The organism is Kribbella monticola, assembly GCF_003261635.1.
Lineage (GTDB): Bacteria > Actinomycetota > Actinomycetes > Propionibacteriales > Kribbellaceae > Kribbella > Kribbella monticola.
Genome location: NZ_QFXK01000035.1, coordinates 336,994 through 393,796 on the forward strand (window position 1 = coordinate 336,994; position 56,803 = coordinate 393,796).

The following is a 56,803-nucleotide window of genomic DNA, read 5'->3' on the forward strand; positions in this document are numbered from 1 at the left end:
GCGATCGCCGTACCGTGGCCGCCCAGGTACTTCGTCGCCGAGTGCACCACGACGTCGGCGCCGTGTTCGAGCGGCCGCAGCGCGTACGGCGTGGCGACGGTGTTGTCGACGATCAGCGGTACGCCGTACTCGTGGGCGACCGCGGCGATGCCCGCGATGTCCAGGATCTCGCTCTTCGGGTTGGCGATCGTCTCGCCGAAGAAGGCCTTGGTGTTCGGCCGGATCGCGGCCTTCCAGGACTCCGGGTCGGTCGGGTCCTCGACGAAGCTCACCTCGACGCCGAGCTTGGGGAACGTGTAGTGGAACAGGTTGTACGTCCCGCCGTACAGGCTCGGGCTGCTGACCACGTGGTCGCCGGCCTCGGCGACGTTCAGCAGCGCGAGCGAGGTCGCGGCCTGCCCGGAGGACACCAGCAGTGCCGCCGTTCCGCCTTCCAGGCTGGCGATCCGCTGCTCGACCGCGTCCTGGGTCGGGTTCTGGATCCGGGTGTAGATGTTGCCGAACTCCTGTAGACCGAACAGGCTCGCGGCGTGATCGGTGCTGTCGAAGGTGTACGACGTGGTCTGGTAGATCGGCAGCGCCCGGGCCTTGGTGGTCGGGTCGGAGGTCTGGCCGGCGTGGATCTGGCGGGTCTCGAAGGACCAGCTGGGTTCGCTCATCGAACGGTGTCCTGTTCTCGGGGTACGGGCCCTTAATGAACTAAGACTATAAACTCACTAGACATTCACGTTCTGTGATCGTCCACATGCTGGTCGCGAGGGATCAGTCCTGCGGGTAGTCCTTGCGGAAGGGGCCGGTCGGGGTCAGGTTGAGTGCCGCCGGGCCGGTGAGGACGCCGCCTTCCACCGGGAGGGTGTGGCCGGTGATCCAGGCGGCGTCGTCGGAGCCCAGGAAGGCCACGGCGGCAGCGATGTCCTCGGGCTCGCCGACCCGGCCGAGCGGGTAGAGCTTGCCGAGCCGGTCCAGCGCGTCCGGCTGGTTGTCCCAGTTCGGCGTCCGGATGGTGCCGGGGGCAACGACATTGAAGCGGACGCCGCTGCTGCCGTAGCGGGCGGCGAAGTTCTGCGTCATGGCGATCTGGCCGGCCTTCGCCGCGGAGTACTCGAGGTTCCCGAAGGCAGCAAGGCCGTTCACCGAGCTGATGGTGACGACGCTCCCGCGCGTCTTCAGCAGGTGGGGGATCGCGGCCTGGATGCACTGGGCCGCGCTGACCAGCGTGAGGTCGAGCTGGCGATGCCACTCCTCGCCGGTGGTGTCCTCCGGTACCGCGGTGACGACGCAGGCGCCCGCGTTGTTCACCAGCAGGTCCAGGCGGCCGAAGCGTTCCATCCCCGCCGCGACCGCCGCGTCGATGTCGGCGCGCGAGGTGACATCCACCCGTACTGCGAGAGCGCGGTCGCCGAGCTCGGCGGCGAGCTCCGCGGTCTTGTTCTCCTGCAGGTCGGTGACGATCACCGAACCACCCTCCGCGACGATCCTGCGGGCGACGGCGGCGCCGATCCCCTGCGCGGCGGCCGTGATCAGCGCGACCCGTCCCTCGAACCGCTGCATCAGTTGTCCTCCAAGATTCGATCGACCTTCTCGTCGGCGATCCGCCGGTCCAGCTTGGCCTCGTCCAGGTTGCGGCAGAGAACGATCGAGCCGCCGCCCGCGATCACGCCGACCAGCGTGCCGATGCCGTCCGGGGTGACGAGGCTCGTTGTCGTCAGCACCCGCTCGGTGATCGGCTTCGCGGCCGCGATCAGGTCCGCGTGCGTGCTTGCGTCGTACGCCGGGGAGTCGGCCGTGGGCGGGTCGAAGGGGACGAAGACGTCGGGGTGGTTGTAGACCTCTGCGCCGTAGTCGTGCACGTCGGCCGGAATCGGCTCCCGGAACCGGCCGCCGAGCGGGAGCAGCGCGGAGGCGATCGTCTCGCGGCTGCCGCGGAGGCCGAAGTCGGGTCCGGTGATCGCGATCGTGCTGTCCCCGGTGGTCAGGCCGGCGCCGGCCGACCAGGTGGACAGCGCCCAGACGACACCGAGCCAGTGCGGCGGCAGTCCGATGGCGACGGTCTCGCCGGACTCCAGGTCGTACTCGTCGACGAGGAGGTTCGCGGTCTTCGCCACCCAGTTGGCGGTGGTGAGCGCGCTCAACTCGATCCGTTCGCCGGACGCGTCGTCGTAGTAGGTGAGGAACGGACTGGCGCCGTCGCGGCGTACCGCGGCGCTGAAGAGTTCGGGAAGCGTTCCGGCCATGAGCGCAACCCTATGTCGTCGCCGGTCAGGGATGCGTGGCGTTTCCACCCAGGCGTACCTTTGTCTGGGGTTCCGAGAAAGAGGACTGTCATGGCTGCACTGCTGGCGATGCCCGAGGGTGGCGAGTGGATCGTCATCCTGGTGATCGTGGTGCTGGTGTTCGGCGCGAACAAGCTGCCCGAGCTGACCCGCAACACGGCTCGCGCGCTGACCGAGTTCAAGAAGATCAAGAACGGCGACGACGAGTCGCCCGCCGAGAACGAGGCCGCCAAGCCCAAACAGGACAGCCCACCCGCCTGAGCCCTCAGCCCGTCTGTCAGAGGCCTCACCCGTCCGTCTGACCTCTCAGCCCGTCTGTCTGAGGTCTCGCCCGCCCGGCTGAGGTTTCAGCCCGCCATCGCGGCCGCGGCGCGGAGCGCGTCGGTGAGCTGGGCGACCGGAGTGGCGACCGGGCCGGGAAGCCGCGCCACGATGATCCGGCGGATCTCCTGTGGTCCGCCACGGACCGGCAGGATGCGTACGCCGGTGGGCGCGGCGCTCGCTAGCGAAGGCGGCACCGTGGTGATGCCCGCCCCCGCCGCGACCAGGTGCAGCTTGGCCAGCCAGTCGCGGGCCGTGTGGGCGATCTCGGGTCGCTCGTCGAGTCCCGGCCAGACGCCCATCAGCTTGTCCTCGCCGGAGGCAGGCCCTGAGATCCACCGCTGCCCACGCAACTCGGCGAAGTCGATCGCCTCCGCGCCGGCCAGCGGATGACCAGCCGGTACGGCGAGGCACAGCGCCCGCTCGACCAGTACCTGGACGTCGAATGCGGGCGACTCGGCATCTGGTGGCCGGAACGGTGGCGCCGAAGCGAGCAGGGCAACGTCAACGCTGCCGGCCCGTAACGCCCGAACCAACGCCGGTGTCGATCCCTCCCACGTCGTGACCTCGAGCGCCGGATGACTTCGCCGCAGCGCACTGATTGCCTTCGGCACCAGCACGGCACCCGCGCTCGGGAACCAGCCGAGCCGGACCTTGCCGGCCTCGGCGGGCAGTCCGGCCAGCTCGCGCGCGGTCGTGTCGAGCTGGTCGAGGATGCGCGCCGCGGTTCGTAGTACAAGCTGTCCTGCGGGCGTCAGGTGGACGCCTTCGCGGCGGCGTTCCAGCAGCGGGGCCTGGGCGGCGCGCTCGATCGAGGCGATCTGCCGGGAGACCGCGGACTGGGTGTAGCCCAGGGCGGTCGCCGCGGCCGTGAAGGTGCCGCGCTCGGCGACCTCGCGGAACACCCGCAGCGCAACCAGGGAGACATCGCTGAAGTCCATGAGTTTTACGCATGCTACCTGTGCCGAATTCTCGTTGGAATCATGACCGGCCCGTTCCTACCGTTGTTCTCATGAGACGCATCGCAGTAGTCACCGGCGCGAACCAGGGCCTCGGCTTCGCCCTGGTCGAAGAACTCGCCGCCCGGATGAACCCCGAGGACCTCGTCCTCCTCACCAGCCGCAATGCCGAGCGGGTCGCCGAAGCCGCCGCTCGGGTCCACGGAGCCGCGCAGGTCGAAGGCCGCGTGCTCGACGTCAGCGATCCCACGGCCGTCGCGGAGTTGGCGGCCGGCCTGCAAACGCAGTACGGCGGTGTCGATATCGTCATCTCCAACGCGATCGCTCCGCTCAGTCCCGACCGGCCGCAGGCCGAGCAGGCCGACCAGTTCATCGCGGTCGCAAACGGGGGCACGCACTCCGTACTCCGGTCCTTCGCTCCCGTACTCCGCCCAGGTGGCCGGCTGATCGTCGTCGCGAGTTCGCTCGGCACCCTCGACAAGCTCGCCCCGAAGCTGCACGCGCTGTTCGACGGTCCGTCGTTCGAGCAGATCGAGCAGACCGTCGAGGACTGGAGGCAGTCGATCCACGCAGGCACGGCCGCCGGACAAGGCTGGCCGGAGTGGGTCAACCTGCCTTCCAAGGTCGGCCAGGTCGCCGCCGTACGGGCCGTCGCCGCGCAACGACGTACCACCGATCTCGCCCAGAACACGCTGATCGCCTCGGTCTGCCCCGGACTCGTCGACACCCGCGCCTCGCGGCCCTGGTTCGACGACTTCAGCGCTGCCAGGACGCCGGCCGAAGCCGCCGTACCGATCGTCGACCTCGTCCTCGCCGACCAGGTCGACCCGGCGACGTACGGCGAACTGATCCGCGACCATGAGGTGCTGCCGTGGACGGGCGCGGTGGAGGTGTCCGCATGATCAAGACGCCGTTCGGCTTCAGCAGCACGGCCGCTGACGTCGTCCGCGGGGTCGACCTCGGCGGCCGCCGGGTGGTCGTTACCGGCGGCTCGTCCGGCATCGGCGTCGAGACCGCGCGCGCCTTGGCCTCGGCCGGCGCGGAGGTGACGCTCGCAGTACGGGACCTGGCCGCGGGGGAGCGGACCGCCAAGAACATCACCGTGACCACGGACAACGACAAGGTCCACGTTGCGGAGCTCGACCTGAGCAGCCTCGCGTCGGTGCGCGCGTTTGCTGCCGATTGGCAGGGCCCGCTGCACGTCCTGATCGCCAATGCGGGGGTGATGGCCTGCCCGGAGCAGCACACCGAGCAGGGGTGGGAGTTGCAGTTCGCGACCAATCACCTCGGTCACTTCGCACTCGCGACCGGACTGCACGAGGCCCTCGCTGCTGCCGGGAATGCCAGGCTTGTCGTGGTCAGCTCGTCCGGTCACCAGCTGTCGCCGGTGGTGTTCGACGACCTCAACTTCGCCTTCCGTCCGTACGATCCCTGGCTGGCCTACGGTCAGTCGAAGACCGCGAACGTGTTGTTCGCCGTCGAGGCGAATCGGCGCTGGGCCGCGGACGGGATCACCGCCAACGCCCTCATGCCCGGGGCGATCTACACCAACCTGCAGCGGTACACCGATGGACGCGGGAGCGGCAAGACGCCGCCGGAGATGTTCAAGACTGTCGAGCAAGGAGCGGCGACGTCGGTCCTGCTCGCTGCTTCTCCTTTGCTGGAAGGGGTCGGCGGCCGCTACTTCAACGACTGCAACGAAGCTGAGCTGCTGGATCGGCGCAGCGGAACTCTGTACGGCGTGGCGCGGTATGCCGTTGACCCGGGCAACGCCGAGCGCTTGTGGGCGGTGTCCGAGGCTCGGCTCCAGCAGGGTTGACCGACAAGGCTCCGGGACCCCGCGATGCCGGAGACCCCGCAGTCCTCGTAAGGTCGGCGCATGTTGATCGTGGTCGGGCTGGCGCTCATTCTGGCGCTGACCGTGGCCACCGGGTACTTCGTGGCGCAGGAGTTCTCCTACGTAGCGGTGGACCGGAACCGGCTGCAGGGTCTCGCCGAGGCGGGTGACGCCGCCGCCGTCCGGGCGCTCGAGGTCACCTCGCGGCTGTCGTTCGTGCTGTCGGGCGCGCAGGTCGGGATCACGGTCACCGCACTCCTCGCCGGTTACGTCGCCCAGCCGTACCTCGGCAAGGGACTGGAGAACCTGCTCGGTTCGGCCGGTCTCCCCAAGGGCGTGTCGTTGTCGGTCTCGGTGGTCCTTGCGTTGCTGCTGGCAACGATCATCCAGATGGTGCTCGGTGAGCTGGCACCGAAGAACCTGGCGATCGCCCGGGCCGAGGCGCTCGCGCTGCGACTGTCCCGGTCCACCCTGATCTACCTCACCGTGGCCGGCCCGCTGATCCGCCTCTTCGACACCGCGTCGAACCGGATCCTGCGCCGGGTCGGGATCGAGCCGGTCGAGGAGCTTCCGCAGGGTGCCACCGCCCAGGAGCTGGACCGGATCATCGCCACGTCGTACGAGCACGGCCTGCTCGACGAGGACACCACCCGGCTGCTCGATCGCGGCCTCGACTTCCGCGGCCGGATCGCCGCCGAGGTGATGATCCCGCGCGTCGACGTGATCACCGTGCACACCGACGACCCGCTGACCAGGGTGGTCGAGCTGCTCGACTCCGGCCACAGCCGGTTCCCGGTGATCGCCGCCTCGGTGGACGAGGTGATCGGCGTGATCGCGATCGGCGACGTGGTCGAGGTCGAGCCGGCCGACCGTTCGCACGTCACGATCGGTTCGCTCGCGGCGCCGCCTGTCGTCGTACCGGCCACACTGTCGCTGCCCGGTGTGCTGGAGCAGCTCCGGACCGCGCATCGCCAGCTCGCGATCGTCGTGGACGAGTTCGGCGGGTTCGCCGGCGTGGTGTCGCTGGAGGACATCGCCGAGGAACTGGTCGGCGAGATCCGCGACGAGGACGACCTGCCCGAAGCCGGGCTGCTGGCGAACCCGGACGGGACCTGGGTCGTGCCCGGCCGCCGGCGTCTCGACGAGGTGACGGAGGCGACCGGGATCGCTCTTCCGGACGGCGACGACTACGACACCGTGTCCGGACTGGTGATGGCCCGGCTCGGGCGGATCCCGGTCGTCGGCGACGAGGTGGTCGTGGAACTGCCGCAACGGTTCGACCACGACGGCCGTCCCGCACCCCGCGAGCACGGCAAATTGACAGTGCAGACCGTACTGCGGCACGTCCCCGGCCTCGTCGTTCTGGAGAGGCTCTCGTGAACACCGCCGTCGCTCTGCTGATCTCGCTGCTGCTCCTTGTTCTCAACGGGTTCTTCGTCGCTGCCGAGTTCGCGCTGGTCGCGTCGAAGCGGCACCGGCTCGAACAGTTCGCAGCCGACGGCCGTCGTACGGCGCGTGCTGCGCTGGCCGGAATCAGCGAGCTGTCGTTGATGCTCGCGGGCGCGCAGCTCGGGATCACCCTGTGCACGCTGGGACTCGGGTCGTTGTCCGAGCCCGCGGTCGCGCAGCTGCTGCATCCGGTGTTCGAGCTGATCGGCGTACCGGACGGCGTCGGCGAAGTGATCGCGTTGGTCATCGCCGTCGGCGGGGTCGGTCTGCTGCACGTGTTGCTGGGCGAGATGGCACCGAAGTCGTGGGCGATCAGCGACCCCGAGCGGTCGGCGCTGCTGCTGGCGATGCCGTTCCGCGGGTTCACCTTCGTCTTCCGGCCGCTGCTCGTCGTACTGAACACGCTGGCGAACGCGTGCGTCCGGCTGCTCAAGGTGACGCCGCAGAACGAGCTTGCGAACGCCCATGGTCCGGACGAGTTGCGGATGCTGATCGAGGCGTCGGCCGAACACGGGACGCTGGCCGCGGCCGAACACGACCTGCTCACTGCGATGCTCGCGCTGCAGAACACCACGGTCGACCAGGTGATGACGCCGACCTCACGGCTGTCCACGGTGCCCGCGTCCGCGGTCGCCCGCGACGTCGAACTGGTCAGCCGGCGTGAGGGACACTCAAGGCTCGCGGTGGTCAGCTCTGGTACTGCGATCTGCGGCATCGTCCACGTGCGCGATGCGGCCCGCGCGACGACCGGGGGCGGTCACACGCTGCGCGCCTCCGAGCTGATGACCGAGCCGCTCCGACTGCCGACCGGTACTCCGGTAGCTGCGGCGATCCGCATCATGCGTACTGAACGCTCCCAGCTGGCTGTCGTCCAGCAGGGGTCCGAACCGATCGGCGTGGTCGCTCTCGAGGACCTGCTGGAAGAGGTCATCGGCGAGTTCGACGACGAGACCGACCCGATCATCAGTGCCACCCGCCGGCCGCCCGGCTGAGCAGTGCGCCTGGTCCCGTGACGCGGGCGGACTACCGTTGTCGCAACCAGCCGGAGGAGTAGAACAGTGCCTGTCAGTCGTCTCGGTCTCGTTGTGCACCAAGGTCGCCCGCTCGCCGTCCAGGCGGCCGAGGTGGTTCGTGACTGGTGCCGCCGGCATGACATCGGCTGTACCGACATCGATGTCTGGAAGCAGCACGAGGACCGTCGCGGTGGGATGGACGAGCTGCACCACGCCGGCAATCCGGACCTGGTCGTCACGCTCGGCGGCGACGGCACCTTCCTGCGCGGCGCCCGGATCGCGGCGAAGAACGATGCCGCCGTCCTGGGTGTCGACCTCGGCAAGGTGGGCTTCCTGACCGAAGTGGCGTGCAGTGACGTCGAGGAGGCGCTGGAGGCGGTCCACCACGGCGGCGCCACCATCGAGGAGCGGATGACGCTCACCATGCGCGCATCGCGGCCGCTGGAGATCCCGACCGGGATCGACGCGCTGCTGCGCTACGGCCATGGTCCCGCGCTCCCGCCGCCCTCGGTGCGGCCGGAAACCGTCGAGGGCGACGGCTGGGGCGTGGCCCTCGACGTGACCGCGCTGAACGACGTGGTGCTGGAGAAGCTGGCCCGCGACCACCAGGTGAGCATCGGCGTCTACCTGGCCGGGCGACTGCTGGCGTCGTACTCGGCGGACGCGTTGATCGTGGCCACGCCGACCGGCAGTACGGCGTACAGCTTCGCGGCCGGTGGGCCGGTGTTGTCGCCGAACCTGGAGGCGGTCGTCTTCACTCCGGTGGCGCCGCACATGACCTTCAACCGGACCGTGGTGGCGGCGCCGGACGAGCCGGTGGCGCTGCGGGTGCTGCCGCACTCGGGACAGGCCGCGGTCAGCATCGACGGTCAGTTGCGCGGCATCCTCGACCCTGGCGACTGGATCGGCGTCTACGGGTCCGTACGCCGGTTGCGGCTGGTCCGGCTTCGGCCGACCGACTTCTACGGGCGGCTGCGCGACCGCTTCCGGCTCACCGACGCGCCCGCGACCGGTGTCGACGGCGAGTCCGACCGCTTCTGGGTCCCCGACAGCCCGGTCCCCGCCGACCTCGCCCACCTACGCATCCCAACCGCTCGCACCGCGGCCGAGGAGACGGCCCGGCCGGCACCCTGCCCGGTCAGCCCCACCACTGGTACGCCGGCCGAGGCGCCCGCCGCCGACTAGCTGCCGGTACGCCCGGCCATGGCGGCCGCCGCTGACTAACTGCCGCTCGGTTCGAGCGCCGGTCCACCAGATACCAGTTGGCTACTGGTCGGCTCCGGCGGTCGGTGGCTCGGTTCGCCCGGTAGGGTTCGTCCTCATGCGAAACGTGGTGATTCTGGCCGGCGGTTCGGGGACTCGGCTGTGGCCGTTGTCCCGGGTCGACAAGCCCAAGCAGGTGCTGCCGCTGGCGGCGGGCAACTCCCTGCTCCGAGTGGCGTACGACCGGCTCGCGGGCCTGGTCGACCCGGCCAACATCTACGTCTGCACGGTGGCCGCCCACACGGACCTGGTCCGCGAGCAGCTCCCCGAGCTCGGCGAGCACAACATCATCGGCGAACCGGTCGGCCGGGACACCGCGAACGCGGTCGGGCTCGCCTCGGCGGTGGTCGCCCGGCACGATCCCGAGGCGGTGCTGGCGATCGTCGGCTCGGACCACCTGATCACGCCGGAGGCGGAGTTCCGGGCCGCGATCCGGAGCGGGTTCGAGCTGGTCGAGCAGCGGCCGCGCTCACTGGTCACCTTCGGGATCGAGCCGACCCACCCGCACACCGGGCTCGGGTACGTCGAACGCGGTGACGCGATCGACGGCACCTCGGCGTACGTCGTGGACCGGTTCCGGGAGAAGCCGGATCGCGCCACGGCCGAGGAGTACCTGGCCACCGGGCGGTTCTGGTGGAACTCCGGCATGTTCGTCTGGCGGGCCGAGACCGTGTTGAGCGTGCTCGACGCGCTGCTGCCGGAGTCGGCCGCTCAACTGCGCCAGGTCGCGGCGGTCTGGGACACTCCCCAGCGCGACGCCGAGCTCGGTGCGATCTACCCGGGACTGCGCAAGATCAGCGTCGACTTCGCGGTGATGGAACCTGCTTCGCAGGGCAAGGTCGACGCGGACGTGGTCGTCATCCCGATGCCGGTGCACTGGCTCGACGTCGGATCCTGGGCGGCGCTCGCCGGCACCTACGAGGTCGATGCCGAGGGCAACCGTCACGACGGTACGGCGCTCAGCTGCCTGCTCGACTCGCACGACAACGTGATCGTCACCGACGACCCCGACCACCTGATCGCGGCCGTCGGCCTGACCGGCCACATCATCGTCCACACCCACGACGTAACCCTCGTCTGCCCCCTAGCCGACGGCGAACGGGTCAAGGACCTGGTCGCCCAAGTTCAATCCGACCACGCCACCCGCTACGTCTGACCCCGCCTTGTTCATGCCCGGTGGGCTCAACTCCGCTCCGAGGGGTTACCCCACTGTCAGAGCAGTGGGGTAACCCCTCGCGGAGGAGTCAACCCGGCCGATACCCGGTTAGCGGAGGCCGGGTTCCTGGGTGTCCTGGGCGGGGAATTTGGTGATGAAGGTCGTTAGGGCCTCGCCGCTGAGGGCGTCGCAGAATTGGCGGTGGCCGAAGGACTGGCCTTCGGGTCCGGCGCTCCAGTGGGCGAAGGCGATCTTCTTGCCGGCCGGCCACGCGGCGCCTTCGGAGGCGTGGAACGGGGCGGCGATGAAGAAGCCGCCGTCGGCCGCGTCGGGCAGCTTCGCCTTCGCCAGCTTCTCGATCTCCGCGAGCTGCTTCTTGTCCTTGGCGATCTCGTCGCTGTACCAGAGCAGCGTGTAGCCGTGCTCGAGGTTGTGCACGAGGTTCTCCACCGGCGGGCGGTCCTCGGCCGAGTAGAACTTCTTACTGAACGGCGCCCAGGTCTGGTAGTGCGGTCCGCTCGACGGCGGCGAGACGGCGTACGCGATCTTCTCGCCGTCCGGCCGGTGGTCCGCGGACTTGCCGGCCGGGTCGTTGGTCGGGGCGTCGCAGGACGCCGCGGCCGCCTTGACACCGACGGCGGCGATCGGCCGGCTCTTCGCCCGGGAGTCCTCGATCAGCTTGACCGCCGGCACCGCGATGATGCCCAGCCCGACCACGATCGAGACAGCCACGATCGCCCACGTCCGGCGCTTGTCCGACCGGTCCTGGTCGCGCTGCATCTTCTCGATCAGCTCGCGCCGCGACTGCGTTGCCTTGGCCATGCCACTCCCAGGATCGGTCCGCAAAGGCCGAAGACTAACCCAGCGGACAGGATCCGTGCCTGTCCGTCTCCACCGGCCCGGAACGGGGGATCAGCCGCCGTTCGGCTCCTGGGCGTCGGTCGACGGGTACTTGTTCATGAAGTCGGCGAGCGCGGCGCCGCTGACCGAGCCGCAGAACTGGCGGTGACCGAAGGCCGTCTTGCCGTCGGCGCCCATGCCGCTCCAGTGCGAGAAGGCGATGTTCTTGCCGTCCGGCCAGGGCAGCTGGCCGTCGGAGGCGCGGAAGGGCGCGGCGATGAACTTGCCGTTCGAGCTGTCCGGCAGCTTGGCCTTGGAGATCTTCTCGATCAGGGCCAGCTGGTCCTTGTTCTTCGAGGTCGCCTCGTTGTACCAGAGGATCGTGTAGCCGTGCTCGAGGTTGTGCACCAGGTTCGGCACCGGCGGCCGGTCGTCGAAGGTGTAGAACTTCTTCCCGAACGGTGCCCAGACCGCGTAGTGCGGGCCGGACGAGGGCGGGGAGACCGGGTACTGGATGACCGTGCCGTCCGGCTTGTGGTCCTGAGTGCCGGAGGCCTTGTCGTCGGTGGGCTGGTCGCAGGACGCGGACGCGGCGGCCACGCCGAGGTCGGAGATCGACAGGTTCTTGGTCCTGGAGTCCTGGATCAGCCGGATCGCCGGGTAGGCGATGATCGCCAGGCCGACGATGATCGAGGCGGCCACGATGATGAGCGTACGGCGCTTGTCGGACCGGGCCTGCTCACGCTGCATCTTCTCGATCAGCTCGCGGCGATCCTGCTTCTGAGACTTACCCACAGTGAATGGTCTTCCCTGATCATGGGCGGTCTCGGGCGCCGCCGTCCGCGTGCAGTGTACTGAGCCACCCTGAGAAGTTGCCTAGAAAACTACTTCGACCGTGAGCCGAACGTGACCGTCGCCTCACTGCCCGGACCGGTCCGTACGGCGACGCCGTAGCCCTCGGCATGGAGCAACACAGCGAGGCGTTCCGCGATCACGCCGACCGCGACCGGCTCGTCGCCGAAGACGGCGATCGTGTTGTCCAGCAGTTCGATGTGGACATCCTCGTCGTCCACCAGCAGCCCGGCCCACAGCTCGGGATCCACCTCACGTGGCCCGGCAGGAGCCTTCCGAGCCAGTACTGCGGCCCGCGCGGCCTCCCGCGTTCCCAGGCTGAACAGGTCCATCTCGGCATCCCTGACCAGCGCCCGCGCCCCGGTCCCGTGCTCCCCAACGGGCAGAACCACATCGGACAGCCCACGCAGTACGGCGACCGGTACGCCGTCGGCCTTGCCCTTCACGAGTTCACCGGCGCCGGCGATCTCGTCGGCGATGGCCGGCTCGGTCACGGCGAGCACATTGCCGTGGCTGTCGGTGCTGCCGCGCAGATCCTCCAGCACCTGGATGCCGGCCGCGCCGATCGCCAGGTCCGTCTGGCCGTTGCGCCACGGTCGCCCGAGGGTGTCGGTGATCACCACGCCGACATTCACGTCGTACCGCTTCTTCCAGGCCACTCGCAGGGCGCGGGCGGACAGGTCCGGGTCGACCGGCAGCAACAGCACTGTGCCGGGCGCGGTGTTGGACGTGTCCGTGCCCGCGGCGGCCATCACCAGTCCGTGCCGGGTCTGGACGATCCGGGTGTCGCCGCGCTGAGCCACGACCCGGACCAGCTCCGCGTCGATCGCCTCGTCGCGGGTGCCGTGGGTGAGTCGGCCCTCGGACTTGCTGATGATCTTCGAGGTCACCGCGACGACGTCGCCGTCGCGCAGGTCGGCCAGGTCGCCGATCAGCCCGGCCAGGTCGCTGCCCGCGGCGATCTCGGGCACGCCGACGACCGGGTAGATCTCGAGCTGCTTCCTCATCGGCGCACGGCCTCGGCCAGGACCACCGCTGCGGTGGCGATCGCGGCCGTCTTCGGCTCGTCGTCCATCCACAGCGGCACCGCCTGCGCGTGGATCCCCGCCGCGGCGATCGACTCGAGCTGGGCCGCGTCGGAGGTGTCGATCAACCAGCCGTCCAGTACGCCGCCGGCCGCCCGCGACCCGTAGTACCGGGCTACCGCGCCCGCGGTGGACTCCACGCCGATCGCCGCGAGCACCTTGTCGGCCATGCCGCGAACCGGGCCGGTCCCGATGATCGGCGAGACCCCGATGACCGGGGCGGCCGTCTCCCGGACCGCCTCCCGGATCCCCGGGACGCCGAGGATGGTGCCGACCGAGACCACCGGGTTCGACGGCGGCAGGATCAGCGCGTCGCACTCGGCGATGGCGTCCAGTACGCCGGGGGCCGGCTTCGCCTTGTCCTGGCCGATCGCGAGGATCTGGTGCGCCTGGACCTCCGCGTGCAACCGGACCCAGTACTCCTGGAAGTGGATCGCCTTGCGGGTGCCCGGGTTCTCCGGATCGTCCACGACCACGTGCGTCTCGACCCGGTCGTCGCTCATCGGCAGCAGCCGGACCGGCAGCTCCCAGCGGGCGCAGAGCGCCTCGGTCACCGCGGCCAGGCCGTAGCCGGCGTCGAGCATCTGGGTCCGGACCAGGTGGGTGGCGATGTCGCGGTCGCCGAGGCCGAACCAGGTCGGCTCGACACCGTACGCCGCGAGTTCCTCCTTCACCACCCAGGTCTCGTCCTCGCGGCCCCAGCCGCGTTCCTTCGAGATGCCACCGCCGAGGGTGTACATCACCGTGTCCAGGTCGGGGCAGACCCGCAGGCCGAACAGCGTGATGTCGTCGGCGGTGTTGCCGACCACGGTGATCTCGGCGTCCGGCCGGGCCGCCAGCAGGCCGCGCAGGAAGGTGGATCCACCGACGCCGCCGGCAAGCACTGTCAATCGCATGAGGACAGTCTCCACGAGTCGTCAAAGCAACGAACCACCGCACGACTATGCTGCCGAGGGTCCGAACTATGTGCACAGTGTGTCAATCAAGTTGCACGGCCCCCAACATCCCGAGGAGCCCTCGTGGTTACCGACGCAACCAAGAAGCTCAGAGAGCCGGTCGCGTACATCCTGCTCGCCTTCGCCGCCCTCTGGGCGCTGGCTTCGCTGATCTCCCTCTTCGTCGGCGACGCCGGATTCAGCTCCAACAGCTCCGTGGTGCTGCATACGAATGTCGCACCCGCCTTCCCAGGCGTCCTGCTGATGATCGCCCTGGCCGCCTCGGTCTGGCTGGTCACCGAGGCAGGTGAGCAGACCCGGAACGCCCGCCTCGTCACCCTGGTGGCGCTGGTGGTCACCGGTGTGTACGTGCTGCTTGGCCTGATCGTCGTGTTCGCCGTCTTCGGCGACAGCTCGGACTCGGCCGCGGTCAAGTTCGTGAACTTCCTCTACGGCCTGGCCGGTCTCGCGCTCTACGGCGTGGTCGGTTTCTACATCCTGCGGCACTTCCAGGCGCTGCCGGCTCCGGTCCGCGCGCCGAAGGTCGGCCAGCAGGGCCAGTTCGCGGGCCAGGGCGGCCAGTACGCCGGCCAGCCGGGCGCGCAGTACGGTCAGCAGGGCGGCCAGTACGGTCCGCAGGGCCAGCAGCAGTACGGCCAGTACGGCGCCCAGCAGGGTGGAGCTCCGTACGGGCAGGACGCCGGTCAGTACGGCGCCTACAGCGCTGGTGCCGGCGTGGCTGCGGGTGCAGCCGGTGGTTACGCGGCAGCCCAGCAGGGCGGCGAGCAGTGGCCGCAGGAGCAGAGCTGGAACGCGGGCGGCGAGCAGCAGGCGTGGTCGGCGTCCGACGCCGAGGCGCAGCCGCACACCGGTGCCGCTGAGCAGCAGCCGGCCGAGCAGACCTGGTCGGCCGAAGGCCACGGCACCGAGCCGACCCAGCAGTGGAGCCCCGAGGGCGCACAGCAGTGGGGCGGCCAGGACCAGGGCGCACAGCAGCAGTGGCCGCAGGAGCCCGCCCAGCAGTGGGCAGGCCAGGAGCAAGGCCAGGAGCACCCCCAGGAGCCGGCTCAGCAGTGGGCAGGCCAGGAGTACGGGCAGCAGGGTCAGCCGGAGTGGCAGGGCGCCGACCAGGGACAGGCACCGGCAGCGCAGGGCGAGAGCTGGTCTGCCGAGCAGGCGACCTGGCAGCCGGGCGAGCAGTCCTGGCAGGCCGAGGACGCACCGGCGGCAACTCCTGCTGCCGAAGCGCAGCCGGAGCCCGAGGCAGCCGACGAAACCCGGGTAGAACCGAGGGTTTCGGACCCGGCGAAGGACGGCGAGCCGGAGCAGCCGGGTCAGGGCAACCAGCAGGGCTGGTGGTCGCAGCCTTCCTGAGAAGGCAGCAAGCCCTTGCCGAAGGGACGCCGGAACTTTCTCCGGACTCCTTCGCGAGGCACCCGCAGTGAGCGAGAGGCCTGTGAACACAGGCCTCTCGTTCTTTTGCAGCCGTGTTGCGGATGACGCCAATAGCAGACCACGGCTTGACTTTCGTGGATTGCAGGAATGTAATTTCAACCGTGTCGTTCGTTGACACTCGGTATCGGGGACCGTTTTCAAGCTAGTAGAACGGTCGAGGTCAGGCATGTGGGACCGCAAGCCCATATGTACAGGGGAACGAACAGGGTCGAGGAGGTCGTACCGTGACAGAAACGCTGATGGCGATTGTCGACGGTGAGGCGATCGAGGAGGAGCCGAACTGGCAGGAACGGGCACTGTGTGCCCAGACCGATCCAGAGGCTTTCTTCCCGGAGAAGGGCGGTTCCACCCGCGAGGCGAAGAAGGTCTGCCTCGGTTGTGACGTACGAGGCGAATGCCTGGAGTACGCACTGCAGAACGACGAACGCTTCGGGATCTGGGGCGGGCTGTCGGAGCGGGAGCGCCGCAAGCTGAAGAAGAGGGCCGTCTGATCCCTCGACGCGTGGTGGTGCCCTGCCACCCCGCCGTCGCCGGTGGCTGCTGCGCCGCAACGGAAAAGTGAACACAGACTTCGTGTGAGGCCCCGGCCGGACTCTGTCCACCGGGGCCCGCGGCTGTCTGGGCCCCAGCGGTTGTGTCGGGGCACTGTCAGGGGTCGCGTAAGCTCAGTCCTCGCCGCGGCCTGAGCGGGTCGAGGCAGACCGTCCAACCCCTGAGGTGTCACTGCTCCGCATGGAACCAGAAGCTCCGGCCGGCTGGGATTTCTTCGACTCCGTCGATTTCCCGACCGACCTCACCGGCGACCCGATGGGTCGCGCACCGGTCCGGCACGTCGTCACAGCGGTCGTGGTCGGGCACGAAGGTGCCGCCTGGCTCCCGAGGCTGACCGAGGCGCTGTGGGCCCTCGGCCGCCGCCCGGAACGGCTGATCGCGGTCGACACCGGCTCCACCGACGAAACCGCCGAACTGCTGGCCACGATGCCCGCGGTCGAGCCCGTGGTCAGCCTGTCCGCCCGCACAGGCTTCGGTACGGCCGTCGCCCGCGGACTGGAGACGGTCGGGTTCGCCCCGGTGCCGTCCGCCGTCGGGCCGTACGGCGACGACGGCCATATGCCGGTGGTCGAGTGGCTCTGGCTGCTGCACGACGACTGCGCGCCGGCCCCGAAAGCGCTCGAACAATTGTTGCTGCAGGCCACAATGTCTCCGGACACGGCCGTCTGGGGACCGAAGCTGCGGTTGTGGCCGCGCGATCGCGAACTGCTCGAGGTCGGCGTCACCACCTCGCTCGGCGGCCGGCGCGACACCGGCATCGAGATCGGCGAGCTCGACCAGGGCCAGCACGACCAGCCGCGCAACGTGCTCGCGGTCAGCTCGGCCGGCATGCTGGTCCGCCGCGACGTCTGGGAATCGCTGAAGGGGTTCGACCCGCGGCTGCCGATGTTCCGCGACGACATCGACTTCGGCTGGCGGGCCAGCCGGGCCGGCTTCAAGGTCGGCGTCGCGCCCGACGCAGTGGTGTACCACGCCCAGGCTGCCGCAACAGGTGAACGCGCGCTGGCCGGCACCAGGCGGCACGCCTATCAGCTCGACCGCGCGCACGCCTACTACACGGTGCTCGCGAACGCTCCGAGCAGACTGCTTCCGCTCCTGGTCCTCCGGTTCCTGCTGGGCGCCACCTTCCGGTCGCTGTGGTTCCTGCTCGGCAAGACACCCTCGGGGGCCGTCGACGAGTGGACCGCCCTGCTGGGCACTGTGCTCGCGGGCGGCTGGACACAGGCCCGCAAGGACCGCCGCAACCTCGACCGCGTCCCGTACGACGACATCAAGTCGCTGTTCGGGCGATCCGTGCACGCCCTGCGGCACAACCTCGAAGAGACCGGCAGCACGATCTCGGAGCGGTTGCGTGAGGCCTGGGCCGATGAGCCCGAGGAGCAGGTCGTCACCACGGCTCGCCGGGCCAAGAGCACGGCCCGTGTCGCGGTCGACCAGCCGCGCTGGCGCCGACAGCTGATTCGCCGGCCCTTCCTGGTGGTCTGGGGGGTCTTGTTCCTCGGCGCCTTCATTGCCGCCCGTAGCTTGATCGGCGGCGGCGTCCTGCGATCGCACCTGTTGCTGCCTCCGCACGAAAGCCTCGGGTCCCTGTGGCATGCGGCCGCATCGGCGCCGCCCGGAGTGACCCCGCCTGCCTGGCTTTCCCAGTTCTGGGCCCTTTCCACCGTCACCTTCGGCCCGTCCGGAGCGACGAACGTGCTGCTCCTGGGCGCGATTCCGCTGGCTGCACTGGCGGCCTGGGGACTGCTGCGCGCTTTCGTCGTCGACCGGGTTGCCCGAGCGTGGGGCGCAGCGGCGTACGGGCTGGCGGTTTTCACCAACGGAGCGGTCTCGCAGGGGCGACTCGGGACTTGTGTGGCGGCCATCGTGCTGCCGCTGCTCGGTGCCGCTGTGCACACTGTCGCCAGGCGTCGCCGAGTTGTCATCCAGGGCAGTTGGCGGGCCGCTTGGTTCGCCGGGATCTGCCAGGCGATCCTGTTCGCTTTCACGCCGGCGCTGGGCCTACTGGCCGGGATCGCGTTGGTGGCCGGGGCTCTGCTCGGGCTCGGTTGGCGGCGGCAAGGCCGTCAGCTCGTCTTCTCGGTCTTCCTCGGACTGGTGCTCGTTCTGCCTTGGACGATCCAGCTCGTGCTGCACCCATCCCGGCTCGGCCAGGAAGCCGGCGGGCCGCCGACCGCAGCTGTGGGGCCTGGCGACAGCATCGCCCGGCTGCTGACCGGTACGCCGGTTGGTGCGCCCGCACCTTGGTGGTTCGCGGTGCCGCTCATTCTGGTGGCGCTGCTGGCGCTGACCCGCGAATCGCGACAGCGGTACGAGTTGCTCGGCTGGCTCGTCGCGCTGGCCGGTCTGGCCGGGACGTTGATCGCGAGCCGCCTCGGTGGTGGCAGCGGGCCGCTGATGTTCCTGATGAGCGCTGGATGGATCGTCGCGGTGACCGTGGCCTGGGATTCGGTCGGGAAGTCTCGCGAGCTGATCGTCCAAGGTGTGCTCGGTCTAGTTCTGGTGACGACGATCGTCACGGCCGGCTTCTGGCTGGTGCGCGGCGACGACGGGCCGCTCCGGCGAGGACCTGAGCAGGACCTCCCGGCGTACCTGCAGTCATCGCAGGGCCCACCGCAGTACGCGTCGATCCTGGTGGTGCGCAAGGTGTCGAACAGTCCAATGCGGTACTCGCTGGTGCGCAACGGCGGCCCGCGGATGGGGTCGCTGGAGGCCGCGCCGACGGCGGCCCAGACCAAGCCGCTCACCGACGTACTGTCGACGCTCGGCGGCGGCGGGACCGGCGAGGAGGGGCGGCAGTTGGCCGCACTCGACGTCGACTACCTGTACCTGCCCGCGCCCGTCGACCCGACGCTGATGTCCACTCTCGACTCGCTGCCGGGGCTGACTCGCGCGAGTGCCGAGGGCGACGACGCGTCCTGGCTGATCGACCGGTCGACGATCGACGGCAAGGCGCCGCTGAACGACACCACCCGCAACCTGTGGCGCGTGCTCGGGATCATCGCCTGGATCATCGCGCTGATCTCCTGCATGCCGACGGCCCGCCGTACGGTCGCGGTGCCGCACGGGACGCACGCCAGGAGGTCCTCGTGACCAGCCTGCTGTCCGACCTCCGGGTCCGCATCGGCGCCTGCGTGCTCGCGCTTGCCGTCCTCGGTGGGCTGGGCGCGATCACGCATGCCAAGACGCCGGTGACTCGCGCAGAGGGTGTCGAGGAGCCCACGCGGACCGTGGTGAACCGCACCGCACTCGCGTGTCCGGTGCCCGGTCTCGGCGGCAAGGTGTCGTCCTGGGTGAACGCCGTGGCGCCGACTCTTCCGGAGGGCACCCCGACTGCCGCGGGCGACTCGACGCCGCTGTCGATCGCGCCCCTGCCGTCCACGTCCGACCCGGTCGGCTCGGTGCTTGCACGCGGCAAAATCGCATCCACTGCGCGTACTGCGACGCTGCAGCCGCTGTCGATCCGCGGTACGGGCCCGTTGGCCGCCGGCGCGGTGGCGACCAGTACGACGGTCGCCGAGGAAGGCGTCAATCGCGGCATGGCGAGCGTGCCGTGTCAGGTGCCGGGCTCCGACTTCTGGTTCGTCGGGGCCTCGGGTGCTGTGAATCGCCGGGACGTGCTGGTGCTGACCAACCTCGACAGCGTCAACGCCGAGGTGAACGTCACCTTCTACTCGGCCACCGGCGTTCAGGACGTTCCGAACGCCCGCGGGGTCGTGGTGCCTGCACGCGGTACCGCCGAGGTCTACCTCGGCCAGGTCGTGAAGCTCCCCGACCTCGCCCTCCACGTGGTGTCCACCGGCGGCCGGGTCGCCCCGGCGCTCCGGGACAACGCGAGCAGCGGCAAGACCCCGGCCGGAGTCGACTGGCTCAACACCTCGGCCCAGCCGGCGCTCAAGGTGACCGTGCCCGCGCTGGCCGGCGGGAGCGGCGTACGGATTCTCACTGTCGTGAACCCGGGCGATCTGCAGGCGACCGCGACACTGACGATCAACGGGCCGAACGGGCCGTTCAAACCGGCCGAGTTGTCGACACTGCAGATCCCGGCCGGCTCGACCAAGGTGATCCGGTTGGAGGGGGCGCTGAAGAAGTACGCGTCCGCGATCACGGTGTCCGCCGACCAGCCGATCACCGCCGCGACCCGGATGACGAACTCCGCGGTCACCGAGTTCGCCACCCTGGGCGCGACCGAGCCGTTGCGCGGACCGGCGTACGTCGTCCTGCCGCCGCACGAACAACCAGTGGTCCTGCAGGTGACAGCACCGGGCGACACGGCCGGCCTCCGCTTCGAACTCCGCGACGCGACCGACAAGGTGATCCAGACCAGCTCGCTCGACGTGATCGGCGGCGCGACCAACGTCATCACCTTCAAGCCCCAGACGAAGCCGACGTACCTGATGGTCGAGCAACTCCGCGGCGACATCGTCGCGGGCGCCACCTTGATGCCCGCCCCCAAGGCCGACCCCGACGACACCCCCCAGGTAGCGGCCTGGCCGCTCACCACCTCGCTGGTCTTCCGCGCCCAACTAGGTGCCCAACCAGACACGAAGGCCGCACTCAACTAGCAGCCCACCTCGCGCTGACCCAGGCAGGAAGGTGCGACGCGGGTCGGCGTACGGGTCAGTCTTCGTCGGTGTCGAAGTCGGGGTCTATTTGTTCGGGGGAGAGGGCCAGGACGTCGGCCAGTTCGAGGACGAGGGCGGAGCGGACGAGCCAGGCGAGGCTGGTGCCTGAGCGTTCGGCTCTCAGTTCGATGGGGCGGCGGAAGACGATGATGCGGTAGGGCTCGTGGGAGGTGCCGCCGGTCGAGTGGGTGAGTGGGATCTGGCCGGCGTGCAGGTCGAGGTTCGGGACGTCCTCGATGGCGAACTCGACCCGGGCGATCACCTGCGGGAGGCGCTTCTCCAGGCGCGTCACCTCGATCGCGACGACCTCGTCGAACTGGGCCGCGGCCGACCGTTGCAGCGGTAGTCCGCGCGGCGCGAAGCTGCTCGGCCGGCTGATCGGTCCGAGCATGCCGCGCCCATGGCGGTCGATGTGCCTGCGATGACGGCGAGCCTCGGTCACGCGATCAGCCTAGTGGGGGTAGCGTCTGGACGTGAGCATCGCCAGGATCTGTTCGCGCGCCGCCTGCCATCGGCCGGCCGTGTCGACGCTCACCTACGTCTATGCCGACTCGACCTGCGTTCTCGGTCCGTTGGCCACGTACGCCGAACCGCACTGCTACGACCTCTGCGCGGATCACGCCGACCGTCTCACCGCCCCGAACGGCTGGGAGGTGATCCGGCTGGCTCCGGATCCCGCGGCGGCCGGTCCGTCCAACGACGACCTCGAGGCGCTGGCGAACGCAGTACGGGAAGCGGCTCGCCCGCTCCCGCCGGCTCGGCCGGGTCAGCCGGCCCCTGGAGCGCCCGTCGAGGTCGCCCGCCGCGGCCACCTGCGCATGCTGCGCGACCCGGACGACACCCCCGGCCACGACAACAAAGAACAGGCCTGACGCGCCACCTTCCCCGCTTCTGGCGAACCCACGCTTTGCGGGGTCGTCCCCTGAAAGTGTGGGTTGGCGCGCGGTATCCACGCAGACAACCCACCGTTTGAGGGGACAACCCCGCAAAGCGTGGGTTCGCCGGAGGGTCGGGTGGCGATCCTGCCGGGTACGAGGGAGGGGCGCTGCGCGCCCCCTCGGGCTGTTTCGCAGCGTGGGATGAGGTTGACGACGTTGTCATCGACTGACAAGACTCTTCAGCTGTGAACGATCAAAAACTACGCGTCGGAGTCGTCGGGCTGGGATTCGCCGGCCGGACCGCCCTGGAAGCCTTCGCCGAGCTGCCCGATGTCGAGGTGGTCGCGCTCGCGGGGCTGGAGAAGGACATTCTCGCCGAGCTCGGCGAGAAGTTCGGGGTGCCGCAGCTTTTCGAGAAGTGGGAGGACCTGGTCGAGTTCCCCGGCCTCGATGCCGTCAGCATCGGGACGCCGACCCAGTTGCACGCGCCGATCGCACTCGCCGCCCTGGACAAGGGCCTGCACGTGTTGTGCGAGAAGCCGCTGGCCCGGACCGTCGCCGAAGGCCAGGCGATGGTCGAGGCGGCGAAGAAGGCCGGCAAGGTGCTGAAGGTGGTGTTCAACCACCGCGAGCGCGGCGACGTCGCGGCCCTGAAGCACCAGATCGACGAGGGCCAGCTCGGCCGCATCTACTACGCGAAGGCGCACTGGATGCGCCGCAACGGCATCCCCGGGATGGGCGGCTGGTTCACCAACCGCGAGCTGTCCGGCGGTGGCCCGCTGATCGACCTCGGGGTGCACATCCTCGACCTGGCCCTGCACCTGCTGAACGAGCCGAAGGTGACCACGGTCAGCGCGAACACCTTCGCCGAACTCGGTCCGCGCGGCCGCGGCAGCTCCTCGAGCGTGATCCGGCCGACCGTCGACACGCTCGGCTCCAAGTTCGAGGTGGAGGACCTCGCCACGGCGTACCTGCGGCTCGAGGGCGGCGGGGCGCTGCAGCTGGAGACGAGCTGGGCGACGTACCGCGCTCCCGGCGACAACTTCGGGATCGAGCTGTTCGGTACCGAGGGCGGCGCGAAGATCGAAGTACAGAACTACACCAGTACCGACACGCTGCGGATCTTCACCGACGTCGCGGGCGTGCCCGCCGAGGTGCGGCCCGCGACCGGCGCGGGTCTTGGGCACCGCGCGGTCGTCAGCGAGTTCGTCGCCATCGTGCAGAGCGGCGACTGGTCGGCGCACATCGGGTCCGAGGCACTCGTCCGGACCCAGGTCATCGACGCCTGTTACGCCTCGGCGCAGGCAGGACGAGAGGTCGTACTCGATGCTTAACGTCACCGTCTGGGGCGAGAACGTCCACGAACAGGACGACGCCGCGGTCCAGAAGATCTACCCCGACACCATGCACGAGACGATCGCCGCCGGTCTGCGGGCGAAGCTCGGCGACGAGGTGAAGGTCCGTACGGCGTGGTTGCAGCAACCCGAGCACGGTCTGACCGAGGAAGTGCTCGCCGAGACCGATGTGCTCACCTGGTGGGGGCACCGCGCGCACGGCGACGTGGACGACGCGGTCGTCGAGCGCGTCCAGGAGGCGGTGCTCGCCGGGATGGGCCTGATCGCGCTGCACTCGGCGCACTTCTCGAAGATCTTCAAGAAGTTGATGGGTACGACGTGCTCGCTCGACTGGCGGTCGGACAACGATCGCGAGCTGCTCTGGACGGTCGCGGCCGGGCACCCGATCGCGGCCGGCGTACCGCATCCGCTGGTGATCGGTCAGGAGGAGATGTACGGCGAGCTGTTCGACGTACCGCAGCCGGATGAGCTGGTGTTCGTCAGCTCGTTCTCCGGTGGCGAGGTGTTCCGCTCGGGCTGCTGCTACCGGCGCGGCCAGGGCCGGGTGTTCTACTTCCGGCCGGGCGACCAGGAGTACCCGACCTACCACCAGCCGGAGATCCAGCAGATCCTCGCGAACGCCGTCCGGTGGGCCGCTCCCGTCGTACCGCGGAAGCTCCCCGACGTGCACCACCGCGCAACGCCGGGCTGGTTCGACCAAGCCTGAAACACGGTTTCACACCCGGGCCGGATAGGGTCCACCTCATGGTTGACGTTGCTGCGATCTTCAAGGCGTACGACGTCCGCGGGGTCGTTCCGGACCAGCTGGACGAGGCGGTGGCCCGGGCGACCGGCGCGGCGTTCGTCGAGGTCCTGGACGTGCTCGCGGGCCCTGGCTCGGTGGTGATCGGGTACGACATGCGCCCGTCCAGCCCCGGGCTGGCGGCCGCGTTCGCCGAGGGGGTCACCAGCACCGGCGCCGACGTGATCGACATCGGCCTGGCCTCCACCGACCAGCTGTACTTCGCCTCCGGCCGGCTCCAGTTGCCCGGTGCGATGTTCACCGCGAGCCACAACCCGGCGAAGTACAACGGGATCAAGATGTGCCGCGCGGGAGCGTCCCCGGTCGGCTCGGAGTCCGGTCTGCGCGACATCGCCGACCTGGTCGCCAAGTCGCTGACCGAGGGACCGATCAGCGTCGCGGTGCCCGGCAAGGTGGTGCACAAGGACCTGCTGACGGCGTACGCCGATCATCTCAACGACCTCGTCGACCTGAGCGGCATCCGCCCGCTCAAGGTCGTCGTCGACGCCGGTAACGGGATGGGCGGGCACACGGTGCCGGCCGTGTTCGCGACCGGTCCGGTCGAGATCGTGCCGCTGTACTTCGAGCTGGACGGCAACTTCCCCAACCACGAGGCCAACCCGCTCGACCCGAAGAACCTGGTCGACCTGCAGGCCAAGGTCGTCGAGGTGGGCGCGGATCTCGGGCTGGCCTTCGACGGCGACGCGGACCGCTGCTTCGTCGTGGACGAGAAGGGCGCTCCGATCTCGCCGAGCGCGGTCACCGGCGCCGTCGCCGTACGGGAGCTGGCCAAGCACCCGGGCTCGGCCGTGATCCACAACCTGATCACGTCCAAGGCCGTGCCCGAGTTGATCACCGAGCACGGCGGTACGCCGGTCCGCGCGCGGGTCGGGCACTCCTACATCAAGCAGAAGATGGCCGAGACCGACGCCGTGTTCGGTGGCGAGCACTCGGCGCACTACTACTTCCGCGATTTCTGGCGGGCCGACACCGGGATGCTCGCGGCACTGCACGTGCTCGCGGCACTCGGTGAGCAAAGCAAGCCGGCCAGTGAGTTGTTCGCCGTCTACGAGCGCTATGTGGCCTCGGGCGAGATCAACAGCCGGGTGGACGACGCGGCCGCGACAGTTGCCGCGATCGAAGACACCTACTCCGGCACCGACGGGATTACCGTTGACCACCTGGACGGTCTGACGGTCGACGCGGGGACGTGGTGGTTCAACGTCCGCGCGTCGAACACCGAGCCGCTGCTGCGGCTGAACGTCGAGGCTCCGGACGCCGCCACCATGGAGCGGGTCCGGGACGAGGTACTGGCTCTGATCACCGGCGCATCCACCCGAGAAGGAAACTGATGACTCCCCCTAACATCAACCTGGACCCCGACCTGCTCAGCATCCTGGTCTGCCCGAAGTGCCGCTCGGAGTTCCGGGTGGACGACGAGGCGAACGAGCTGGTCTGCACCAACGCGACCTGCGCCCTGGCGTACCCGGTCCGTGACGACATCCCCGTACTGCTCATCGACGAGGCTCGCGAGACCCGCCAGGAGAACTCGCAGGCATGAGCTTCTTCGACGACTCGCGGCTGGACGACCCGGCCGCGCTCCGGGCGACCGATCACCTGCTCCGCCGGCTGGCCGGTGCGGGTGCCCGCGTCCGGGCCGAGATCGCGTTCTCCGCGGACGTGCTGGCCGGTCTGGGCAGCGACGGCTTCCGGCCTCGCGCGATCGTGGCCGCCGGTCGCGATGCCCGGCTGGTGCGTGCCGTGCTCGAGCCGGTCTGCCCGGTGCCGTTCGTGGCCTGGCCCGGTCCCGGTCTGCCGGGCTGGACCGGCCCGCTCGACCTGGTGATCGTCCTCGGCGGGACGTCGGAGGACTCCGGCGCGATGTCGGCAGCCTCCGAGGCCGTACGCCGTGGCTGCGGGCTGATGGTCGCGTCGCCGGAGGACTCGCCCGTCGCGCAGGCTTCGGCCGGCTCCCGGCACGCCATCCGGCTCCCGTCGCAGTCGGACGACCAGTTGGCCGCCGCTGTCGCAGTACTGCAGGCGCTGCACCAGATGGAGCTCGGGCCGGCGGTCGACGCGGACGCGGTCGCGGCGATGCTGGACGAGGTCGCCATCGAGTGCTCGCCCAACAACGACGTCGCGTCGAACCCGGCGAAGGACCTGTCGTTGATGCTCGCGGACGCGCTGCCGCTGGTGTGGGGTGGCTCTGTGTTGGCTGCTCGTGCTGCCCGTCGTGTCGTCGAGGCGATGCGGCTGGCGAGTGGGCGCCCGGCGCTCGCGGCCGATGCGGGGCACCTGCTGCCCGTGCTCGCGAGCCAGCCGCCGCGCGATGTCTTCGCGGACCCGTTCGACAAGCAGGAGGAGCTCCGGCCCGGCCTGATCATCCTGGACGACGGGGTGGAGGACGAGGGCGTCATGGAGACCCAGCGGAAGTTGCAGGAGAAAGCCGAGCGGCACGAGGTCCGTGTGCACGTGGTCACTCAGGCCAACGGCACCGACGTGGCGCGCTACGCCGCCCTGACCCAGCACGGCCGCTACGCCGCGGCGTACCTGGGGATCGGCCTCGGCCGCTACGGTACGCCGGTCGAGGACTCCTCGGCGCCAGGCAACCCCGCGGAGGATCCGGCGTGGTAGCTCGGCTGCAGAACACCATCCGGGACTACGCCTGGGGCTCACGGACCGCGCTCCCCGAGCTGCTCGGGGTCGAGCCGGACGGCAATCCGCAGGCAGAGCTCTGGATGGGCGCGCACGAGTCGGCGTCGTCGCTGGTCGGCGGCGAGTCGCTGTACCAGTTGGTGTCGGCCGAGCCTGCCGCAGTACTGGGTGCGGAGACGGCCTCGCGGTTCGAGGGCCGGTTCCCGTTCCTGGCGAAGTTGCTCGCGGCCGAGCAGCCGTTGTCGATCCAGGCGCATCCGTCGCGGTCGCAGGCCGTCGACGGGTATGCCCGGGACGAGGCGGCCGGGATTCCGCGCGACGCCGCCGACCGGAACTACAAGGACTCCTGGCCGAAGCCGGAGATCCTGATCGCACTCGGGCCGTTCGACGCGCTGGTCGGATTCCGGCCGCTGGACGAGTCGGTCGCGTTGCTCGAAGCGCTCGGAGCTCCCGAGCTGCAGGAGCTGGCGGATCTGCTGCGCGACGGGAAGTTGCGCGACGCGTTCACGCACTTCATGAGTTCCGACCGGGACTCGATCCGGCCGCTGGTCGCGGCGCTGAGCGAAGCGTGCCGCCGGTACGACGGTACTACGTGGGCCGTGGAGGTCGAGACGCTCGACAAGCTCTGCGTGGACTTCCCCGACGATCCGGGGGTACTCGCCGCGTTGCTGCTCAACCGGGTCCGGCTGGAGCGGTTCCAGGCGGTGTACCTGCCGGCGGGGAACGTACACGCGTATCTGCACGGCACCGGGTTCGAGGTGATGGCGAACTCGGACAACGTCCTGCGCGGCGGGCTCACCCGCAAGCATGTCGACGTACCGGAGCTCGTATCGGTGGTCGACTTCGAGCCGCTCGCCTCGCCGGTGCTGGAGGGCACCGACGACGCGGCCGGCATCACGGCGTACGAGACCGGGTGTGAGTACTTCGCCGTACGTCGAATCGATGTCACCGGTGAGCTGGAGGTGCCCGCTGAGGGTCCGCGGATCGTCGCGTGCGTTGAGGGAACGGTGACGGTAGGTGCTGAGGGCACCGAAGACACCGTCGAGTTGTCCACCGGTCAGTCGGCGTTCCTCCGAGGACCCGAAGGACCCTGTAATCTGCGGGGTTCCGGCACGGCTTTCGTCGTGTCCACAGGCTGAAGCCCCTTATTTCACTGGAGGATCACCGAAATGGCAGGTGGCGGTAACAAGGCCGTCGTCGCGGCGCTGCTGGCGAACACCGGTATCGCGGTCACGAAGTTCGCCGCCTGGGGGCTGACCCAGTCCGCGTCGATGCTCGCCGAGGCGATCCACTCGCTCGCCGACGCGGGCAACCAGGTCCTGCTGCTGGTCGGTGCGAAGCGCGCCAAGCGCGAGGCCGACGAACTGCACCAGTTCGGCTTCGGCCGCGAGCGGTACGTGTACTCCTTCATCGTCGCGATCGTGCTGTTCAGCGTCGGTGGGCTGTTCGCGCTGTACGAGGGCTACCACAAGGTGCACGAGCCGCACGCGATCGAGCACTGGAAGTGGGTGCCGGTCGCGGTCCTGGTCGCCGCGATCGCGATGGAGTCGCTGTCGTTCCGGACGGCGATCGTCGAGGCGAACAAACTGCGCGGCTCGGTCGGATGGACCCGTTTCGTCCGCAACGCAAGGGCTCCTGAGCTGCCGGTCATCCTGCTGGAGGACTTCGCCGCGCTGACCGGCCTGGTACTCGCCCTGATCGGCGTCGTGCTGACCCTTGCCACCGGCAACGGAGTCTTCGACGGCCTCGGCTCGATGGCGATCGGCGCCCTGCTGGTCTGCGTCGCGATCTTCCTCGCCATCGAGATGAAGTCGCTGCTGCTCGGCGAGTCCGCGACCCGCGAGGTCCAGTCGCACATCGTCACCACGATCGAGAGCGTGCCCGGCGTACAGCGGCTGATCCACATCAAGACCCTGCACCTCGGCCCGGAGGAACTCCTGGTCGCCGCCAAACTCGCCGTCGCCCCGGGCACGGACGCGGCCACCATCGCGGCAACCATCGACGCCACCGAACGAGCCATCCGCGCCGCCGAACCGATGGCCCAGCAGATCTACCTCGAACCAGACATCTACACCGAGAACCACACCCCCGACCGCCGCCCCGCAGCACCGGAAGCCCCGGCCCACTAGAAGCCGGGTCCGGGTCAGTCCCTCGAGTGCAGAATGCGGTCGAGGGTCTGGCGGCCCATTCTGCTCATCGTTGGGTTGGTGTCGACGTAGTACCAGACGACGCCCATCGCCTGCTGGAACGCCCAAGCTTTGCCGCGCTCCCATTCGAGGTCGTCGCAGGCCAGGTCTCGTCGGAGGATTTCGCGCGGGCCTGCCTGTAGCAGGTGCCAGCCGCCGACCAGATCCAGTGCGGGGTCGGCCGGGCCGAAGCCGCCGGTGTCCAGTACGCCGCTGAGCCGGTCTCCCTCGACCAGTACGTTGCCGGGAATCAAGTCACCGTGGCTCATCACATCGGCGCTCGTGCGTGGCAACTCCCGGAAACGGCTCCACAGTTGGCGCAACGGGGGGACGTCGAGCAGCGCCTCGCTCTCCTCGAAGCACTTCGCCATCCAGTCGTCATGGTCAGCGAGTACGCCGCCACGACCTTCGCCGCTGAAGAGCCGTCCCCGGGTGTCGGCCTTCCGCAGGGCTGCGATGAAGGCCGCAAGGTCCTCGGCGAAAGCATCCGAACCACTCGCGTCGGCATGGAAGGCGATCGTTCCCGGCAGCCAGGTCTGCACCGACCATGGCATGGGATAACCGGCACCGGGTCTTCCCAACGCGACAGGTTCGGGGACGGGGAACCGCGACACCTGTGCGAGCTCCGCGCTCGCCCGGGCTTCCCGCTCCAGAACCGCCAGTACTTCGGCCGGGTCGGCCAGCCGCAGCGGGAAGCGCGCAGACAGGTCGTCCCCGATCCGGAAGATGGCGTTGACCGTCCCCGTCGACGGCAGGGGCCGAATCGCCCGGCCACTCCACTGCGGGAACTGCTCCTGGATCAAGGTCGCAACGACCTCGACAGTCACGTCCACCTGGTCAACATGCATGGTGGTCCAGTATTCCTCCGCAGGCTCCCGAATCAACCGAGATTTCCTGCGGTAGCCCGGCGGTGTGGTGGCGTGCGGGGTTACCTGGGGCGGTTGTGGGGTGGGGGGAGGACGCCGGAGCGGCCGAGCCAGTGCAAGGCGCGTTCGCGGTCTATTTCGGCGGGGCTGGGTGGGGCGGAGAGGCGGCCGGTTCGGTAGCCGAGGTTGCGGATGTCGGCGGCTACCGACGGTTCGGCGAGGGCCCGGAGCGCGAAGGCGAGGGCGGCCGGCGTCACGTCGTACCGGTGTTCCAGTTCGAGGGCGAGCCTGACGGCGGCGAGGTCGCGGGCGTCGTACTGGCGTTGGGTGCCGCGGCTGGCGCGGGAGCGGGGGAGCAGGCCGAGCGCCTCGCGATAGCGCAACATTCTGGGGGTGGTGCCCAGCCCGCGGGCTGCCTCAGTGATCCGCATGACACCAATCTTGACATTTCAGTGTCAGGAAAGCCCGTTCCGGTCCGCGCGCCCCCCGCACTACCCCTAGGCTCGACCCGTTGACCTCAACCGACACCCTCAAGGGAGCGGCACCGCATGACGTTCGATTACAAGGTGGCAGATCTCGGACTCGCCGAGTTCGGTCGCAAGGAGATCCGGCTCGCCGAGCACGAGATGCCGGGCCTGATGGCGATGCGCGCGCAGTACGGCGACAGCAAGCCGCTGTCCGGCGCGAAGATCATGGGCTCGTTGCACATGACCATCCAGACCGCCGTGCTGATCGAGACGCTGACGGCGCTCGGCGCGGAGGTGCGCTGGGTCTCCTGCAACATCTTCTCCACCCAGGACCACGCGGCCGCCGCGGTCGTCGTCGGCCCGGACGGTACCGCGGACGAGCCCAAGGGTGTCCCGGTCTTCGCCTGGAAGGGCGAGACGCTCGAGGAGTACTGGTGGTGCACCGAGCAGGCGCTGAAGTGGCCTGGTGCTGACGGCCCGAACATGATCCTGGACGACGGCGGCGACGCCACCATGCTCGTCCACAAGGGCACCGAGTTCGAGAAGGCGGGCGCCGTACCGGACCCGTCGACCGCGGACTCCGAGGAGTACGCCGTCGTCCTGACGACGCTGACCCGGACGCTGAAGGAAGACCCGCAGCTCTGGACGACCATCGGCGCCGGCATCAAGGGCGTCACCGAGGAGACCACCACCGGCGTGCACCGGCTGTACGAGATGCACAAGGCCGGCGCGCTGCTGTTCCCGGCGATCAACGTCAACGACTCGGTCACCAAGTCGAAGTTCGACAACAAGTACGGCTGCCGGCACTCGCTGATCGACGGCATCAACCGCGCCACCGACGTGCTGATCGGCGGCAAGGTCGCGGTCGTCTGCGGGTACGGCGACGTCGGCAAGGGCTGCGCGGAGTCGCTGCGCGGCCAGGGCGCCCGGGTGATCGTCACCGAGATCGACCCGATCTGCGCGCTGCAGGCGGCGATGGACGGCTACCAGGTCACCACGCTGGACGACGTCGTCGGTATCGCCGACATCTTCGTCACCACCACCGGCAACAAGGACGTCATCACCGCGGACCACATGTCGCGGATGAAGCACCAGGCGATCGTCGGCAACATCGGCCACTTCGACAACGAGATCGACATGGCCGGCCTGTACAAGACCCCGGGCATCGAGCGGGTCACGATCAAGCCGCAGGTCGACGAGTTCCGCTTCGCCGACGGTCACACCGTGATCATCCTGTCCGAGGGCCGGCTGCTGAACCTGGGCAACGCCACCGGTCACCCCTCGTTCGTGATGTCGAACTCGTTCACGAACCAGGTGCTCGCGCAGATCGAGCTGTTCGTGAAGACCAACGAGTACCCGACCGACGTCTACGTGCTGCCCAAGCACCTCGACGAGATGGTCGCCCGGCTGCACCTCGACGCCCTCGGTGTGAAGCTCACCGAGCTGTCCAAGGAGCAGGCCGAGTACCTCGGCGTACCGGTCGAGGGTCCGTACAAGTCGGACGCCTACCGCTACTGAGCCTGTACGACGTACGCCGAGACGCCCCGCGAGCAATTCGCGGGGCGTCTTCGCGTTCTCCGGGCCATTCCCTGCCGGGAATTGAGAGTGCCGCCACCGCACAGCAGGATCGGTGGTGTCGAGAAAACACTGTCCGGCAAGGAGAAATCGATGATCGACAACAGCACCCGTGACCTGGTCGCCCGGTACGTCGGAGTCTGGGGCGAGCCCGACGCCGAGAAGCGCCGCCGGACGATCGAGGACCTGTGGACCGAGAACGGCAGCCACCTGCTGCACCCGCCGGAGGAGATCCGCGACGCTGCGGCCGGACTGGGATTCGCCGCGACGACGCTGACGGCGACCGGGTACGACGAACTCGAGACCAGGGTCGCCCGCAGCTACCAGGAGTTCGTTGCTGATGGCAAGTACATCTTTCGGGCGCGGGACAACGCCGTACGGCTGGACGACCTGGTCAAGTTCAGCTGGGAGATGGTGTCGACCGCCGACGGTGAGGTCGTCGGCGAAGGGCTCGAGATCCTGCTGATCGACAGCGACCGGCGCATCCGCGCCGACTATCAGTTCCCCAATCCCTGAGTCAGCAGGGCGGCGGTCTCGGCATTGGCGGGGAGGAAGGCTTCCAGCTTCAGCTCCGCGACCGTCACGTCGAGGGCAGTGGCGAAGGTGGTGATCGTGGTGGTGAGGTGGAGGTCGCCGCGCGGGGAGCGCAGGTGCATGGGCGCGGCGAAGCCGACGTGGTCGGGGCCGGGCTCGACGTGCGGGACGTAGGCAGCCAGTTCGTCGCGGAACTCGCCCGGTGGGAGGCGGTCCAGGATGTGCTGGGCCCACTGGGAGAGGTTGACGATCCGGGGCGCCACGCCGTCGGGGTGCAGTGACAACCGCAGTACGTTGATCGGTGGTTCGAGCAGCTTCTCCGCGACGCCTTCGGTGAACAGGGTGAAGGCGTCGTTCGCCAGCACGAGGTTGTGGTCGGCATCGACGACGATGGCGGGGTACGGCAGGTGTCCGGTGAGGATGTGGTCGAGCGCCGATCGCACGTGCTCCAGCTCGGGGGCGTCGAGCCCGGTCTGCGGATACACCGGGGCGTAGCCGGCCGCGAGCAGCAGGTCGTTGCGGTCGCGGAGGGAGAGTTCCAGCGATTCGCCGAGCCGGACGACCATCGTGCGTCCCGGCTGCGAACGCCCCGACTCGATGAAGCTGAGGTGCCGCTGCGTGGTGCCGGCGCGGAGCGCGAGGTCGAGCTGGCTGAGGTGTCGTTCCTGCCGGGCCGACCGGAGGGCCTGAGAGAAGTTCACCCCACGCAGTCTGCCTGGTGCCTCAGACAGTTATGACCACTGATCGGGCTCGCTGCCCGGTGCATGCCAGCCCTGCGCGTTCACCTTCGTAGGCGCACTGACCGGTACTCCGCGCGCCGGCTGCTGCGGCGGGTAGGGGAGGCCTTGCGGCACCGGCTGCGGCGGCAGGGCGCCGTACGGGCTGGGCGGTGCGTAGGCCGTCGGGCTGGGCGGTGCGTAGGCGGTCCCGAAGGGTCCGGTGTAGGCGACGAATCGAGGGCCTTGGGTTGCCAGCCGGTCCAGTTCGCGGCGGCGGCGCTCGGCCAGTACTGCGGACAGGAACGCGGGCGACGAGAGCTGCACGGGTGGTGCTGGTGCGGTCACCCCGCCGACACGGAAAGCGAGCGCGTCGCCGAGCGCGATCCGCGCGCCGGGCTCCAGCTCGGTGTAGCGGGCGAGGTACTCCCGGGCGGTGTTGGCCAGCTCGTCGGACAGCCGGGACAGCTCCAATGAGTGCGCCCACTGCACCAGATGCGCCGGTACGAACAGCGGCGGTGAGGCCATCGGCTGATGCCGTTCGCGGATCACCACGGTGCCTGCGACGAGGTCGCCGATCCGCTTGCCCTGCTTGTTCATCAGGCTCGTCACGATGCCGGGGCTGGCGGCGAACCACGGCGCGAAGTCGACGAACAGCCACAGCAAGGTCCGCACCAGCGCATGCCGGAACCGGATCGAGCTGCCGTCGTCGCGGACCACCTTGAGGCCGAGCATCAGCTTGCCGAGCGTGCGGCCGCGGGTCAGCGTCTCCATCACCACGCGGTAGCCGACCAGGACCAGCAGCAGGACGAAGAAGATGATCGCTCCCCGCAGCGCGTCGCTGGCGCTGGTGAGCAGGAAGCCGAACAGCGTGGTGAAGAGGATGGCCAGCACGATGCCCTGGATGACCACGTCGATCGCGCAGGCGAGTGCGCGGGTCGGCATCCGCGCGATCCGCACCTGGAGGACGACCGCTTCCCCCGTGACCAGCTGAGACACGTCCGCCTCCCTCCTGCGACCAGTGTCCTGCATAGGAGGGCCGCTGCGCGCCCCCGACCCCGCCGTACGGGAGACTGGTCGGGACCGAACGGAGGGGCGGGATGGACGTAGAGGCGTTCGTGTCGGTTCACCAGCCTCAATGGGACCGCTTGGCGCAGCTCACCCGGCGGCAGCGGCGGCTGACCGGTGCCGAGGCCGACGAGCTCGTGCTTCTCTACCAGCGCGTCGGTACGCATCTGTCGGCCCTGCGAGCGGGCGGAGCCGACCCGGTGACGGTTGGGCGGCTCTCAGGACTCATAGCGGACGCCAGGGGTGCGGTCACCGGCGTACAGGCTCCTGTCTGGCGGGACATCTCGCGGTACTTCCTCGTGAGCTTCCCCGCGGCGCTGTACGCCTCACGTCGCTGGTGGCTGACGATCGGCGCGCTGTTCTACGCAGTCGCCGCGTGGATCGCGTGGCGGATCATCGCGCACCCGGAGCTGCTCGACTCCGTCGCGACGCCGGCGCAGATCCAGCAACTGGTCGACAAGGACTTCGCCAGCTACTACTCCGAGAATCCGGCCCAGGACTTCGCGCTGCACGTCTGGATCAACAACGCGACCATCTCCGCGGCCGTGCTCGCGATCGGCGTGCTGCTGGTGCCCACGATGTTCGTGTTGTGGAGCAACGCGGAGAACCTCGGCGTGGTGGCCGGCGTGATGATCAGCCACGACAAGGCAGGGGTGTTCTTCGGTCTGATCAGTCCGCACGGCCTGCTCGAGCTGACCGCGGTGTTCGTCGCCAGCGCGGCCGGTCTGCGGCTAGGGTGGTCGTGGATCGCGCCAGGCCCACGGACCCGGATGCAGGCACTTGCCCAGACCGGCCGCGCGACCGTGGGGATGGCGATCGGCCTGGCGGTGATCCTCCTGGTCACCGGGATGATCGAAGCCTTCGTGACCCCGTCCCCGCTGCCGACCGCCGTGCGGGTGGGGATCGGTGTGCTCGCCGAGGCCGCGTTCTTCGTCTACGTCTGGACGCTCGGCCGGCGCGCCTGGAAAGCCGGCGAGTACGGCGACGTCGAGGAAGCCGATCGCGAGGCGTCGGTCCCCGTCTCGGCCTGAGCAGTTTGCAGGCGGGTACCAAGACCGTATGAGGACCGCCCAGCAAGCCCAGCAGAGCCGCGTCTACGACTGGTCGATCACCGTCGGTTTGATCGCGTACGGCGTGGTGTATCTGCTCATCGGTTGGATCGCCCTGCAGATCGCCTGGGGCGGGACGTCGGAACAGGCCTCCCAGCAAGGCGCCCTGCAGGAGCTCGCCAGCAAGCCGTTCGGGACGGCCTTGCTCTGGATCGTCGCCATCGGCCTGTTCGCGCTGGTCATCTGGCGGGTGCTGCAGCTTGTCTACGGACACCTGAAGACCGACCGGAAGGTGTCGGCGGTCGGCCGCGGCATCGTGTATCTCGTGCTCGGCATCAGCGCCATCAAGGTCGCCACCGGCGGTAGCGGCGGCAACCAGAAGGCACTGACCGCCCGGCTGATGGCACACAGTGGCGGCCGGCTCCTGATCGCCGCCGCCGGCCTGGTCATTCTCGGGATCGGTCTCTACCAGATCTACAAGGCGTGGAAGAAGAAGTTCCTCGAAGACCTCAACGGCGGTGTCTCCAGGACGACCATCCTGCTCGGCCGGCTCGGCTACCTCGCCAAGGGAATCGCGTTCGCCGTCACCGGTGTGCTGTTCGTCTTCGGTGCGATCGACTACGACCCGAAGAAGGCCGGCGGCCTGGACACCGCCCTGCGAACCCTGAAGGACCAACCGTTCGGCACCGCCCTGCTCACCCTGGTGGCACTGGGCTTCGCCTGCTTCGGCGTCTACTGCTTCGTCTGGTCCCGCAACGCCCGGCACTGATTAAACGCCCAGCACCGCCGGTACGCCGTACGCGGGCGCCGGTGGTGCCAAGCAACGGAAATATGACAAAACCGGTAAATCGTTGACGCGCTGCCGCTCGATGGTGTGGTTTTCTCCCACAACCACCAGGGCGGAAGGTGCGTGCGGCGATGCGGAAAGTGATCTGTGCACTGGCGGCGATCGGGCTACTGGCGCTCGGCGGGCTGGCGTCCCCGGCGGTGGCGGCGGAGCCGGCCAAGCCGAAGGTGATCCGGGTCGGCGCGACCCAGGCGATGGACTCGATGAACCCGTTTCTGGCCGTCCGGCTGGTCTCCTCGTCGATCCACCGCTGGATGTACGGCTTCCTGACCGTGCCGGATCCGAAGACGCTGCAACCGAGTCCGGACCTGGCCGAGTCCTGGACCACCTCGCCGGACGGGCTGACCTGGACCTTCAAGATCCGGGCCGCGAAGTGGTCGGACGGGCAGCCGATCACGGCCGACGACGCCGCCTGGACGTTCACCAAGATGATGACCGACGACGGCGCCAAGACCGCGAACGGCCCGGCGGTGGAGAACTTCGCCAGTGTCACCGCGGCCGGGCAGGACCTCACGATCAAGCTGAAGGCCCCGCAGGCGTCGATGCTCGACAACCCGGTCCCGATCATGCCCAAGCACGTCTGGGAGAAGGTCGGCGACATCTCGAAGTACGAGGCCGACGACTTCCCTGCTGTCACCAGTGGTCCCTACATCGCGGTGGAGCAGAAGAAGGACCAGTACGTGAAGCTGAAGGCCAACCCGAACTACTGGCGTGGGCCGGCGAAGATCGACGAGTTGCAGGTGATCTTCTACGACAACCCGGCCGCCGCCGTCGTGGGGTTGAAGAAGGGCGACATCGACCTGATCGGCCGGCTCGCGCCACCGGACTTCGAGGCACTCAAGGGTGACCCGAACATCGTCCAGTGGAACACCCAGGGCCGCCGGTCGTCCTACCTGCAGGTCAATCTCGGCGCCACCACCAGCGACAACAAGCCGATCGGCGACGGGCATCCCGCGTTGAAGGACCAGCGGGTCCGCCAGGCGCTGCACTACGCGATCGACAAGCAGAAGCTGGTCGACGAGGTGCAGAACGGACTCGCCGTACCGGCCGACGGGTCGATCGTGCCGCCGATGTACAAGGACTTCTTCTGGTCCGCGACCGGGGACCAGAAGGTCACCCATGATGTTGCCAAGGCCAACAAGATTCTGGACGACGCCGGGTACAAGAAGGGTGCCGACGGGATCCGGACCATGCCGGACGGGTCGCGGAAACTGCAGTTCCGGTTCAGCATCCACACCGATACACCGATCGAGGACAAGCTCGCCGAGTACCTGACCGGCTGGTTCAAGGAGATCGGCATCGTGCTGACCACCAAGCGGCTGGACTCGAGCAAGTTCACCGAGGAGACCGGTACGACGGCGTTGTTCGACCTCGCCATCAGCGGCTGGTCGGTGAACCCGGACCCGGAGGAGGTGCTCGCGACCCACCTCTGCAGCAGGCGTCCCACCGCTTCGGGCCAGGGTGGCGGCACCGAGTCGTTCTACTGCGACCCGCAGTATGAGGCGCTCTATCGGCAGCAGCAGAAGGAACTCGACCGGCCGAAGCGGGCCGAGATCATCAAGCAGATGGAGCAGCGGCTCTACACCGACGCGCCGGTGATCGCCCTCTACTACCCGAACGATCTGGAGGGCTACCGCAAGGACCGGATCGCCAAGGTCACGCCCATCCCCGAGGACAAGGGCATGCTGTACGGCGGCAGCGGCTACTGGCCGTTCTACACGCTGGAAGCAGTCTCCAAGGACGGCGACGCGGCCGACGACGGGTCGAACACGGGCCTGTACGTCGGGCTGGGTGCCGCCGTCATCGTGCTCGTCGGAGCCGGGCTGTTCTTGGCCCGTCGTCGCCAGGGTGTTGCGGACGACCGCGAATGAGCGGCCTCTTGCGAGCGAGCCGATGACGGTCGCGCAGCCCGCGGCCGAGGCGATCGAGGAGGGCCCCGCCCGACACGGCGTACTGCGGTATGCCGCCGCCAAGGTCGGTGGGGCCCTGCTCAGCATCGCGATGGTGATCGTCGCGACGTTCTTCGCCTTCCGCCTGCTGCCGGGCGATCCGGTCCGGGCGCTCGCGCAGGGCCGCAACATGACGCCGGAGCAGCTCGACCTCGAGCGGCACCGGCTCGGCCTGGACAAGTCGCTGGCCGAGCAGTTCGTCCATTTCGTCAACCAGACGGTGCATTTCGACCTCGGTGTCTCGTATGAGTACAAGCGGCCGGTGGTCGACCTGATCGGCGAGCGGATCGGTTCGACGTTGCTGCTCACCGGTACTGCGCTGGTGATGGCGGTCAGCCTCGGGATCTGGCAGGGCGCCCGGGCCGGCTGGCGACCGGGGAGCCGGTTCGACAAGATCTCGACCGGGATCTCACTGGTGCTCTGGTCGGTCCCGACGTTCTGGCTCGGCCTGCTGCTGTTGATGGTGTTCGCGGCCGGGATCGGGCCGATCCCGGGGATCTTCCCGACCCGAGGGATCGAGAGCGTGGACGCGCCGTCCGGATTCCCTTACCTGCTTGACGTTGCGAAGCACATGGTGCTGCCGTGCCTGACGATGGTGGCGGTCGTCTACGCGCAGTACCTGCTGGTGATGCGGTCGTCGGTGATCGACGAGGTCGGGCAGGACTACGTGACGACGGCGCGGGCGAAGGGTTTGCGCGACGACGAGATTCGCCGGCGGCACGCAGTACCGAATGCTTTGCTGCCGACGGTGACGCTTGTGTTCATGCGGATCGGTTTCGTGGTGGGCGGAGCTGTCACCGTCGAGGCGATCTTCAGCTGGCCTGGGCTGGGGCAGTTGTTCTACGAGGCGATCCGGGTGCCGGACTTCACGTTGATGCAGGGCACCTTCCTGTTGATCACGGTGTCGGTCATCTTGATGAACACGCTGGCCGACGTGGTCTATCACCTGCTCGACCCGCGGGTGAGGTCGGCATGAGTATCGCCTGGACGCGCAGACGCCTTGCTTTCGGACGGTTCTGGGCATCTTTCCGGACCCACAAGGCCGGTGTGGCCGGTCTGATCGTGTTGGTCGTCGCGGTGCTGCTGGCGTTGGTCGCGCCGCTGTTCATCGACGCCGGCGTGACGAACGTCGTCAGCGGAACCGGTGCGAAGCTGGCGCCACCGAGCCTGCACGACCCGCTCGGCACGGACGAGTCGGGGCGGTCGATCCTGCTGATGATCTGGTGGGGATCGCGGACCTCGTTGCTGATCGGATTCCTGGCGGCCCTGCTCAGCATGGTGATCGGCACGGTGCTCGGGATCGCGGCGGGCCACTTCCGCGGCTGGATCAGCGCGATCGTCATGCGGATCACCGACTGGTTCCTCGTGCTGCCGTCGCTGGTGACCGCGCTCGTGCTGGCGGCGATCCTGGGTGGCAGCACGTTGACGATCATCGCTGCGATCGGCGTCACCTCCTGGCCGTCGACAGCCAGGCTGATCCGCGCGCAGACGCTGGCGGTGGAGGCTCGTCCTTACATCGAACGCTCACAAGCTCTGGGTGGCGGCCACTGGCACATCACCACGCGACACGTGCTGCCGAACGTCGCACCGTTGCTCTTGGCAAGTACGACGCTGGAGGTGGCGAGCGCGATCGTCACGGAGTCGACGCTGGCGTTCCTCGGCGTCAGTGCGAACAAGACTTCCTGGGGAACGATGCTTCGCGGTTCGTACGACTGGGGTGCGGCGACCTCGGGTGCCTGGTGGTACATCCTCGTCCCGGGTCTGTGCATCGTCACCGTCGTGATGGCGTTCACGCTCTGCGGCCGGGCGCTGGAAACAGTGCTGAACCCTCGACTCCGGAGGGCGGTCTGATGAGCCTGCTCGAGGTGGACAACCTTTCCGTCACCTATCGGATCGCGTCGGGCGACGTACTCGCAGTACGGGGCGTGTCGTTGTCGCTGGAGGCCGGTGAGGCGCTCGGGATCGTGGGCGAGTCGGGCTCGGGGAAGTCGACGCTGGCGATGGCCATGTTGCGGTTGCTGCCGAAGGATGCCCGGACCGAAGGGCGCATCCTGCTCGGCGGCGAGGACGTCCTCGCGATGAAATGGGGGCGGTTGCGCGCGGTCCGCTGGGCCGAGGCGTCGATCGTCTTCCAGGGCGCGCAGCACGGGCTCAACCCGGTGCAACGGATCGGCGACCAGATCGCGGAACCGCTGCTCGTGCACAAACTCGCGACACCTGAGAAGGCCCGCGCGCGGGTCGTGGAGTTGCTCGAACAGGTCGGATTGCCGGCCTGGCGTGCCCGCAGCTATCCGCACGAGGTGTCCGGTGGTCAACGGCAACGGGTGATGATCGCGATGGCGCTTGCCTGCGAACCGCAGTTGATCATCGCCGACGAGCCGACCACCGCGCTCGACCTGATGGTGCAGGCGCAGGTGCTGGCGTTGATCAAGGACCTGATCGCGTCGCGGGGGATCTCGTTGCTGATGATCTCCCACGACCTGTCCGTGCTGGCCGACACCTGCGACCGGCTGGCGGTCATGTACGCCGGACGCGTGGTCGAGGCCGGTCCGTCGAGCGGCACCTTCCGGCACCCTTACAGCCAGGCGCTCGCGGCGGCCTTCCCGACGGTCGGTGATCCCACCTCCCGGCTCGCGCCGCAGGGCCTCGGCGGCGACCCGCCGGATCCGCAACGGCTCCCGTCCGGCTGCGTGTTCCATCCCCGCTGCCCGGTGGCGCTCGACACCTGCTCGACCGTCGACATCGACCTTCGCCCGGCGGGCGACCGGCGTACGGCGGCCTGTGTGCTGGTTCTGGAGGAATCTTGCTAGCGGCAACTGATCTGCGAGTGGAGTTCGCCTCGCGCGGCCGGCCCGCCGCTCGCGCGGTGGACGGCGTCAACCTGGCCGTCGGCGCGGGCGAGATCGTCGCCCTGGTCGGCGAGTCCGGCTGCGGCAAGACGACGCTGGCCCGCACACTGCTCGGCCTCGAACGCCCGACCGCGGGGACCGTCTCGTACGACGGAACGCCGTTGTCCTACCGGGCCAGGGCGCTCAAGGCGTATCGGCGCGAGGTGCAACTCGTCCTGCAGGACCCGATGGGTTCGCTCAATCCGCGCCAGACCGTCTACGAGGCCGTTGCCGAAGGCCCCCGGATCCACGGCCTCCCCGACGAGGAGAAGGTGGTTGCCGAAGCCCTTTCCCGCGCCGGTCTGCGGCCGCCGGAACGCTTCTTCCTGCGCTACCCGCACGAACTGTCCGGTGGCCAACGGCAACGTGTCGTGATCGCCGGCGCACTTGCTCTCGATCCGAAGGTGCTGATCGCCGATGAGCCGGTCGCTTCGCTCGACGCCTCCGTCCGCGGCGAGATCCTGGCCCTGCTGCTCCGCCTCCGCGACGACCTCGGCCTGTCGGCACTGGTGGTCACCCACGACCTCGGCCTCGCCTGGAACATCGCCGACCGGGTAGCCGTCATGTACCTCGGCCGCATCGTCGAATCCGGCCCCACCGAAGAGATCCTGCGCGCTCCCCAGCACCCCTACACCCAAGCGCTCCTCTCCGTCCTCCCGGAGTCACCGGAACGCATCGTCCTCACCGGCGAACCCCCGGACCCCACCCGAATCCCCACCGGCTGCCGCTTCCACCCACGCTGCCAGGTAGTTGCTGCTGGCAATGTAATAGCCCCCACCTGCCAGACAACCCTCCTGCCGGTCCTGCCCGCGATCCCCGAACCCCAGTCCGCCTGCCACCTGACGATCTAGAGCCGGCCGGCCTTCTTGAGGGCCAGGTAGGTGTCGGCGAGGGCTGGGGCGATGTGGTCCGGGTTCTCGTCGACGACTGTGACGCCGGCTCGGGTGAGGACGGCGGTGACTCGTTCGCGGTCGAGGCGGGTTCGGGCGGCCGAGGCGGCGCCGTAGATCTCGATCAGGTCGGCGTGGGATTCTTCCATCTCGGTGAGGCGGGGGTCGGCGACAGAGGCCAGTACGACGACGTGTCGCCGCAGCAGCGGGCCGATGACAGGGAGCAGGGACTCTTCGATGACGGCAGGGTCCAGGCCGGTCAGCAGTACTACGAGCGAACGCTGGCCGAGTCGCTCCAGGACCTGCGAGACGACGACCCGGAAGTCGGTCTGGACCAGCTCAGCGTCCACGTTCGCCAGGGCGTTCACGAACGACGGCAGGACGTCCTCCGGAGCAGGTCGGCGTACGTCAGCACGCACCTCTGAATCGCAAGCCAGCAACGAGACCCGGTCACCCGCGCGAGTGGCGAGAGCGGCCAGCAGGAGCGCGGCATCCATGGCGTGGTCGAGGCGAGGTGCGTCGCCGACGCGGCCGGCCGACATCCGGCCCGAGTCGATGACGATCGCGACCTGCCGATCGCGCTCCGGTCGCCAAGTACGCAGTACGACGTTGCCGCGTCGGGCGGTGGCTCGCCAGTCGATGCTGCGCACGTCGTCACCTGGCACGTAGTCGCGCAGCGAGTCGAACTCGGTGCCCTGACCCCTTACCAGCAAGGCGGTTCGGCCGTCGAGCTCACGCAGCCGGGCCAGCCGCGACGGCAGGTGCTTGCGCGACTTGAACGGCGGCAGCGCCCGCACGGTCCACGGCACGTTGTGCGAACCCTGCCGTCCAGCGAAGCCGAGCGGCCCGATCGACCGCACAGTCACCCTGTACGCCTGCCTGTCCCCACGTCGCGTCGGCACCAGGTGCGTGGTCAGCCGACGTCGCTCGCCAGTAGGCAGGTCCAGCTGGTGCGGGGGATCCTGCACTCCGGCCGAAGGCGGCCACGCATCGCGAAGCAACCCCTTCACGCGCCGCCGCGGATTGGCCACCAGCAGCGTCACCACGGCCTGCTCACCAAGCCGTACTGCGGTGTCGCCCTCGCGACTCAGCTGCAGCCGTCGCGGCGACCCAGCGAGCAGTATGTCGACCAGGCACACCAGCACCACGACAGCAACCACCAAGCCGACGCCCGCCCACCGCGGCATCAGCAGCGCGACGAAGACCACGCCGACCGCAGCCAGCGCACCAGCCCGCCCGGTGACAACCATCAGCCCACCATCACCGGGGGACCGGCACAGTAGCCAGCACGCTCTCCAGTACGGCGTCCGCCGTGACCCCTTCCAGCTCTGCTTCGGGACGGATCTGCACTCGATGCCGTAGGCAAGGACGCGCCATCGCCTTCACGTCGTCTGGAATCACATAGTCCCGTCCCGACAACCACGCCCAAGCACGCGCAACCGCCAGCAACGCGGTAGCGCCACGCGGCGACACGCCGAGCTGCAGTGACGGCGACTGCCGAGTCGCCCGGCACAGGTCAACCACGTACGCCAGCACATCGTCCCGTACTGCGACCCGCCGCACCGCCGCTTGCCCCGCGAGCAGATCCTCGGGACCGGCGACCGGACGCAACCCGGCAGCCACCAGATCGCGCGGGTCGAACCCTCTCGCATGCCTTGCCAGTACGGCGATCTCCGCGTCCCGCGGCGGGATGTCCAGCGTCACCTTGAGCAGGAACCGGTCCAACTGTGCCTCGGGCAACGGGTACGTTCCCTCGTACTCGATCGGGTTCTGCGTCGCGGCGACCACGAACGGCGACGGCAGCTTGCGCGGCGTACCGTCCACGGTGACCTGGCGTTCCTCCATCGCCTCCAGCAGGGCGGCCTGGGTCTTCGGTGGCGTTCGGTTGATCTCGTCCGCGAGCAGGATGTTGGTGAACACCGGGCCCTGCCGGAACTCGAACTCACTCGTCTTCGCGTCGTACACCAGCGAGCCGGTCACGTCACCGGGCATCAGGTCGGGTGTGAACTGGACCCGCTTGGTGTCCAGCCGCATCGCCATCGACAGCGCTCGCACCATCAGCGTCTTCGCCGTACCGGGGACGCCCTCCAGCAGGACATGACCACGACACAGCAGCGCCAGCACCAGCGCGGTGACGGCCGTGTCCTGGCCGACCACTGCCTTGCCGATCTCGGTCCGCAGCTCGACCAGAGCCTGCCGAGCCCGCTCCGGAGTGACCTCGGCAGTCGTGGAAGCAGTGGTGGAATCAGCACTTGACGCTGACTGTGCAGTCACGGGCGTCTTACCTCCTGGGTGAGCAGGTCGAGCTCTTGGGACAGGGAGATGAGGGCGGCGTCGTCGACCGGTGGCCAACCGTAGAGGAGTTCGTACAGCATCGCCGGATCCCGGCCGGTGCGGGCGGCAACCGTCGTGACCACTGCCGCGGGTTCCGCACGTCGCGGGATGCCGTGTGCCTTGTGCAGCTTGCCGATCGCGGACTCGCGCAACGCCGCGGCAGCACGGTCTCTGGCTCGGGAGCGTCGGTAGAGGCGCGCCCTGCCTTCAGTGGTCTCCGCTGCGTGGACGATGACCGGGAGGCGTTCGGCGACGACCGGACCGAGCCGGCGACCGCGCCACAGCGCTACGACGAACACGGCGAAGGCGAGCGCCCACGCGACGTACCGGACGTCCGGCGGGATCAGTGGTTTGCCGCCGTCACTGTCGTCGTCGGCGGTGTTGGAGGACTCGAACTGTGGGACGTACCAGACCAGTTCGAGATGCGTGCCGAGCAGGTTCAGCGCTAGCGCGGCGTTGCCGTCCGTGGCCAGCTCCGCATTGGTGAACGATCGTGGCGAGCCGATGACATCGACGATCCGGCCCTCGGTCTCGAGCCGGATGACGGTGTGGTTGATCCCGTCGCCGTAGCAGGCCTGGGCGGAGTCGGGTGCGGAGTACGACGTACCCGAGACCGTTGCTGTGCCCGACTGAACGGCTGCCTTCAGGTCGCAGTCCGGCGCCCGGCTGCCCTTCGGCAATCCCAGGGAGACGTCCTGTACTCCGGGTGCCAGCACGTCGAGTGCTCGGGCACTCGGCCGTAGTAGCACCACGTGACTCCACCGGGCGTCGGCGATCCGCTGCCAGTCGGAGCGACTCAGTGAACCGCCGGGAGCGACCAGTAGCGTCCGGTCGCTTCCAGCGCCGACAGCGTCGCGCAGTTCCTCGGTGCCGACGACGTTCACACCGTGGTTCTCCAGCAGGCTTGCCAGGGCTTTGGCGCCGGTCGGCTCTGCAGAGTCCGGGCTGAACGGTCCCGAGGTCCGTGCCGCGGTGGCGATCATGACGACCAGCACACCCAGCACGACGACGCAGGTGATGAGCAGCGGCAGCCGTAGTACCCGCCAGCTCTCGGCACCGCTACGCCCGACGGCAGTGGTCGCACTCATCCTTGGACCAGCATTCGTGTGGACACCTTGCGAGCCGCCTCGTCCGCGGCAGCCACGAGCGCGTACCGCTCCGGCGTACCAGGACGGTTGCCGTAGACAACCTCTGTGAACACCAGGGCCGCTGGTTGCAGCACATCCCGCAGAGCCGGTACGGCGCGCCCCGCATCCGCGACAGCCTCGTACGCCGTCCGGCCGGCGCGTTCGTCGAGCACCGTGCGCTCGGTGAGCTCCGCGACGCAAGCACGGAACCGGCTTCGGACAGCAGCCGCGTAGTTGCCGGCGGCAGCTTCTTGTTCCGCCTGGGCGCGGTAGACGGACGCAGTACGGGGCTTGTCGGTGTCGAAGACCGTCCGCGGAGTGCTGCGCGTCGTACGGAGGACTCCGGCGCGCCACAGGACCACGATGACGATCAGGGCGACCAGCGCGACGAGCAGAATCAGCCCCACGTGGCCGTCGGACGAGTTGCCGGCCAGGTTGCCGAGCAGGTCGCCGATCCAGTCCAGCACCTTCCCGACGATTCGGGCCACCAGCGAGTCGCCCGCTTGGCCGTAGACCGGCTTGGACAACTCTTTGGCGGCCTCGGCAGCCGCGTCGCTGCGGCTGATGTCCACCGGCGGCTCGAGCCGCATCAACGGGTCCAGTTCCATCAGGGCATCACCAGCTCGGTCCGCTCGGCTGTGTGGGCGGCTTGAGGACCGGACGCAACCAGAGGTCGAGTCCTTCGCGCCGGACCCTGAGGTCGAGGTAGATCAGGGCCTGTACGGCAGAGATGAAGGAGAGGCTCGCGATCAGCGTCAGTACGGTGGCGGTGCCGGCAGCGGCTCCCACCGCGAGGGCGATGATCCCAGCGCTGGTGCTGTTGCTGTCGGAGGTCCAGGAGCCGAGGGTGAAGAACAAGGTGACGACGCCGTACTGCACTGCGTAGCTGACGATGTTCACCACCACACCGGCGAACAGCAGGATGCCGAAGACGCGCCAGAACCGGCCGTGCACCAGCTGCCAGGACCGTTTCAGCGAACCCCAGACGCCGACCCGGGCCGGGATGTACAGGCCGATGTCCGGGGCGTGCTTGCCTTCCAGCAGGACGACCGTGCCGGCCAGGATCAGCCGGAGCCCCACGATCAAGGTGAGCAGACCGCCGCCCAGGATCAGCACGACCGCGATGAATCCGGCCGCTTCGGAGGACAGCACGGCGTCGGTCCCCGAGCCGATCCCGAAGACCGCCAGACCCCAGCCTGCGATCAGCAGCACAGCCGAGAAGGACTGCAGTACGCCGACCAGCGCCAGAGCCGGCAACGACGGCCGGACCAGCCGCAGCAGCTCCTTCGGGCCGACCCGGTGCGCCAGCTGACTGCGCACCGCGGCCAGCGCGATGATCCCGGCCAGCATGCTGGAGACCATGGTGAACAGCACCAGCTGCACGGCGTACATGAGCAGCAGCGCTGCTCCGGCCTGTTGCAGCGGACTCTCGGCGCCGAAGAAGCCGCTGATCCCACCGGGCACGGTCAGCTGGGTCAGCAGCGCCTGGACGGCCGTCAGCCCGATCCCGGCGAGCACCGGCAGGCCCAGCATGAGCGCCTTGTTCTCGGAGATGGTGCGTGCCGCGTTGTCGAGCAGATCGGCCGGCAGCCAGGGCCGCAACGGCTCGCCCGCGCCCTCGCGGACGCCGATGTCGTCGCGCATGCCGTGCCTCCTCCCCGACCCCGCCGGGTTGTCGCTGACCACGGCTGTGTACCTTCCCGGGACCATGATCACAGCCCGGGCGGTCCAAACCCGCCATCAACTGGTGCCCGTCCGGCGATCCGGCGTGTGCACTACCCGGGGAATGGGACACTATCCGTAGTGCGTACGACCGGCAGCCGCCGGGCGCGCTACCATCCGGACCGGCAAGGAGCAGGGCGTGGCTGAAGGTAATCGGACGATGCGGGGCCGAGTCCTCATCGTCGACGACGACACGGCGTTGTCCGAGATGCTCAGCATCGTGCTGCGCAACGAGGGCTACGACACCTATCTGGTCGCCACCGGCGACAAGGCGGTGCCGGCCTTCCGTGAGTTCAAGCCCGATCTGCTGCTGCTCGACCTGATGCTGCCGGGGATGGACGGGATCGACGTCTGCCGGGCGATCCGGGCCGAGTCCGGCGTACCGATCGTGATGCTGACCGCGAAGAGCGACACCGTCGACGTGGTGCTGGGCCTGGAGTCCGGCGCCGACGACTACGTGGTGAAGCCGTTCAAGCCCAAGGAGCTGGTGGCCCGGATCCGGGCCCGGCTGCGCCGGATGGACGAGCCCGGCCCGGAGTCGCTGACGATCGGCGACCTGACCATCGACGTGGCCGGCCACTCGGTGAAGCGCAGCGGCGAGACGATCCAGCTCACCCCGCTGGAGTTCGACCTGCTGGTCTGCCTGGCCTCCAAGCCGTGGCAGGTGTTCACCCGTGAGGTGCTGCTCGAGCAGGTCTGGGGCTACCGGCACGCGGCCGACACCCGGCTGGTGAATGTGCACGTCCAGCGGCTGCGGTCCAAGATCGAGAAGGATCCCGAGCACCCCGAGATCGTCGTGACGGTCCGCGGTGTCGGCTACAAGGCGGGTGCGGACTGATCGAGTACGGCCGCGACGAGACGTCGCAGGCGGAGAAGCCGGACCACGAACCGGAACCCCGCGGAACCGAGATCGAGCTCACCGCCGCCGGGGTGGACTGGCACGCCCAGCCGCAGCCGTTGTGGCGGACGCCGATCAAGCACTGGCCGGACGTCTGGCGCCGGTCGATCCAGGCCCGGATCGTCACCGGCACCCTGCTGATGTCGACCGTCGTCCTGATCCTGGTCGGCTGGGTGATGATGAGCCAGGTCACCGACGGCGTGCTGGAGTCGCGCCGGACCAGCGCCCAGCAGGAGGCGGTCGCGCAGCTCGCGTCGCTGTCCAACTCGATCAACGCGGCCGACCCGGCGGCCATCCCGCAGAACCTGTCCCAGCTCGTCCTCGGCTCCAACCGGGCCGGCCTGTACGACGTGGTGCTGATGCCGACCGCCTCGACCGGGTCGAACGCGATCCGGACCACCGGCCTGGTCAAGAGCGAGTCGATCCCGGACTCGCTGAAGGCCAGCGTGGCGATCGACGAGACGAAGTTGTGGGACACCTATACCCGGATCGACTACGACGGCGAGGCCAGCCAGCCCGGTCTCGCGATCGGCTCCCAGCTCCGGGTGAACTCGACCGGTGAGCACTACGAGGTGTACTTCCTGTTCCCGCTGACGGCCCAGCAGCAGACCCTCGACGTGGTCCAGCGGGCCCTCGTCACGGCCGGTCTGCTGCTGATCCTGCTGCTCGGCGCGGTCGCCTGGCTGGTCACCCGTCAGGTGGTCACCCCGGTCCGGATGGCCCGGCGGATCGCCGAACGACTCGCGGCCGGCAAGCTGGAGGAGCGGATGCAGGTCCGTGGGACCGACGACCTGGCCCGGCTCGCGGTCTCCTTCAACAAGATGGCCAGCAACCTGCAGCAGCAGATCCGCCGGCTGGAGGAGCTGTCCCGGTTGCAGCGCCGGTTCGTCTCCGACGTGTCGCACGAGCTGCGGACGCCGCTCACCACGGTCCGGATGGCGGCCGACCTGCTGCACGAGGCCAGGGACGATTTCGACCCGATGACCAGGCGCTCGATCGAGCTGCTGCAGAACGAGCTCAACCGGTTCGAGGAACTGCTCGCCGACCTGCTCGAGATCAGCCGGTTCGACGCCGGCGCGGCCGCGCTCGACCTGGAGGACATCGACCTGCGCGACATCGTCGCCCGGGTCCTGGAGAACCACGAGACCCTGCTGCACCGCAAGGGCTGCGAGATCCAGCTGGACATGCCCGAGCCGTGCCGCGCGCAGGTCGACTCGCGCCGGATCGAGCGGATCCTGCGCAACCTGATCGGCAACGCGATCGAGCACAGTGAGGGCGCCCCGATCAAGATCAGTACGGCGTTCGACGACGAGGCCGCCGCTGTCGCGGTCCGCGACCACGGCATCGGTTTCCGGGCCGACGAGGCGGAGATGGTGTTCAGCCGGTTCTGGCGGGCCGACCCGGCGCGCGCCCGGACGACCGGCGGAACCGGGCTCGGGCTGTCGACCGCGCTGGAGGACGCCAGACTGCACGGCGGCCGGCTGGACGCTTGGGGATCACCGGGCGAAGGTGCGTACTTCCGGCTCACCCTGCCGCGCCGGCCGGACGTGACGCTGTCGGGGTCGCCGTTGCCCGCGCGACCGGCGGATGCTCCCCGGGTCGTCTCGGAGCTGTCGCTGGTCGACGTCGGAGCGCCGTACCAGAAGCTGACCGGCGGTGACGACCTGTGAGAACGAAGCTGCTGGCGATCGCGATGGCCGCGTCCGTAGTACTGGCCGGTTGCTCGACCGTGCCGACCAAAGGTCCGATCCGGAGCGGTAGCCAGGCCGGGCTCGCCCCGCCGCAGGCAGGTGTCAACGTCAAGGCCAACCCGCCGCGGCCGAACACGCCTCCGCTGGCCCTGGTGAACGGGTACCTCGAGGCCATGTCGGACTCGAGCAACTTCGACCAGGCCCGGCAGTACATGACGCCCGAGGCGGCCGCTGCCTGGAAACCCGAGTCGAAGCTGTCCGTGTACGACCAGAGCTCCACCTCGGCGGTGAGCCTGCTGTCCAACGGTTCGGTCGAACTCAAGGCGCGGTTGATCGGGACCATCGACGACCGCGGCTCCTGGACGCCCGCAAGACAAGGCGAATCCGTCGACGTGGTGTTCCGGCTGGCCGATGTCGAAGGGCAGAAGCGGGTGTCCAACGCACCCGACGGGGCGTACCTGGGCAGCAACCAGTTCGAGTCGCGGCTCACGGCCCGCTCCCTGTACTTCCTGACGCCCGACCGGCAGACGCTGGTGCCCGACCCGGTCTTCCTGCCGATCAACCTGCCGCCGGGACAGGCTGCCACGCAGCTCATCCAGGAGCTACTGAAAGGCCCGACGAGCCGACTCGCCGGCGGCGTGGTCACCGCTGCTCCGCCGGGCACCCAGGTGAACGTGTCGGTGCCGGTGGAGCTGACGACGGCCACTGTTGCCCTCAGCGACGCCGCGCAGGTGCTGGGCGACCAGGAGCGCCGCCAGCTCGCGGCGCAGATCCTGTGGACCTTGCGGAACGTCAGCCCGCGGGTGCGGATCACCGTAGGTGGTGCGCCTTTGCTCGACGACCAGCCGGACGTGCTGTCGATCGCCAGCTTCAGCCAGTACGACCCGGCGGCGTCCAGTCCGCAGCTGAAGGAGCTCTACGGCCTGCGGGCCGGCAAGGTGCAGCACATCACCGGCCTCGACGGCGCGAAGGACATTGCTTCGGTGCCGCTGAACGACAGCCTGCTGTACGAGTACAACGCCGATTCGCTGGCGGTGAACCTGCGCGGGGACGCCGGGGCGATCGTGGTCCACAACCAGCCGCTGGTGGGGTACGCCCGGCTGGACGCCACCGACAAGGCCGACAAACTGGTCACGATCAAGACCTCCGGCAAGGTGCTCCGGCCGAGCTACGACTACCAGGAGAACCTCTGGATCCTGGACCGGGCCGATTCGGCGAACCCCCGGCTGCGGGTCCGCAACCGCGACGGCAAGGTCAGCGACGTGGCCACCGACTTCCACGGTGACACCCCGGTCGCGCTGCGGATGGCTCCGGACGGGGTCCGGGCTTTGCTGATGATGCGGAGGGCGTCGACCGGCCAGAACTACGTCGAGACCGCCACCGTCCAGCTGAACGACGCCAAGCAGCCGAAGCTCGGCGGGTTCCGGCCGCTCGAGCTGCCGCTCACCAATATCACCGACGTCTCCTGGAACCAGTCCGGCATCCTGGTCGCCGGCCGCTCCAGCCCGAACGCGCTGGCGCAGCCGTGGCAGGTCAACACCGACGGCTCGCAGACCCACCTGCTGCCCGGCGCCAGCACCGAGTTCGCGACCAAGCTGATCGCCTCGAACCCGAGCGCCGACACCTTCCCGGTCGTCGAGGACACCTCCGGCGCGCTGCACTGGCAGCTGAAGGACCTCAGCTGGCAAATGGACGACGAAACCAGCAAGTCCCCCTACATCACCCCCGTCTACCCAGGCTGACCCGCGCAATCTCCATGGATGGCGCGGGCTGTCCACAGGGGGTAGGTGGGGTGGTTGCGGGGGGACCGGGGATCGCGCAGGGTTGTCGGGGTGGGGTTGCGGGATGCGTTCGTGGATCTCGTTCTCGGTGGGGTGTGCGCGGGCTGCGGGGTTCCCGGGCCGGCGATCTGCGGGGGTTGCCGGGCGGAGCTGAGCGCTGCGGTGCCGTTCACGGCGTGGCCCGACCCGGTGCCTGCGGGTCTCCCCGTGCCGACCGCGACAGCGCCGTACGCCGGTGCGTTGCGCAAGGTGATCCTCGCGCACAAGGAGGACGCGCATTACGCGCTCGCCCGTCCGCTCGGCGAAGTCCTGGCGAGCGCTGTGCGAGCGGGGCTCGGCACGAGAAGGGCTGCTTGGCTCTGCCCGGTCCCCTCGACGCGGACCGCAGTACGGAAGCGAGGGCACGATCCGCTGCGGCGTCTGGTGTCGGCTGCCGTGCAGGAGTTGCGCCGGGACGGGTACGACGTCCGGTTGGCGGACGCGCTGACCGTCGTACGGCGGCCCGCGGATCAGGCCGGGCTGTCCGCAGAGCAGCGCGCGGCCAATCTCGCGGGGGCTTTCGCGGCCCGTTCGCGCTGGGCTGAAAGGCTGACGGATCAACCGGTCCTGCTCGTCGACGATGTCCTGACGACCGGATCCACGCTCGTCGAGGCGGCGCGTGCCCTGTCGCTGCGCGGAATTCCGGTGCTCGGCTGCGCGGTCGTTGCCGCGACACCCCGACGTACGGCATCCGGTTCATGAGAACTTCCCTACCGGTTTTCGCCGAAGCCGACTAGCGTTGGGTCATGACACCCGCTTGGGCTTGTCGGACAGGGATGTGGGCGAGGACCGGATCAGCCGGAATCCTCACCACGGAGTCCGACGGGCCACACAGCGGGTGTTGTCGTTTCGGGCGCCCGACCGAAGGTAACGGGGGTCCGGAGACGTAACAGAGTCGCCGATCGATGGAGGTTTCCGTGGACGTCGTTGTCAAGGGTCATCACTGCGAGGTCAGTGACCGCTTCCGGCAGTACGTCGAGGAAAAACTCGAGCGGATCGAGAAGGTCGATCACCGGGTACTGCGATGCGAGGTAGAAGTCAGTCAGGAAAAGAACCCGCGACAGCACGATCGGGCGATGCGAGTCGAGCTCACCATGTACACCAAGGGCCCGGTGGTCCGGGCGGAAGCGTGTGGTGAGACCAAGCAGGCTGCGTTCGACGTCAGCCTGGACCGGCTGCGGGCCCAGGTCCGCAAGGCCGCCGACCGTCGCCGGGTGCACACCGGTCAGCACGCCCCCGAAGGCCTGCGTCACGTCGCGGCCAAGCAGGCGCCCAACGGCCACGCGCCGGTGGTGGAGGAAGAGACCGCCGACGACGCGGTCGTCACCCAGAAGTTCGGCTCGCTGACGGTGACCGGGGACGGGCCGCTGGTGATGCGCGAGAAGACCCACACCGCGAAGCCGATGTCGCTGGACCAGGCCCTCTACGAGCTGGAACTGGTCGGGCACGACTTCTACCTGTTCGTCGACGCCGACGAGAACCAGCCGAGCGTCGTCTACCGCCGCCGCGGCTACGACTACGGCGTAATCCGCCTGGCCGTCTGAGCCCGGAGCGTACTTGGGAGGAGCCGCAACAAGAGAGAGGCCCGGACCCCGGTCCGGGCCTCTCCCATACCCCGCCCCACCCGGTACGCCGACTCACCCGGTACAAGCGCCGGCTCTGTCGGCGGCCCAGTGGGATCGAGGCGACTTCGTGCCTGAAATGAGCACGGCTGGAGCCGGGCGGTACTCAGCTCGGGCACAGAGTGACGGTTCGCGGGCCGCGTGCGGGACGCGGGCCGCGTTTTGTCGGTGGGGGCAGTGAAGATTGGGGGGTGACTACTCAGGGGTTGTCGGTGGCGCAGGCCAGGCGGGTGGCGTTGGCTGCTCAGGGGTTCATGGATGCGCGGCCGAAGGGTGTGCCGGACATGCGGGCCTTGAGCCGGGTGCTGGGGCGGATCGGGTTGATCCAGATCGACTCGGTCAACGTGCTGAGTCGCGCGCAGTACTTGCCCTTGTATTCGCGGTTGGGCCCCTATCCCCGCGACCTCCTCGACCGGGCCGCGGGGAAGGCGCCGCGGAAGCTGGTGGAGTACTGGGCGCATGAGGCGTCGCTGATTCCCGTCGAGACGCATCCGTTGATGCGGTGGCGGATGGCCCGGGCGACGACCGAGGCGTGGGGTGGGCCGCGGGCGATCGCGGTGCAGCGGCCGGATCTGGTGAAGCAGGTGCTGGCCGATGTTCGCGACCACGGGCCGCTGACCGCTCGCGAGATCGACGACGACGTGGAGCGCGATCGGGACAACTGGGGGTGGAACTGGTCCGACGTGAAGCGGGCCCTGGAGTTCTTGTTCTTCGCCGGCGAGATCACGGTGGCCAGGCGGAACCAGCAGTTCGAGCGGATGTACGACGTACCGGAGCGGGTGCTGCCGGCTGCCGTGCTGGCTACGCCCACGCCGTCCTCGGAGGAGGCGCATCGCGGGCTCGTGTCGATCGCGGCCCGGGCGCACGGGGTCGCGACGGCGCAGTGCCTGAAGGACTACTTCCGTACGTCGCCTGCCCCGACCGCGCAGGCTATCCGCGAACTGGTCGAGGAGGGTGAGTTGCTGCCCGTCTCGATCGAGGGGTGGAAGCGACCGGCGTATTTGCACCGTGACGCGCGATTGCCGAGGCGCGTGAACACGCGGGCGCTGGTCAGCCCGTTCGACTCGCTCGTCTTCGAGCGCACCCGCACCGAGGTGCTCTTCGACTTCTACTACCGCATCGAGATCTACGTCCCGGCGGAGAAGCGCGTCCATGGGTACTACGTGTTGCCGTTCCTGCTCGGTGACCGCTTGGTCGCCCGAGTGGACCTCAAGGCGGACCGCACAGCAGGCGTTCTCCTGGTCCAATCCGCCCACTCCGAGCCCAAGGCCCCCGCCGAGACCCCCGAAGAACTCGCCGCCGAACTCATCCAGCTGGCCGGCTGGCTCGGCCTCACCCAGGTCCGCGTGGCCGGCGGCGGCGACCTAGCCCCAGCCCTCAGCCACGCCCTCCGTGGCTCCTGAGCCCGCGCCGACGGCGAGCGCGCCAAGCGGCAACTAGCTGGACTGCTGCACCCCGACGGCGAGCGTGCCAAGCGGCAGCTGGCCCGGCCGCTGCACGCCGACGGCCTGCGCGCCAAGCGGCAGCTGGCCCGGCTGCTGCACGCCGAGAGGGATCAGCAGTTGGTTCGACCGCGACGCCGCGCGCCCCTGCTCGCCGTAGTACCGGAACTTTTCGCGGCTCCCACTCGTGGGTGAGGGAAGGGTGCGGCTCACGCCGGGCGATGGGTTGACGCGCTCGGCCCAGTACGATGGGCGGTGCCCGCCAGGCGGGCAGTCCGTGCTGCCCTCGTCACTGGGCACGCATGGTCAGGCACCCGCCGCATTGAAGGCTGCACAGTCAAGGAGTGGACCCCCCACGATGAAGGCGTTCGACAAGTTACTGCGAATCGGCGAGGGCAAGATCGTCCGCCGGCTCGAGGGCATCGCGAAGCTGGTCAACTCGATCGAGGACGACTTCGTGAACATGACCGACGAGGAGCTGCGCGGCCAGACGGCCGAGTTCAAGCAGCGAGTCGACAACGGGGAGTCCCTCGACGCGCTGCTCCCGGAGGCCTTCTCGGTGGTCCGCGAGGCGGCCAAGCGAACCCTTCACCAGCGCCACTACGACGTCCAGATCATGGGTGGCGCGGCGCTGCACCTGGGCAACATCGCCGAGATGAAGACCGGTGAGGGCAAGACCCTGGTCGGCACCCTCCCGACGTACCTGAACGCGTTGTCCGGCAAGGGCGTCCACGTGGTCACGGTGAACGACTACCTGGCTCGCTTCCAGGCCGAGTGGATGGGCCGGGTGTACCACTTCCTCGGCCTCGACTACGGCGTGATCCTGCCGGAGATGAGCCCGGCCGAGCGCCGGATCGCCTACGCCAAGGACATCACCTACGGCACCAACAACGAGTTCGGCTTCGACTACCTGCGCGACAACATGGCCAGCGACATCGCCGACTGCGTGCAGCGCGAGCACAACTACGCGATCGTGGACGAGGTCGACTCGATCCTGGTCGACGAGGCCCGGACCCCGCTGATCATCTCCGGCCCGGCCGAGGACTCGCAGCGCTGGTACGTCGAGATGGCCAACCTCGCCGCCCAGCTGAAGCCGCGGTTCGCCGACGACAAGATCCCCGAGGAGCAGCGTCCGGTCGCCGACTACGAGGTCGACGAGAAGAAGCGCACCGTGGCGATCCTCGAGCGTGGCATCGAGAAGGTCGAGGACCGGCTCGGGATCGACAACCTGTACGAGTCGGCCAACACCCCGCTGATCAGCTACCTGAACAATGCGCTGAAGGCCAAGGACCTGTTCCGCCGCGACAAGGACTACGTGGTCGTCGACAACGAGGTCCTGATCGTCGACGAGCACACCGGCCGCACGCTGCACGGTCGCCGTTACAACGAGGGTCTGCACCAGGCGATCGAGGCCAAGGAGAAGGTCGAGATCAAGGAGGAGTACCAGACGCTGGCGACCATCACCTTGCAGAACTACTTCCGCCTCTACAACAAGCTGGCCGGCATGACCGGTACGGCGATGACCGAGGCAGCCGAGTTCTCCAAGATCTACGGTCTCGGCGTGGTCCCGATCCCGACCAACAAGCCGATGGTCCGCCAAGACCAGCGCGACCTGATCTACCGCACCGAGGACGCCAAGTTCGACGCCGTGGTGGAGGACATCGCCAAGCGGCACGAGACCGGGCAGCCGATCCTGGTCGGTACGACGAGCGTGGAGAAGTCCGAGCGGCTGTCCAACCAGCTCCGCAAGCGCAACATCCCGCACGAGGTGCTGAACGCCAAGCAGCACGCGCGGGAGGCCGCGATCGTCGCCGAGGCGGGTCGCAAGAACGCCGTCACGGTCGCCACCAACATGGCCGGCCGTGGTACCGACATCATCCTCGGCGGCAACCCCGAGCACCTGGCCGACAAGGACCTGCGGGCCCGCGGGATCGACCCGGTCGAGAGCCCGGAGGAGTACGAGGCGGAGTACCCGAAGGTCCTGGAGAAGTTCGAGCAGCAGGTCAAGGACGAGCAGGTCGAGGTCCGCGAGGCCGGCGGTCTGTACGTGCTGGGCACCGAGCGGCACGAGTCCCGCCGGATCGACAACCAGCTGCGTGGTCGCGCCGGCCGTCAGGGCGACCCGGGCGAGTCCCGGTTCTACCTGTCGCTCGAGGACGACCTGATGCGCCTGTTCAAGCGTGAGATGGTCGACTGGGCGATGTCGCGCAACGACGACGACACGGTGCCGCTGGAGAACAAGGTCGTCACCAAGGCGATTGCGTCGGCCCAGTCCCAGGTCGAGGCGCAGAACTTCGAGACCCGGAAGAACATCCTCAAGTACGACGACGTGATGAACCGGCAGCGGCACGTCGTCTACGCCGAGCGCCGCCGCGTGCTCGAGGGCGCGGACCTGCAGGAGCAGGTGCTGGACATGCTCGACGAGACCGTCACCGGCTACGTGCAGGGTGCGACCGCCGACGGGTTCGCGGAGGACTGGGACCTGGACGCGCTGTTCACCGCGCTCAAGACGCTGTACCAGACGGAGCTGACCGAGGAAGCGCTGATCGAGGAGGCCGGCGGCGACCGCTCCGGGCTCACCCAGGACTTCTTGATCGACACCTTCGTCACCGACGCCCGCGAGGCGTACGCGCGGCGCGAGGAGCTGCTCGGCAGCGACGCGATGCGGGAGCTGGAGCGCCGGGTGGTGCTCAGCGTTCTGGACCGCAAGTGGCGCGAGCACTTGTACGAGATGGACTATCTGCGCGAGGGCATCGGCCTGCGCGCGATGGCCCAGCGCGACCCGCTGGTGGAGTACCAGCGCGAGGGCTACGACATGTTCGCCGCCA

Annotated in this window: 53 protein-coding genes (2 of these 53 running past the window's edge); 35 read left to right on the top strand and 18 right to left on the bottom strand. The window is 68.9% G+C overall.

Going from position 1 to position 56,803, the window contains the following annotated elements; genetic code table 11:
* The 3 genes from DIZ26_RS27605 to DIZ26_RS27615 form a co-directional block, all read right to left on the bottom strand.
* Window positions 1-659, bottom strand: the 5' portion of a protein-coding gene (locus DIZ26_RS27605) for a bifunctional o-acetylhomoserine/o-acetylserine sulfhydrylase (RefSeq protein WP_112246658.1). It extends 658 nt beyond the left edge of the window; only the first 659 of its 1,317 coding nucleotides appear in the window; it begins with the start codon at window positions 657-659; its stop codon lies off the left edge, out of view.
* Between the two features lie 103 nt (window positions 660-762).
* Window positions 763-1,551: an SDR family NAD(P)-dependent oxidoreductase gene (locus DIZ26_RS27610; protein ID WP_112246660.1), complete on the bottom strand. Its 789-nt coding sequence runs from the start codon at window positions 1,549-1,551 to the stop codon at window positions 763-765.
* A complete protein-coding gene (locus DIZ26_RS27615; RefSeq protein WP_112246662.1) occupies window positions 1,551-2,234 on the bottom strand; it encodes a TIGR03089 family protein in 684 nt (227 codons plus the stop codon). The genes DIZ26_RS27610 and DIZ26_RS27615 overlap by 1 nt, the downstream gene beginning before the upstream one ends.
* A 90-nt stretch (window positions 2,235-2,324) precedes the next feature.
* Here DIZ26_RS27615 and tatA point away from each other — a divergent pair, with 90 nt between their 5' ends.
* Complete coding sequence (gene tatA, locus DIZ26_RS27620) at window positions 2,325-2,534, top strand: twin-arginine translocase TatA/TatE family subunit (protein WP_112246664.1); 210 nt, start codon at window positions 2,325-2,327, stop codon at window positions 2,532-2,534.
* Between the two features lie 86 nt (window positions 2,535-2,620).
* On the opposite strand, the gene DIZ26_RS27625 is transcribed toward tatA, so the two are convergent.
* Window positions 2,621-3,535 (bottom strand): LysR family transcriptional regulator, encoded by a 915-nt coding sequence (locus DIZ26_RS27625; RefSeq protein WP_112246666.1) that lies wholly within the window; start codon window positions 3,533-3,535, stop codon window positions 2,621-2,623.
* 71 nt (window positions 3,536-3,606) lie between these two features.
* Here DIZ26_RS27625 and DIZ26_RS27630 point away from each other — a divergent pair, with 71 nt between their 5' ends.
* From DIZ26_RS27630 to DIZ26_RS27655, 6 genes are all read left to right on the top strand, one after another.
* Entirely contained in the window at window positions 3,607-4,455 is an 849-nt protein-coding gene (locus DIZ26_RS27630; RefSeq protein WP_112246668.1) for an SDR family NAD(P)-dependent oxidoreductase, read from the top strand.
* Window positions 4,452-5,372 (top strand): SDR family NAD(P)-dependent oxidoreductase, encoded by a 921-nt coding sequence (locus DIZ26_RS27635; protein ID WP_112247170.1) that lies wholly within the window; start codon window positions 4,452-4,454, stop codon window positions 5,370-5,372. The genes DIZ26_RS27630 and DIZ26_RS27635 overlap by 4 nt, the downstream gene beginning before the upstream one ends.
* Window positions 5,373-5,432: 60 nt before the next feature.
* On the top strand, window positions 5,433-6,770 hold the full coding sequence (locus tag DIZ26_RS27640) for a hemolysin family protein (protein ID WP_112246670.1): 1,338 nt from the start codon (window positions 5,433-5,435) through the stop codon (window positions 6,768-6,770).
* Complete coding sequence (locus DIZ26_RS27645; RefSeq protein ID WP_112246672.1) at window positions 6,767-7,831, top strand: hemolysin family protein; 1,065 nt, start codon at window positions 6,767-6,769, stop codon at window positions 7,829-7,831. The genes DIZ26_RS27640 and DIZ26_RS27645 overlap by 4 nt, the downstream gene beginning before the upstream one ends.
* Before the next feature lie 66 nt (window positions 7,832-7,897).
* Window positions 7,898-9,037 (top strand): NAD(+)/NADH kinase, encoded by a 1,140-nt coding sequence (locus DIZ26_RS27650; protein ID WP_112246674.1) that lies wholly within the window; start codon window positions 7,898-7,900, stop codon window positions 9,035-9,037.
* 136 nt (window positions 9,038-9,173) lie between these two features.
* Window positions 9,174-10,271, top strand: a complete 1,098-nt coding sequence (locus tag DIZ26_RS27655) for a mannose-1-phosphate guanylyltransferase (protein ID WP_112246676.1) — start codon at window positions 9,174-9,176, stop codon at window positions 10,269-10,271.
* Window positions 10,272-10,379: 108 nt separating this feature from the next.
* Here DIZ26_RS27655 and DIZ26_RS27660 read toward each other — a convergent pair whose 3' ends face one another.
* The 4 genes from DIZ26_RS27660 to cofD form a co-directional block, all read right to left on the bottom strand.
* A complete protein-coding gene (locus DIZ26_RS27660; protein ID WP_112246678.1) occupies window positions 10,380-11,093 on the bottom strand; it encodes a DUF3105 domain-containing protein in 714 nt (237 codons plus the stop codon).
* A gap of 90 nt (window positions 11,094-11,183) precedes the next feature.
* The gene (locus DIZ26_RS27665; RefSeq protein ID WP_112246680.1) at window positions 11,184-11,906 is read right to left on the bottom strand and encodes a DUF3105 domain-containing protein; all 723 of its coding nucleotides are present in this window, start codon (window positions 11,904-11,906) and stop codon (window positions 11,184-11,186) included.
* Window positions 11,907-11,995: 89 nt separating this feature from the next.
* On the bottom strand, window positions 11,996-12,970 hold the full coding sequence (locus tag DIZ26_RS27670) for a coenzyme F420-0:L-glutamate ligase (protein ID WP_112246682.1): 975 nt from the start codon (window positions 12,968-12,970) through the stop codon (window positions 11,996-11,998).
* Window positions 12,967-13,944, bottom strand: a complete 978-nt coding sequence (cofD, locus tag DIZ26_RS27675; protein ID WP_112246684.1) for a 2-phospho-L-lactate transferase — start codon at window positions 13,942-13,944, stop codon at window positions 12,967-12,969. Before cofD ends, DIZ26_RS27670 begins: the two co-directional genes overlap by 4 nt.
* Before the next feature lie 123 nt (window positions 13,945-14,067).
* On the opposite strand from cofD, the gene DIZ26_RS27680 reads away from it, so the two are divergent.
* The 4 genes from DIZ26_RS27680 (at window position 14,068) to DIZ26_RS27695 (ending at window position 20,555) form a co-directional block, all read left to right on the top strand.
* Entirely contained in the window at window positions 14,068-15,357 is a 1,290-nt protein-coding gene (locus DIZ26_RS27680; RefSeq protein ID WP_112246685.1) for a hypothetical protein, read from the top strand.
* A 320-nt stretch (window positions 15,358-15,677) separates the two neighbouring features.
* Window positions 15,678-15,929: a WhiB family transcriptional regulator gene (locus DIZ26_RS27685; protein ID WP_012919241.1), complete on the top strand. Its 252-nt coding sequence runs from the start codon at window positions 15,678-15,680 to the stop codon at window positions 15,927-15,929.
* Between the two features lie 241 nt (window positions 15,930-16,170).
* Window positions 16,171-19,083 carry a glycosyltransferase family 2 protein gene (locus tag DIZ26_RS27690; RefSeq protein WP_112246687.1) on the top strand — a complete coding sequence of 971 codons (2,913 nt, stop codon included), beginning with the start codon at window positions 16,171-16,173 and terminating at the stop codon, window positions 19,081-19,083.
* Complete coding sequence (locus DIZ26_RS27695) at window positions 19,080-20,555, top strand: DUF5719 family protein (protein WP_112246689.1); 1,476 nt, start codon at window positions 19,080-19,082, stop codon at window positions 20,553-20,555. Before DIZ26_RS27690 ends, DIZ26_RS27695 begins: the two co-directional genes overlap by 4 nt.
* Window positions 20,556-20,610: 55 nt before the next feature.
* Here the strand turns inward: DIZ26_RS27695 and DIZ26_RS27700 are convergent, their stop codons facing one another.
* Window positions 20,611-21,057: a metallopeptidase family protein gene (locus DIZ26_RS27700; protein WP_232828630.1), complete on the bottom strand. Its 447-nt coding sequence runs from the start codon at window positions 21,055-21,057 to the stop codon at window positions 20,611-20,613.
* Between the two features lie 31 nt (window positions 21,058-21,088).
* Here DIZ26_RS27700 and DIZ26_RS27705 point away from each other — a divergent pair, with 31 nt between their 5' ends.
* From DIZ26_RS27705 to DIZ26_RS27740, 8 genes are all read left to right on the top strand, one after another.
* Complete coding sequence (locus tag DIZ26_RS27705) at window positions 21,089-21,487, top strand: DUF3499 domain-containing protein (protein ID WP_112246693.1); 399 nt, start codon at window positions 21,089-21,091, stop codon at window positions 21,485-21,487.
* Window positions 21,488-21,738: 251 nt separating this feature from the next.
* Window positions 21,739-22,827 carry a Gfo/Idh/MocA family protein gene (locus tag DIZ26_RS27710; protein WP_112246695.1) on the top strand — a complete coding sequence of 363 codons (1,089 nt, stop codon included), beginning with the start codon at window positions 21,739-21,741 and terminating at the stop codon, window positions 22,825-22,827.
* A complete protein-coding gene (locus tag DIZ26_RS27715) occupies window positions 22,820-23,554 on the top strand; it encodes a ThuA domain-containing protein (RefSeq protein WP_112246697.1) in 735 nt (244 codons plus the stop codon). The genes DIZ26_RS27710 and DIZ26_RS27715 overlap by 8 nt, the downstream gene beginning before the upstream one ends.
* Before the next feature lie 38 nt (window positions 23,555-23,592).
* Window positions 23,593-24,981, top strand: coding sequence for a phosphomannomutase/phosphoglucomutase (locus DIZ26_RS27720; protein ID WP_112246699.1), 1,389 nt, complete (start codon window positions 23,593-23,595; stop codon window positions 24,979-24,981).
* Window positions 24,981-25,190 (top strand): Trm112 family protein, encoded by a 210-nt coding sequence (locus DIZ26_RS27725; RefSeq protein ID WP_166678543.1) that lies wholly within the window; start codon window positions 24,981-24,983, stop codon window positions 25,188-25,190. Before DIZ26_RS27720 ends, DIZ26_RS27725 begins: the two co-directional genes overlap by 1 nt.
* Window positions 25,187-26,263 (top strand): SIS domain-containing protein, encoded by a 1,077-nt coding sequence (locus DIZ26_RS27730; RefSeq protein ID WP_112246701.1) that lies wholly within the window; start codon window positions 25,187-25,189, stop codon window positions 26,261-26,263. The genes DIZ26_RS27725 and DIZ26_RS27730 overlap by 4 nt, the downstream gene beginning before the upstream one ends.
* On the top strand, window positions 26,257-27,423 hold the full coding sequence (gene manA, locus DIZ26_RS27735; RefSeq protein WP_112246703.1) for a mannose-6-phosphate isomerase, class I: 1,167 nt from the start codon (window positions 26,257-26,259) through the stop codon (window positions 27,421-27,423). The genes DIZ26_RS27730 and manA overlap by 7 nt, the downstream gene beginning before the upstream one ends.
* 30 nt (window positions 27,424-27,453) lie before the next feature.
* A complete protein-coding gene (locus tag DIZ26_RS27740; RefSeq protein ID WP_112246705.1) occupies window positions 27,454-28,413 on the top strand; it encodes a cation diffusion facilitator family transporter in 960 nt (319 codons plus the stop codon).
* Window positions 28,414-28,427: 14 nt separating this feature from the next.
* Here DIZ26_RS27740 and DIZ26_RS27745 read toward each other — a convergent pair whose 3' ends face one another.
* Both DIZ26_RS27745 and DIZ26_RS27750 read right to left on the bottom strand, forming a co-directional pair.
* Window positions 28,428-29,318, bottom strand: a complete 891-nt coding sequence (locus tag DIZ26_RS27745; RefSeq protein WP_112246707.1) for an aminoglycoside phosphotransferase family protein — start codon at window positions 29,316-29,318, stop codon at window positions 28,428-28,430.
* An 80-nt stretch (window positions 29,319-29,398) separates the two neighbouring features.
* Complete coding sequence (locus DIZ26_RS27750; RefSeq protein ID WP_112246709.1) at window positions 29,399-29,767, bottom strand: MerR family transcriptional regulator; 369 nt, start codon at window positions 29,765-29,767, stop codon at window positions 29,399-29,401.
* Window positions 29,768-29,884: 117 nt separating this feature from the next.
* Here DIZ26_RS27750 and ahcY point away from each other — a divergent pair, with 117 nt between their 5' ends.
* Together ahcY and DIZ26_RS27760 are read left to right on the top strand one after the other, a co-directional pair.
* Entirely contained in the window at window positions 29,885-31,321 is a 1,437-nt protein-coding gene (gene ahcY / locus DIZ26_RS27755; protein WP_112246711.1) for an adenosylhomocysteinase, read from the top strand.
* Window positions 31,322-31,471: 150 nt separating this feature from the next.
* Complete coding sequence (locus DIZ26_RS27760; protein ID WP_112247174.1) at window positions 31,472-31,894, top strand: hypothetical protein; 423 nt, start codon at window positions 31,472-31,474, stop codon at window positions 31,892-31,894.
* Here DIZ26_RS27760 and DIZ26_RS27765 read toward each other — a convergent pair.
* Entirely contained in the window at window positions 31,876-32,613 is a 738-nt protein-coding gene (locus DIZ26_RS27765; RefSeq protein WP_112246713.1) for a helix-turn-helix domain-containing protein, read from the bottom strand. The two genes, DIZ26_RS27760 and DIZ26_RS27765, sit on opposite strands and share 19 nt — an antisense overlap.
* 30 nt (window positions 32,614-32,643) lie before the next feature.
* Window positions 32,644-33,627 (bottom strand): RDD family protein, encoded by a 984-nt coding sequence (locus DIZ26_RS27770; RefSeq protein ID WP_232828631.1) that lies wholly within the window; start codon window positions 33,625-33,627, stop codon window positions 32,644-32,646.
* 101 nt (window positions 33,628-33,728) lie between these two features.
* Between DIZ26_RS27770 and DIZ26_RS27775 the strand changes: the two genes are divergently transcribed.
* The 7 genes from DIZ26_RS27775 to DIZ26_RS27805 all read left to right on the top strand — a co-directional run bounded on the left by DIZ26_RS27775 (window position 33,729) and on the right by DIZ26_RS27805 (window position 41,280).
* Window positions 33,729-34,727, top strand: a complete 999-nt coding sequence (locus tag DIZ26_RS27775; protein ID WP_112246715.1) for a stage II sporulation protein M — start codon at window positions 33,729-33,731, stop codon at window positions 34,725-34,727.
* Entirely contained in the window at window positions 34,696-35,514 is an 819-nt protein-coding gene (locus DIZ26_RS27780) for a DUF1206 domain-containing protein (protein WP_332872748.1), read from the top strand. Before DIZ26_RS27775 ends, DIZ26_RS27780 begins: the two co-directional genes overlap by 32 nt.
* A gap of 149 nt (window positions 35,515-35,663) precedes the next feature.
* Window positions 35,664-37,463 (top strand): ABC transporter substrate-binding protein, encoded by a 1,800-nt coding sequence (locus DIZ26_RS27785; RefSeq protein WP_112246719.1) that lies wholly within the window; start codon window positions 35,664-35,666, stop codon window positions 37,461-37,463.
* Between the two features lie 22 nt (window positions 37,464-37,485).
* Window positions 37,486-38,517: an ABC transporter permease gene (locus DIZ26_RS27790; protein ID WP_112246721.1), complete on the top strand. Its 1,032-nt coding sequence runs from the start codon at window positions 37,486-37,488 to the stop codon at window positions 38,515-38,517.
* Window positions 38,514-39,392: an ABC transporter permease gene (locus DIZ26_RS27795; RefSeq protein ID WP_112246723.1), complete on the top strand. Its 879-nt coding sequence runs from the start codon at window positions 38,514-38,516 to the stop codon at window positions 39,390-39,392. The genes DIZ26_RS27790 and DIZ26_RS27795 overlap by 4 nt, the downstream gene beginning before the upstream one ends.
* Entirely contained in the window at window positions 39,392-40,351 is a 960-nt protein-coding gene (locus DIZ26_RS27800; RefSeq protein WP_112246725.1) for an ABC transporter ATP-binding protein, read from the top strand. Before DIZ26_RS27795 ends, DIZ26_RS27800 begins: the two co-directional genes overlap by 1 nt.
* Window positions 40,345-41,280 (top strand): ABC transporter ATP-binding protein, encoded by a 936-nt coding sequence (locus DIZ26_RS27805; protein WP_112246727.1) that lies wholly within the window; start codon window positions 40,345-40,347, stop codon window positions 41,278-41,280. The genes DIZ26_RS27800 and DIZ26_RS27805 overlap by 7 nt, the downstream gene beginning before the upstream one ends.
* On the opposite strand, the gene DIZ26_RS27810 is transcribed toward DIZ26_RS27805, so the two are convergent.
* The 5 genes from DIZ26_RS27810 to DIZ26_RS27830 are packed head-to-tail and all read right to left on the bottom strand — an operon-like array spanning window position 41,277 to window position 46,424.
* Complete coding sequence (locus DIZ26_RS27810) at window positions 41,277-42,569, bottom strand: DUF58 domain-containing protein (RefSeq protein ID WP_112246729.1); 1,293 nt, start codon at window positions 42,567-42,569, stop codon at window positions 41,277-41,279. The genes DIZ26_RS27805 and DIZ26_RS27810 overlap by 4 nt on opposite strands.
* 10 nt (window positions 42,570-42,579) lie before the next feature.
* Window positions 42,580-43,593: an AAA family ATPase gene (locus DIZ26_RS27815; protein ID WP_112246731.1), complete on the bottom strand. Its 1,014-nt coding sequence runs from the start codon at window positions 43,591-43,593 to the stop codon at window positions 42,580-42,582.
* On the bottom strand, window positions 43,590-44,741 hold the full coding sequence (locus DIZ26_RS27820) for a DUF4350 domain-containing protein (protein ID WP_112246733.1): 1,152 nt from the start codon (window positions 44,739-44,741) through the stop codon (window positions 43,590-43,592). The genes DIZ26_RS27815 and DIZ26_RS27820 overlap by 4 nt, the downstream gene beginning before the upstream one ends.
* Window positions 44,738-45,388, bottom strand: a complete 651-nt coding sequence (locus tag DIZ26_RS27825; RefSeq protein WP_112246735.1) for a DUF4129 domain-containing protein — start codon at window positions 45,386-45,388, stop codon at window positions 44,738-44,740. Before DIZ26_RS27825 ends, DIZ26_RS27820 begins: the two co-directional genes overlap by 4 nt.
* Window positions 45,389-45,395: 7 nt before the next feature.
* Entirely contained in the window at window positions 45,396-46,424 is a 1,029-nt protein-coding gene (locus DIZ26_RS27830; RefSeq protein WP_112246737.1) for a hypothetical protein, read from the bottom strand.
* Between the two features lie 238 nt (window positions 46,425-46,662).
* On the opposite strand from DIZ26_RS27830, the gene mtrA reads away from it, so the two are divergent.
* From mtrA to secA, 7 genes are all read left to right on the top strand, one after another.
* Window positions 46,663-47,340: an MtrAB system response regulator MtrA gene (gene mtrA, locus DIZ26_RS27835; protein WP_026163715.1), complete on the top strand. Its 678-nt coding sequence runs from the start codon at window positions 46,663-46,665 to the stop codon at window positions 47,338-47,340.
* 92 nt (window positions 47,341-47,432) lie between these two features.
* On the top strand, window positions 47,433-49,070 hold the full coding sequence (gene mtrB / locus DIZ26_RS27840; protein ID WP_112246739.1) for an MtrAB system histidine kinase MtrB: 1,638 nt from the start codon (window positions 47,433-47,435) through the stop codon (window positions 49,068-49,070).
* On the top strand, window positions 49,067-50,833 hold the full coding sequence (locus tag DIZ26_RS27845; protein WP_112246741.1) for an LpqB family beta-propeller domain-containing protein: 1,767 nt from the start codon (window positions 49,067-49,069) through the stop codon (window positions 50,831-50,833). Before mtrB ends, DIZ26_RS27845 begins: the two co-directional genes overlap by 4 nt.
* Window positions 50,834-50,923: 90 nt before the next feature.
* Entirely contained in the window at window positions 50,924-51,613 is a 690-nt protein-coding gene (locus tag DIZ26_RS27850; RefSeq protein WP_232828632.1) for a ComF family protein, read from the top strand.
* A 215-nt stretch (window positions 51,614-51,828) separates the two neighbouring features.
* On the top strand, window positions 51,829-52,455 hold the full coding sequence (hpf, locus tag DIZ26_RS27855; protein WP_198676314.1) for a ribosome hibernation-promoting factor, HPF/YfiA family: 627 nt from the start codon (window positions 51,829-51,831) through the stop codon (window positions 52,453-52,455).
* A gap of 332 nt (window positions 52,456-52,787) precedes the next feature.
* Window positions 52,788-53,936: a winged helix-turn-helix domain-containing protein gene (locus tag DIZ26_RS27860; RefSeq protein ID WP_112246745.1), complete on the top strand. Its 1,149-nt coding sequence runs from the start codon at window positions 52,788-52,790 to the stop codon at window positions 53,934-53,936.
* 397 nt (window positions 53,937-54,333) lie between these two features.
* Window positions 54,334-56,803, top strand: partial view of a preprotein translocase subunit SecA gene (gene secA / locus DIZ26_RS27870; RefSeq protein WP_112246749.1) — the 5' portion only. 455 nt of this gene lie beyond the right edge of the window; only the first 2,470 of its 2,925 coding nucleotides appear in the window; it begins with the start codon at window positions 54,334-54,336; its stop codon lies beyond the right edge, outside the window.

Bases quoted from the DNA above. Each gene is read 5' to 3' on its own strand.
- DIZ26_RS27655 (WP_112246676.1), top strand. From the start codon at position 9,174: ATGCGAAACGTGGTGATTCTGGCCGGCGGTTCGGGGACTCGGCTGTGG.
- DIZ26_RS27730 (WP_112246701.1), top strand. From the start codon at position 25,187: ATGAGCTTCTTCGACGACTCGCGGCTGGACGACCCGGCCGCGCTCCGG.
- DIZ26_RS27800 (WP_112246725.1), top strand. From the start codon at position 39,392: ATGAGCCTGCTCGAGGTGGACAACCTTTCCGTCACCTATCGGATCGCG.
- DIZ26_RS27630 (WP_112246668.1), top strand. From the start codon at position 3,607: ATGAGACGCATCGCAGTAGTCACCGGCGCGAACCAGGGCCTCGGCTTC.
- mtrA (WP_026163715.1), top strand. From the start codon at position 46,663: ATGCGGGGCCGAGTCCTCATCGTCGACGACGACACGGCGTTGTCCGAG.
- DIZ26_RS27750 (WP_112246709.1), bottom strand. From the start codon at position 29,767: ATGCGGATCACTGAGGCAGCCCGCGGGCTGGGCACCACCCCCAGAATG.
- DIZ26_RS27615 (WP_112246662.1), bottom strand. From the start codon at position 2,234: ATGGCCGGAACGCTTCCCGAACTCTTCAGCGCCGCGGTACGCCGCGAC.
- DIZ26_RS27820 (WP_112246733.1), bottom strand. From the start codon at position 44,741: ATGAGTGCGACCACTGCCGTCGGGCGTAGCGGTGCCGAGAGCTGGCGG.
- DIZ26_RS27830 (WP_112246737.1), bottom strand. From the start codon at position 46,424: ATGCGCGACGACATCGGCGTCCGCGAGGGCGCGGGCGAGCCGTTGCGG.
- DIZ26_RS27740 (WP_112246705.1), top strand. From the start codon at position 27,454: ATGGCAGGTGGCGGTAACAAGGCCGTCGTCGCGGCGCTGCTGGCGAAC.
- DIZ26_RS27685 (WP_012919241.1), top strand. From the start codon at position 15,678: ATGGCGATTGTCGACGGTGAGGCGATCGAGGAGGAGCCGAACTGGCAG.
- DIZ26_RS27790 (WP_112246721.1), top strand. From the start codon at position 37,486: ATGACGGTCGCGCAGCCCGCGGCCGAGGCGATCGAGGAGGGCCCCGCC.
- DIZ26_RS27670 (WP_112246682.1), bottom strand. From the start codon at position 12,970: ATGAGGAAGCAGCTCGAGATCTACCCGGTCGTCGGCGTGCCCGAGATC.
- DIZ26_RS27660 (WP_112246678.1), bottom strand. From the start codon at position 11,093: ATGGCCAAGGCAACGCAGTCGCGGCGCGAGCTGATCGAGAAGATGCAG.
- ahcY (WP_112246711.1), top strand. From the start codon at position 29,885: ATGACGTTCGATTACAAGGTGGCAGATCTCGGACTCGCCGAGTTCGGT.
- DIZ26_RS27720 (WP_112246699.1), top strand. From the start codon at position 23,593: ATGGTTGACGTTGCTGCGATCTTCAAGGCGTACGACGTCCGCGGGGTC.
- DIZ26_RS27860 (WP_112246745.1), top strand. From the start codon at position 52,788: ATGGATGCGCGGCCGAAGGGTGTGCCGGACATGCGGGCCTTGAGCCGG.
- DIZ26_RS27795 (WP_112246723.1), top strand. From the start codon at position 38,514: ATGAGTATCGCCTGGACGCGCAGACGCCTTGCTTTCGGACGGTTCTGG.
- DIZ26_RS27610 (WP_112246660.1), bottom strand. From the start codon at position 1,551: ATGCAGCGGTTCGAGGGACGGGTCGCGCTGATCACGGCCGCCGCGCAG.
- DIZ26_RS27635 (WP_112247170.1), top strand. From the start codon at position 4,452: ATGATCAAGACGCCGTTCGGCTTCAGCAGCACGGCCGCTGACGTCGTC.
- cofD (WP_112246684.1), bottom strand. From the start codon at position 13,944: ATGCGATTGACAGTGCTTGCCGGCGGCGTCGGTGGATCCACCTTCCTG.
- DIZ26_RS27625 (WP_112246666.1), bottom strand. From the start codon at position 3,535: ATGGACTTCAGCGATGTCTCCCTGGTTGCGCTGCGGGTGTTCCGCGAG.
- DIZ26_RS27825 (WP_112246735.1), bottom strand. From the start codon at position 45,388: ATGGAACTGGACCCGTTGATGCGGCTCGAGCCGCCGGTGGACATCAGC.
- DIZ26_RS27690 (WP_112246687.1), top strand. From the start codon at position 16,171: ATGGAACCAGAAGCTCCGGCCGGCTGGGATTTCTTCGACTCCGTCGAT.
- DIZ26_RS27810 (WP_112246729.1), bottom strand. From the start codon at position 42,569: ATGGTTGTCACCGGGCGGGCTGGTGCGCTGGCTGCGGTCGGCGTGGTC.
- DIZ26_RS27760 (WP_112247174.1), top strand. From the start codon at position 31,472: ATGATCGACAACAGCACCCGTGACCTGGTCGCCCGGTACGTCGGAGTC.
- DIZ26_RS27775 (WP_112246715.1), top strand. From the start codon at position 33,729: ATGGACGTAGAGGCGTTCGTGTCGGTTCACCAGCCTCAATGGGACCGC.
- DIZ26_RS27785 (WP_112246719.1), top strand. From the start codon at position 35,664: ATGCGGAAAGTGATCTGTGCACTGGCGGCGATCGGGCTACTGGCGCTC.
- DIZ26_RS27640 (WP_112246670.1), top strand. From the start codon at position 5,433: ATGTTGATCGTGGTCGGGCTGGCGCTCATTCTGGCGCTGACCGTGGCC.
- DIZ26_RS27745 (WP_112246707.1), bottom strand. From the start codon at position 29,318: ATGCATGTTGACCAGGTGGACGTGACTGTCGAGGTCGTTGCGACCTTG.
- tatA (WP_112246664.1), top strand. From the start codon at position 2,325: ATGGCTGCACTGCTGGCGATGCCCGAGGGTGGCGAGTGGATCGTCATC.
- DIZ26_RS27725 (WP_166678543.1), top strand. From the start codon at position 24,981: ATGACTCCCCCTAACATCAACCTGGACCCCGACCTGCTCAGCATCCTG.
- DIZ26_RS27715 (WP_112246697.1), top strand. From the start codon at position 22,820: ATGCTTAACGTCACCGTCTGGGGCGAGAACGTCCACGAACAGGACGAC.